Annotated in this window: 42 protein-coding genes (2 of these 42 running past the window's edge); 25 read left to right on the forward strand and 17 right to left on the reverse strand. The window is 44.6% G+C overall.

The window, feature by feature from the left end; genetic code table 11:
• Both QQ041_RS09960 and xsc read right to left on the reverse strand, forming a co-directional pair.
• A protein-coding gene (locus QQ041_RS09960; protein ID WP_285953784.1) for an FRG domain-containing protein crosses the window boundary here: on the reverse strand, positions 1–364 show its beginning. It extends 452 nt beyond the left edge of the window; the window shows 364 of its 816 coding nt (coding positions 1–364); it begins with the start codon at positions 362–364; its stop codon lies beyond the left edge, outside the window.
• A gap of 361 nt (positions 365–725) precedes the next feature.
• Complete coding sequence (gene xsc, locus QQ041_RS09965; protein WP_050643312.1) at positions 726–2,537, reverse strand: sulfoacetaldehyde acetyltransferase; 1,812 nt, start codon at positions 2,535–2,537, stop codon at positions 726–728.
• Positions 2,538–2,802: 265 nt separating this feature from the next.
• Between xsc and QQ041_RS09970 the strand changes: the two genes are divergently transcribed.
• Positions 2,803–3,783 (forward strand): AAA family ATPase, encoded by a 981-nt coding sequence (locus tag QQ041_RS09970; protein ID WP_285953785.1) that lies wholly within the window; start codon positions 2,803–2,805, stop codon positions 3,781–3,783.
• A gap of 3 nt (positions 3,784–3,786) precedes the next feature.
• Positions 3,787–5,508: a cobalamin biosynthesis protein CobT gene (locus QQ041_RS09975; RefSeq protein WP_285953786.1), complete on the forward strand. Its 1,722-nt coding sequence runs from the start codon at positions 3,787–3,789 to the stop codon at positions 5,506–5,508.
• Positions 5,509–5,558: 50 nt separating this feature from the next.
• On the opposite strand, the gene QQ041_RS09980 is transcribed toward QQ041_RS09975, so the two are convergent.
• Both QQ041_RS09980 and pta read right to left on the reverse strand, forming a co-directional pair.
• The gene (locus QQ041_RS09980; RefSeq protein ID WP_239718793.1) at positions 5,559–6,326 is read right to left on the reverse strand and encodes a sulfite exporter TauE/SafE family protein; all 768 of its coding nucleotides are present in this window, start codon (positions 6,324–6,326) and stop codon (positions 5,559–5,561) included.
• A 57-nt stretch (positions 6,327–6,383) separates the two neighbouring features.
• Entirely contained in the window at positions 6,384–7,502 is a 1,119-nt protein-coding gene (gene pta / locus QQ041_RS09985; protein WP_285953787.1) for a phosphate acetyltransferase, read from the reverse strand.
• Positions 7,503–7,658: 156 nt separating this feature from the next.
• Between pta and QQ041_RS09990 the strand changes: the two genes are divergently transcribed.
• Together QQ041_RS09990 and QQ041_RS09995 are read left to right on the forward strand one after the other, a co-directional pair.
• Positions 7,659–8,447, forward strand: coding sequence for an IclR family transcriptional regulator (locus tag QQ041_RS09990; RefSeq protein ID WP_061038008.1), 789 nt, complete (start codon positions 7,659–7,661; stop codon positions 8,445–8,447).
• Positions 8,448–8,541: 94 nt separating this feature from the next.
• Positions 8,542–9,969, forward strand: a complete 1,428-nt coding sequence (locus QQ041_RS09995; protein ID WP_285953788.1) for an NAD-dependent succinate-semialdehyde dehydrogenase — start codon at positions 8,542–8,544, stop codon at positions 9,967–9,969.
• Between the two features lie 245 nt (positions 9,970–10,214).
• Here QQ041_RS09995 and QQ041_RS10000 read toward each other — a convergent pair whose 3' ends face one another.
• Together QQ041_RS10000 and QQ041_RS10005 are read right to left on the reverse strand one after the other, a co-directional pair.
• Complete coding sequence (locus QQ041_RS10000; RefSeq protein ID WP_146490955.1) at positions 10,215–12,401, reverse strand: malate synthase G; 2,187 nt, start codon at positions 12,399–12,401, stop codon at positions 10,215–10,217.
• A 117-nt stretch (positions 12,402–12,518) separates the two neighbouring features.
• Positions 12,519–13,472, reverse strand: coding sequence for a LysR family transcriptional regulator (locus tag QQ041_RS10005; RefSeq protein WP_061038005.1), 954 nt, complete (start codon positions 13,470–13,472; stop codon positions 12,519–12,521).
• 130 nt (positions 13,473–13,602) lie between these two features.
• Here QQ041_RS10005 and QQ041_RS10010 point away from each other — a divergent pair, with 130 nt between their 5' ends.
• A complete protein-coding gene (locus QQ041_RS10010; protein WP_146490956.1) occupies positions 13,603–15,201 on the forward strand; it encodes an isocitrate lyase in 1,599 nt (532 codons plus the stop codon).
• 221 nt (positions 15,202–15,422) lie between these two features.
• Positions 15,423–16,001: a hypothetical protein gene (locus QQ041_RS10015; protein WP_285953789.1), complete on the forward strand. Its 579-nt coding sequence runs from the start codon at positions 15,423–15,425 to the stop codon at positions 15,999–16,001.
• Between the two features lie 98 nt (positions 16,002–16,099).
• On the opposite strand, the gene QQ041_RS10020 is transcribed toward QQ041_RS10015, so the two are convergent.
• Both QQ041_RS10020 and QQ041_RS10025 read right to left on the reverse strand, forming a co-directional pair.
• Positions 16,100–16,474: a cystatin domain-containing protein gene (locus tag QQ041_RS10020; protein ID WP_146490958.1), complete on the reverse strand. Its 375-nt coding sequence runs from the start codon at positions 16,472–16,474 to the stop codon at positions 16,100–16,102.
• A gap of 275 nt (positions 16,475–16,749) precedes the next feature.
• Positions 16,750–19,206 (reverse strand): M9 family metallopeptidase, encoded by a 2,457-nt coding sequence (locus QQ041_RS10025; protein WP_285953790.1) that lies wholly within the window; start codon positions 19,204–19,206, stop codon positions 16,750–16,752.
• A 428-nt stretch (positions 19,207–19,634) separates the two neighbouring features.
• Here QQ041_RS10025 and QQ041_RS10030 point away from each other — a divergent pair, with 428 nt between their 5' ends.
• Together QQ041_RS10030 and QQ041_RS10035 are read left to right on the forward strand one after the other, a co-directional pair.
• The gene (locus QQ041_RS10030) at positions 19,635–20,888 is read left to right on the forward strand and encodes an acyl-homoserine-lactone synthase (protein ID WP_285953791.1); all 1,254 of its coding nucleotides are present in this window, start codon (positions 19,635–19,637) and stop codon (positions 20,886–20,888) included.
• The gene (locus QQ041_RS10035) at positions 20,881–23,457 is read left to right on the forward strand and encodes a hybrid sensor histidine kinase/response regulator (protein WP_285953792.1); all 2,577 of its coding nucleotides are present in this window, start codon (positions 20,881–20,883) and stop codon (positions 23,455–23,457) included. The genes QQ041_RS10030 and QQ041_RS10035 overlap by 8 nt, the downstream gene beginning before the upstream one ends.
• A gap of 98 nt (positions 23,458–23,555) precedes the next feature.
• Here QQ041_RS10035 and QQ041_RS10040 read toward each other — a convergent pair whose 3' ends face one another.
• Positions 23,556–23,831, reverse strand: a complete 276-nt coding sequence (locus QQ041_RS10040; protein WP_048661167.1) for a hypothetical protein — start codon at positions 23,829–23,831, stop codon at positions 23,556–23,558.
• Between the two features lie 910 nt (positions 23,832–24,741).
• On the opposite strand from QQ041_RS10040, the gene QQ041_RS10050 reads away from it, so the two are divergent.
• Entirely contained in the window at positions 24,742–25,659 is a 918-nt protein-coding gene (locus QQ041_RS10050; RefSeq protein WP_285953793.1) for a LysR family transcriptional regulator, read from the forward strand.
• Between the two features lie 42 nt (positions 25,660–25,701).
• Here QQ041_RS10050 and QQ041_RS10055 read toward each other — a convergent pair whose 3' ends face one another.
• Positions 25,702–26,628, reverse strand: a complete 927-nt coding sequence (locus tag QQ041_RS10055) for a LysR family transcriptional regulator (protein WP_285953794.1) — start codon at positions 26,626–26,628, stop codon at positions 25,702–25,704.
• A gap of 129 nt (positions 26,629–26,757) precedes the next feature.
• Here QQ041_RS10055 and QQ041_RS10060 point away from each other — a divergent pair, with 129 nt between their 5' ends.
• The 5 genes from QQ041_RS10060 to QQ041_RS10080 all read left to right on the forward strand — a co-directional run bounded on the left by QQ041_RS10060 (position 26,758) and on the right by QQ041_RS10080 (position 32,099).
• Entirely contained in the window at positions 26,758–27,546 is a 789-nt protein-coding gene (locus tag QQ041_RS10060; RefSeq protein ID WP_132786993.1) for a hypothetical protein, read from the forward strand.
• A gap of 67 nt (positions 27,547–27,613) precedes the next feature.
• Positions 27,614–29,125, forward strand: coding sequence for a DUF1214 domain-containing protein (locus tag QQ041_RS10065; RefSeq protein ID WP_285953795.1), 1,512 nt, complete (start codon positions 27,614–27,616; stop codon positions 29,123–29,125).
• A 231-nt stretch (positions 29,126–29,356) separates the two neighbouring features.
• Positions 29,357–30,688 carry an MFS transporter gene (locus tag QQ041_RS10070; RefSeq protein WP_285953796.1) on the forward strand — a complete coding sequence of 444 codons (1,332 nt, stop codon included), beginning with the start codon at positions 29,357–29,359 and terminating at the stop codon, positions 30,686–30,688.
• Between the two features lie 123 nt (positions 30,689–30,811).
• Positions 30,812–31,693, forward strand: a complete 882-nt coding sequence (locus QQ041_RS10075; protein WP_048661060.1) for a DMT family transporter — start codon at positions 30,812–30,814, stop codon at positions 31,691–31,693.
• 160 nt (positions 31,694–31,853) lie between these two features.
• A complete protein-coding gene (locus tag QQ041_RS10080) occupies positions 31,854–32,099 on the forward strand; it encodes a hypothetical protein (RefSeq protein ID WP_285953797.1) in 246 nt (81 codons plus the stop codon).
• A gap of 53 nt (positions 32,100–32,152) precedes the next feature.
• On the opposite strand, the gene QQ041_RS10085 is transcribed toward QQ041_RS10080, so the two are convergent.
• Entirely contained in the window at positions 32,153–33,340 is a 1,188-nt protein-coding gene (locus QQ041_RS10085) for a GGDEF domain-containing protein (protein ID WP_048661058.1), read from the reverse strand.
• Between the two features lie 303 nt (positions 33,341–33,643).
• Here QQ041_RS10085 and QQ041_RS10090 point away from each other — a divergent pair, with 303 nt between their 5' ends.
• From QQ041_RS10090 to QQ041_RS10100, 3 genes are all read left to right on the forward strand, one after another.
• Positions 33,644–34,432, forward strand: a complete 789-nt coding sequence (locus QQ041_RS10090; protein WP_285953798.1) for a phytanoyl-CoA dioxygenase family protein — start codon at positions 33,644–33,646, stop codon at positions 34,430–34,432.
• 20 nt (positions 34,433–34,452) lie between these two features.
• Positions 34,453–35,442 (forward strand): zinc-dependent alcohol dehydrogenase family protein, encoded by a 990-nt coding sequence (locus QQ041_RS10095; RefSeq protein ID WP_285953799.1) that lies wholly within the window; start codon positions 34,453–34,455, stop codon positions 35,440–35,442.
• Between the two features lie 299 nt (positions 35,443–35,741).
• Positions 35,742–37,646: a bifunctional UDP-sugar hydrolase/5'-nucleotidase gene (locus QQ041_RS10100; RefSeq protein ID WP_285953800.1), complete on the forward strand. Its 1,905-nt coding sequence runs from the start codon at positions 35,742–35,744 to the stop codon at positions 37,644–37,646.
• Positions 37,647–37,874: 228 nt separating this feature from the next.
• On the opposite strand, the gene QQ041_RS10105 is transcribed toward QQ041_RS10100, so the two are convergent.
• Positions 37,875–39,005: a hypothetical protein gene (locus QQ041_RS10105; protein ID WP_285953801.1), complete on the reverse strand. Its 1,131-nt coding sequence runs from the start codon at positions 39,003–39,005 to the stop codon at positions 37,875–37,877.
• 113 nt (positions 39,006–39,118) lie between these two features.
• Positions 39,119–39,829, reverse strand: coding sequence for an FRG domain-containing protein (locus tag QQ041_RS10110; protein ID WP_338417692.1), 711 nt, complete (start codon positions 39,827–39,829; stop codon positions 39,119–39,121).
• Positions 39,830–40,397: 568 nt separating this feature from the next.
• Here QQ041_RS10110 and QQ041_RS10115 point away from each other — a divergent pair.
• From QQ041_RS10115 to QQ041_RS10130, 4 genes are all read left to right on the forward strand, one after another.
• Complete coding sequence (locus QQ041_RS10115; RefSeq protein ID WP_285953802.1) at positions 40,398–41,105, forward strand: ABC transporter ATP-binding protein; 708 nt, start codon at positions 40,398–40,400, stop codon at positions 41,103–41,105.
• 4 nt (positions 41,106–41,109) lie between these two features.
• The gene (locus QQ041_RS10120; protein WP_285953932.1) at positions 41,110–43,644 is read left to right on the forward strand and encodes an ABC transporter permease; all 2,535 of its coding nucleotides are present in this window, start codon (positions 41,110–41,112) and stop codon (positions 43,642–43,644) included.
• Entirely contained in the window at positions 43,644–44,777 is a 1,134-nt protein-coding gene (locus tag QQ041_RS10125) for a lipocalin-like domain-containing protein (protein WP_285953803.1), read from the forward strand. The genes QQ041_RS10120 and QQ041_RS10125 overlap by 1 nt, the downstream gene beginning before the upstream one ends.
• Before the next feature lie 457 nt (positions 44,778–45,234).
• Positions 45,235–46,164 carry a LysR family transcriptional regulator gene (locus QQ041_RS10130; RefSeq protein WP_146490970.1) on the forward strand — a complete coding sequence of 310 codons (930 nt, stop codon included), beginning with the start codon at positions 45,235–45,237 and terminating at the stop codon, positions 46,162–46,164.
• A gap of 62 nt (positions 46,165–46,226) precedes the next feature.
• On the opposite strand, the gene QQ041_RS10135 is transcribed toward QQ041_RS10130, so the two are convergent.
• Positions 46,227–47,291 carry an alpha/beta hydrolase gene (locus tag QQ041_RS10135; RefSeq protein ID WP_285953804.1) on the reverse strand — a complete coding sequence of 355 codons (1,065 nt, stop codon included), beginning with the start codon at positions 47,289–47,291 and terminating at the stop codon, positions 46,227–46,229.
• A gap of 265 nt (positions 47,292–47,556) precedes the next feature.
• Between QQ041_RS10135 and QQ041_RS10140 the strand changes: the two genes are divergently transcribed.
• The 4 genes from QQ041_RS10140 (at position 47,557) to QQ041_RS10155 (ending at position 51,528) form a co-directional block, all read left to right on the forward strand.
• Positions 47,557–48,648, forward strand: coding sequence for a calcium:proton antiporter (locus QQ041_RS10140; RefSeq protein WP_285953805.1), 1,092 nt, complete (start codon positions 47,557–47,559; stop codon positions 48,646–48,648).
• Between the two features lie 67 nt (positions 48,649–48,715).
• Positions 48,716–49,366, forward strand: coding sequence for a DedA family protein (locus QQ041_RS10145; protein WP_285953806.1), 651 nt, complete (start codon positions 48,716–48,718; stop codon positions 49,364–49,366).
• A gap of 8 nt (positions 49,367–49,374) precedes the next feature.
• A complete protein-coding gene (locus QQ041_RS10150) occupies positions 49,375–50,766 on the forward strand; it encodes a magnesium transporter (protein WP_285953807.1) in 1,392 nt (463 codons plus the stop codon).
• A gap of 111 nt (positions 50,767–50,877) precedes the next feature.
• Positions 50,878–51,528: a MarC family NAAT transporter gene (locus QQ041_RS10155; protein WP_146490974.1), complete on the forward strand. Its 651-nt coding sequence runs from the start codon at positions 50,878–50,880 to the stop codon at positions 51,526–51,528.
• Between the two features lie 507 nt (positions 51,529–52,035).
• On the opposite strand, the gene QQ041_RS10160 is transcribed toward QQ041_RS10155, so the two are convergent.
• The 3 genes from QQ041_RS10160 to QQ041_RS10170 all read right to left on the reverse strand — a co-directional run.
• The gene (locus tag QQ041_RS10160) at positions 52,036–55,089 is read right to left on the reverse strand and encodes an efflux RND transporter permease subunit (RefSeq protein WP_285953808.1); all 3,054 of its coding nucleotides are present in this window, start codon (positions 55,087–55,089) and stop codon (positions 52,036–52,038) included.
• Positions 55,089–56,180: an efflux RND transporter periplasmic adaptor subunit gene (locus QQ041_RS10165; protein ID WP_285953809.1), complete on the reverse strand. Its 1,092-nt coding sequence runs from the start codon at positions 56,178–56,180 to the stop codon at positions 55,089–55,091. Before QQ041_RS10165 ends, QQ041_RS10160 begins: the two co-directional genes overlap by 1 nt.
• Before the next feature lie 117 nt (positions 56,181–56,297).
• Positions 56,298–57,671 carry the 3' portion of a mechanosensitive ion channel family protein gene (locus QQ041_RS10170; RefSeq protein WP_285953810.1) on the reverse strand. Its footprint extends 426 nt past the window's final position, so 1,374 of the gene's 1,800 nt are visible here — the last part of the coding sequence; the start codon falls outside the window, past its right edge — the gene reads right to left on this strand; the stop codon is at positions 56,298–56,300.

Genomic DNA, 57,671 nt, shown 5'->3' on the forward strand with positions numbered 1-57,671 from the left:
TGCAGTCTTTACTTTGGCTATGACACACCGACCAAAGCGCATTTAACAGGTTATCGGTCCATTCCAGCAAACGGGTGGGAAAACCCTGCTTCTTGGCCAAACACATCAATAACCAGTCATTTATATCGTGTGAGCTCAGCGAGTGACCACCGTAAACTCTCACAGTTGAAAGCAACTCTTGTTCGACACGACGTATGTTCTTACGGTTGGACCGGCCTAAACTTGGCATCAGGTTATTATTTTCATAATCACACACGTTATAAATCAAACCACGATGCCCACTACACTCAGCAATTAGCGAATCGATTATTTCATACAGTTCTTCTATTGAACTTATATAACGTTTATTTTTCACAACATGCATGTAATAGGTCACTTAATTTAAATTCGGTACAATCCAAGTATCAACACTTACGATTATAAAATTAACATCGTTAGCTATAACTTCCCAAAATAATAATAGATATGTATCTTCGTCAAAGAACTATTTGTGGATCCATTCGTTAATGGATCGATTAATAATAACGAGTGACAAAGTGTATATATCTAAAACCACTTATATACTTATGAGTCATTTAATTAGTGTTCTAATGTTTAACTGGAAATTATTGAACTAAGCGTTTACGTTCTTCACCTAAGCACTTTGCCAATACCCGTTAATATTGCCCGACCACGCACTCGACAACATTCTCGATGATGCGCTGGCCGGACAAACTTCCTACGACTTATACGTAGTCTTTGTACTTATCTAGGAAACGAACCGGCGTTGATAGTGCATCTCGGCGGAACGGGTCGCCCAATTCCTGAGTACACATGATTTCAATGATGGTTGTTTTGCCTTCGTTCATTTGCATGTCGATGGCTTTTTGCAGAGTTGGGCCAACATCTTCTAGCTTATCAACCGTGATACCTTCAGCGCCCATTGCTCGTGCGATTTCCGCAAAGCTTTGGTTATCCAGTTCACCTGCAACAAAACGTCGGTTGTAGAAGTCGACTTGGTTCTTCTTCTCTGCGCCCCATTGACGGTTGTGGAATACCACGGCTGTCACTGGAATGTTATGACGAACACATGTCATGGTCTCCATCAAGCTCATGCCCCACGCCCCGTCACCTGCATAAGAGATAGCCGGACGATGAGGTGCTGCCGCTTTCGCACCAATGATGGTCGGGAACGCGTAGCCACAGTTACCGAAACTCATTGCCGCAAAGAAGCTGCGTGGTTTTTCAAAGCGTAAGTAGCTGTTTGCCACTGAGTTGATGTTACCGATATCCGTTGAAACCATTACGTCTTCTGGCATCGCTTTTTCTAGTTCACGCAATACTTGGCGGGGGTGTAGATATTCGCCACCAGAGAACGGAGTCTCATGCGAGTTTTCTTCAATCATATCCAAGCTGAACGAGTCACGTTCGTGCGTCCACTCATCAAGCTCTTTTTCCCACAACGCTTTTTCTGTTGCCACTGTGTCTTGGCGAGCGCCTTTGTTGTCATCACACAACAGGGCACGACCTTCCAGTCTTTCAGCTAACGCCACAGCTGCTGCTTTCGCGTCGCCACAGATACCAACAGAGATCTTCTTAACGAGGCCAAGCATCTTGTTGTCTGCATCGATCTGAATGATTTTTGCGTCTTTTGGCCAGTAATCCATGCCATGTTGAGGCAAGGTACCGAATGGACCAAGACGTGTACCCAAAGCGATAACCACATCCGCTTGAGCCATTAACTTCATTGCTGCTTTCGAACCTTGGTAGCCTAAAGGACCACACCATAATGGGTGACTAGCAGGGAAAGAGTCATTGTGCAGGTAACTGTTTACTACTGGGGCGCCTAGTCGTTCTGCCAGTGCCGCACACTCTTGAACTGCGTCTGCCATTACCACGCCGCCACCAGAAATGATGACTGGGAATTTCGCTTCAGCAATCAAATCTGCCGCTTCATTCAGAGACTTCTCACCACCCGGGCCACGGTCTAAACGCGCTGGTTTCGGGATTTCGGTTTGAGTTTCGCCGTAGAAGTAGTCACGTGGAATGTTCAGCTGAGTTGGGCCCATTTCGCTCATTGCGCGGTCAAAGCATCGGCCTGTGTATTCCGCCATACGGTCTGGGTGCGTTACGTGTCCTTGATATTTAGTAAACTCTTGGAACATTGGAAGCTGGTTACACTCTTGGAAACCACCTAAACCCATTGTTTTGGTACCTGTTTCTGGCGTCACAATCACGACCGGGCTGTGTGCCCAGAATGCCGCTGCAATCGCAGTTACACAGTTACTAATACCAGGGCCATTCTGGCCGATAACCACACCATGGCGACCAGATACACGAGAGTAACCATCTGCCATGTGAGCAGCACCTTGCTCGTGTACCACTGGGACCAATCGAATGCCAGCTGGAGCAAAGATATCCATTGCGTCCATAAATGCTGACCCCATGATGCCGAACATGTCGGTAACATCATTAGCAACCATAGTTTCAACGAACGCTTCTGATGGTGTCATTGTTACTGTGCCGGAAACAACCGTACGTTTTTCTTGCTCACTCATTCTTCCATTCTCCTTGAGTTAACCAAAATTTCATTTTTCGGAATGAATTGTCTCTTTTTCGAATTCATTTTCACCTTAGTAGTAGATTTTTTGCGCGTCAACTTTTTATATTAAATTGGAACAATTCATTCTAATTAATAAAACTAGATCACATTATTGATAGTTTTTCGTACAAAAAGTGCCGTTAACTTAGAGTGAGCTGTTAATAATCGATGACATATCGCCCATCGCGGCAGTCAATGGAAGCTATTGAGAGGGAAGAAAAATGAATGACGCGGAATTGATACCAACGCAACCAGTAAGTGTGAGAGAGTGTTTTGGCATCGACAGCAACCTAACCGTACTGGCGTTTGAACATGCGGGAGAGTATGTACCCAAGGTCGATCCTAACTACTGTTTTGATCCTGAAGTAACACTAGCGATATTGGCGGGTTTCACCTCTAATCGCCGCACGTTGATACAAGGTACACACGGAACAGGTAAGTCTTCCCACATTGAACAAATTGCCGCGAGATTGAACTGGCCATGTTTGAGGATCAACCTAGACGGACACTTAAGCAGATTAGATTTCATAGGAAAGGACAGCATCGTCATTAAAGATGGAATGCAGGTGACAGAGTTTAAAGAAGGCATTCTTCCGCAAAGCATCCAGCAACCCATCGCTCTGGTATTAGACGAATACGATGCAGGACGACCAGATGTGATGTTTGTGATCCAACAACTCTTAGAGCAAGACGGCAAATACACCTCTTTAGAGCAAAACCGAGTGATCACGCCTCACCCTTCTTTCCGCCTATTTGCTACCTGTAACACACTTGGTTTAGGTAATTTCTCGGGGTTGTATTCCGGTACTCAAGTGCTTAACCATAGCCAGCTTGACCGATGGAACATCATCGCCACGCTTAACTATTTAGATCCACAACATGAAACTAAGATCGTGTTATCCAAGCGCCCAGAGATGAACAGTGAAATCGGTCAGCAGTTAGTTGAGAAAATGATCGCAACTGCTGGGTTAACACGAAATGGTTTTAGAGCAGGCGATCTGTCGACGGTAATGTCTCCGCGAACCGTGATCACATGGGCCGAAAATATCCGAATATTCGATAACGTAGCCACGGCATTTAGGCTTTCATTCCTAAACCGTTGTGAAGATGAAGAGAAAGAGTTGGTAAGAGAATATTACTTCCGCTGCTTTGGTGAGGCCCTAGAAACGCCTACTCAGAGTTATGCGCAGTCGGAGTCGTAAACCATGGCCAATGTTTCTTCTCAGCAGAAAAAGATCCTCGACCTTGGTGTGTCTGTCGCTAGAGCGATCAGTGGTGAATTGAACCTGAATTATCGGGGAGAGCGTCTCTATAACGGTAATAGCCCCTGCTATTATCAGTCAGCACACACCAACGATCTCACCTTTGTTTCTCGCCATGATTTAACAAACAGCAAGCTCTCAATGCAAGGCAAGATCGATTCATCGGCACTGAGACTATTGTTGTCAGATACTGATCTTCACTATTCATTACGACCAAAAAACGAAGTCGAACGTCTGTTATATGATTTCTGCGAACAAATACGAATAGAATCACAAGTCCCGTCTTACCTAAAAGGTGTGACTAAGAGCATTCAGTTCAACTTTGCGTATTGGAGCGATCAGTACCATCAAAATGGCTTTACTGAATCACGAATTGGCATGCTGCTGTTCACATTGATGCAGGTTATCCACACCCGCTTAACCGGTGTTCCAGTTTCTGAGCCGATTGCTGAAACCGTTGAATCAACTCGTGCGGGCATCGTACCTATATTCGGAAGCAGCCTGAAGCGCTTGAAGGCACATCGAGCCGACCAACAACAGTTTGCTCACTGCGCCAATGAACTGGCCTCTTTAGCGCAAGAACTCATCAACCAAGAACAAGAGAGTAATAACTCGCCAACCCCTACGGTTGAAGAAGATATCAAGATCCTCGCGCAGCTTGCTCTTATCGTTGATGGCGACATTCAAGACGAAGACGTCGATATCGATATCACGGGTAGTAGTAAGGTGTTTGAACTGTCGGGCGCCAATTATCAGGTCTTTAATTCAGAATTTGACCAAGTGGTTGCTGCAGATAAACTCGTCAGGCGCGCCCTGTTACTCGAACTGAGGCAAAAGCTCACCGATGACATTATGGCGAGACAAGTGAACACCCGCCGTTTAGCCGCTATGCTCACCAGCTTTGTTGCGACGCCCCAAAGGAATCGACGTCAAGATCATTTGGAAGAAGGCATCGTCAACGCCACCACTATCACCAAACTCATCACATCACCGTTGGATCGTGCTGTCTTTTATCAACCTGACATTGGCGCATCTCATCAATGTGCCATCACATTTCTAATGGACTGCTCAGGCTCAATGCAAAAACACAGTCACAAACTGAGTCTACTAATGGATACGATTCTCAAATCCGTCGGGCTAGCCAACATCCCTTTCGAGATTATCGGCTTCACCACCAACAACTGGAATGGTGGCAAGGTTTATCGGCAGTGGCTAAAGCAAGGCCAACCGAAACACCCAGGCCGATTAAACGAAGTTCGACACATTGTGTTTAAGGATTTTGATACCCATTGGAGACGCTCTCGCCTTGGCATTGCTAGCCTTCGCAAAGCGGATATCTTTAAAGAAGGGATTGATGGTGAAGCGGTTCAGTTCGCTAGCCAGCGCTTGCAGCAACATAGCGCACAGCGAAAGGTTTTGATTGTGTTCTCAGACGGCTGTCCGATGGATACCGCCACCAGCACAGCCAATGATCAGTTCTATTTGGATAACCACCTCAAACAAGTGATTGAGCGCGAGTCGATCAAAAACAGTATCGAAATTCATGGAGTGGGGATGGGCGTCGATTTAAGCCCGTACTACCGAAGTAACATCACTTTAGATGTGCAGGAGAGCTGCTTATTTGGGTTGTCTAGGAGTATCTTTGAGATGCTAAAGCGTGTTTAAACAGAAAGGCTTAGGCTAGCGAATCACTAGCCTCCTTTGTCGAGAATGGTTTAGGAAGAGCCAAGCAACGACCATGCAGAAACAGCCATCAAATACCCACCAATCAACATCAACACTATAAATACCAACTTTCTGAGTTGGTCATTCGACAACGGCGGCGGGAAGCGCCGAGCAAACATAGTCACAAGCGCCACCAAGGGAACAGCAATAGCAGACAACCACAGTATGCTCGCTTCCATATCGCCAGCGGCATAGACATTAACGGTACGGGACATCGACGTACAAGCGAACACCATCAGCAATGTACTTCGTACCAGATCTAGGGTAAAAGGCTGTCGATAGAGATGATAAACAATCGGTGGGCCCGCCATCCCAAACAGTCCTCCCGCGAGCCCAGAACTAAAACCAGATAACAAAAACGATACAGTTGCCGAGCGCTCTTTTCTGGTTTTAGGTTTGAACATAAAACTCAAACCTGCGAATAGCACCATCGCACCCAATAGCCCTCGCAGGATATGCGTTGCCGACTCGCTCAACTCGTCCAGTAAAAACACTCCCAACGACACACCGGGGATAATACCAATCACTAACACCACCAGAATTTTGAGTTCCCCAAGCAGTGGCTTGCCCATCAACGCGACCAAACAGTTAAACAAGGTCACGATACTGACCACGGCGGCAATCACGGGCAACGAAACCAAATTAAGGCTGACCGTAAGACCAATCACGATAATGCCGAGTCCAAACCCCGTGACGGTTTGGAAATAGGTACCCACCGCAATGGTGGCAAGAATAGCGAGTAAAACAGGTAACTCCATTAGCAATCCTAATTAGGTGTTTTTACTTAGTGTGAGTGCGAGCTTTAAGTGTGAGCCTTAGTATCTAAACTCAAATTCTGATTCTTCTCTTTCTTCAGCTTTTTGATCTTCTGAAGCTTTTTTATCTACTGAAGCTTCTTGAGCATTAGCTTCAACATCCGTCGTTGGATTTGCCGTTTTACATTGTTGTGCTTGCACGGCAGTCACCGCGATTACATTGAAGATATCTTCGGCGCTGCACCCTCTGGATAAGTCATTAGCAGGTTGATTCAGCCCTTGCAACAACGGACCAATTGCGACCGCGCCACCTAACCTTTCAGCAAGCTTGTAACCGATATTGCCTGATTCTAAGTTGGGGAATATCAACACGTTTGATTCGCCCTTAACCTCTGAATCGGGCAACTTTTTCGCCGCAATTTCAGTGACAATCGCAGCATCGAGTTGAACGTCCTGATCGACGGCTATTCCGGGACAACGCTGTTTCACTAACTGAGCGGCATTGCGAACCTTATCGACCGATTCGTGTTTAGCACTACCGTTGGTAGAAAATGACAACATTGCCACCTTAGGTTCTTCCATAAGCAGCGTTTGAGCACTGTTTGATGCCGCTACCGCAATGGAGGCCAGTTCAGTTTCATTTGGATTAATCACCAAGCCACAATCACTGAAAATCATGCCGCCTTTAAGATTATGGAAAGGCTCGCACAACATCATCAGAAAGAAGCTCGATACCAATTCACTGTCTGGTGCTGGGCCGATGATCTGCAGCGCAACTCGCACCACATCTGAAGTGGTATAAACCGCACCGTTTACTGTGCCATCGACCAGCCCTTCTCTCACCATCAAGTTGGCAAAAATCAGTGGATCTTTGACCTTCTCCAATGCATCCTCATAAGTCATGCCTTTGGCTTTTCTTAACTCATACAGACGTTCAGCCAACACAGCTTTGAGTGCTGATGTTTGTGGTGAAACAATATGAATGCCTGCGAGATTAATATGATGCAACTGAGCGGCTTCGATAATCGCCTTTTCGTCGCCCACCAGCGTGATATAAGCGAGCTGTTTATCTATCGCTAATCGTGCCGCTTTGAGTACACGAGGGTCTTCAGCTTCACTCAAAACCACACGCTTACGATCTAAGTGCGCCTTATCAATAATCCGTTCAATTGCTTTCATTTTTTAAAATTCCATTTATTGAGATTAATTGTTCCATAATTTATATTTATATTATTGAAATAATAAAAAAGGTCAAATTTTATTCAGATAATTGAAGAATATTGATTTGGTATGTACACTCTTACACATAGACATATCGCAAGGATGAATCACTGTATGCAAACAGAAACACCACAAGTTCAAGGAGATACGCCCACTCTGCGACTTTTTGCACTATTAGAGGTGATAGCGCAAAAAGATGAGTTTATTTCCCTTCAAGGGCTCGTCGAAGAAACCGGACTACCGAAACCCACCCTACACCGTATGCTGCAACAATTAGAATCCGCAGGCATCATTCAAAGAGACGGTGATGAAAAGCATTACAGCTCTGGTATTCGACTCAGAAAGCTGGCTGAAAACCTACTGTTCAACAGCACCATGCACAGTGCACGACGTACTATTCTTGAAAACCTTCGAGCAGAAGTCGGCGAAAGCTGCAACCTAACCGCACTATCGAGTGGTGAGATCATCTACCTTGACCGTGCAGAAACCGAAGCGCCACTTCGCTTCCACTTGCAACCCGGCTCTCGCGTTCCTGTTCACTGCTCAGCGACAGGCAAACTGTTTTTGGCGCACATGTCGAAATCACAACGCAGAAGACTGATCGAAAACGTGCCACTGACTCAGTACACAGTCAAAACCATCACCGACTACTCAGTGTTAGAGCAAGACATCGAAGAAGCAAAGATCCAAGGCTTTGCGATTGATGACGAAGAGTTTCTTCCGGGTTTGGTGTGTATTGCGGTACTCATCCCATCGCCAACGGGCCAATCCAATCTCGGCTTAGCAATCCAAGCACCTGTGATTCGAGTAAAGCCGGACGAAGCGATCAAGTTCCTACCTGCTCTTCAAAAAGCCGCGAAAGCATTGGCAAAGATAGAAGCAGACAACTGGGCGCAAGAATAACCTTGGCAGGCTAAAGCGAATCATCAGCACTGCCATAGACATCAACTCAATAACAGCACCAATACGTGTTAAGTAATCATCGAAAAGGAATCACATGCTAGAAATTAATAACCAGCGCTTACTCTCTTTTATGGTGACAGAAGCGAATAACGCGGTTGCCGTGACCAATCCAGCAACGGGTGAGCTTATTGGGCATGCGCCTATCTCATCTGAGGCGGAATTGGACAGTGCTATCGAGCGAGCTCATATTGCGCAGAAAGAGTGGGCGAAAATTCCGGCTAAATCTCGCGCTGCAATACTAAAAGCTTGGCATCAACTGATCCTCGAAAACAAGGATGACCTTGCTCACTTAATGACGATCGAACAAGGCAAGCCGTTGGCAGAAGCCGCGGGCGAAGTGGTTTATGGAGCAAGCTTTATTGAATGGTTCGCCGAAGAAGCTAAGCGCACTTATGGTGACTCGATCCCAAGTACCGCCGGGGATAAGCGTTTAGTGACAATCAAGCAGCCGATTGGCGTAGCATGTGCCATCACACCGTGGAATTTCCCGATTGCGATGATCACTCGTAAGGCCGCACCTGCTCTAGCGGCTGGGTGTAGTTTTATTGTGAAGCCTTCTGACGAAACGCCACTTTCTGCTTTTGCTGTTGTTGAGCTGGCTTACCAAGCGGGTATCCCTAAAGATCTGCTTCAAGTGGTATTGGGTGACAGCCCAGAACAAATTGGCGAGCTATTCACATCACACCCATTAATCAAGAAGATCTCTTTTACAGGCTCTACCCGTGTTGGCAGTATCTTGATGGCTCAAGCGGCAAAAGGCATCAAACGTACCTCGATGGAGCTTGGTGGTAATGCTCCGTTTGTTGTGTTTGACGATGCGGACATCGATGCTGCGGTTCAAGGCGCAATGGCTTCGAAATTCCGTAATGCAGGGCAAACCTGTGTTTGTGCTAACCGATTCTATATTCACAGCAAGGTGCACGACGAGTTTGTGGCTAAATTCGACCAAACGGTGCAGCAACTTAAAATTGGCAACGGCTTAGACGCGGGCGTCAACATTGGCCCTGTGATCAGTGAGAGAGCGAAACAAAACATTCAAGGTTTGATTGATCGCGCGATTGAACAAGGTGCACAGCCTGTCACCCCAACTCAAGAGCTTGCGGGATTGTTCATTCAGCCTGTAATTCTTAAAGACGTGAAGCACGATATGGACATCGTTCAACAAGAGATCTTTGGCCCTGTCGCTCCTGTTATGAAGTTCGACAGCGATGAAGAGCTGATCGAAATGGCGAATGACACCATTTATGGTTTAGCGTCTTACTTCTACAGCCAAAATATCCACCGTGTGTGGAAGGTAGCAGAAGCACTTGAGTACGGTATGGTTGGCATTAATGACGGCATGATCTCAACTGAGGTTGCACCTTTCGGTGGGGTTAAACAGTCAGGCATTGGCCGTGAAGGTGCTAAAGAAGGCATCGACGAGTACATGGATATTAAGTATCTATGCTTCGGTGGCAACTAAGATTTTGGCGAAAATTAAGCTTCGGTGGGAAATAATATAGCTGCTTTTCACTTCCAATCTCAGATCCAGCATCTAACTAACAGCTAAAAAAAGCCGCGCTATAAAGCGCGGCACCTTGGGCTCGGTTAAAGGGGGTTTCTTTTTTAGTATTTTTCTTTCTCTGTTTTTATTATTAGATCACTTTTCTATTTCAGTGATTTGGGCTTTTTGTGCTTCCGCTTATCTGCGGCTCAGCACTTTCCGACTCAAGCACTCTGAGCTTTCAGCTTTAGACGCATCGCGTGTAACACTGGCTCGGTATAACCACTCGGCTGAGCACAGCCTTCAAATACCAACTGACACGCTGCTGAAAACGCAATGCTGTTTTCAAAATCAGGCGCCATGTTTTGGTAGCTTGGATCTCCTGCATTTTGCTCATCAACCACAGCTGCCATACGCTTCATGGTTTTCATTACTTGGGCTTCCTCACAAATACCATGACGTAACCAGTTAGCGATGTGTTGGCTTGAAATACGCAGCGTCGCACGGTCTTCCATTAACCCTACATCGTTAATATCAGGCACTTTCGAACAACCTACGCCTTGGTCTATCCAACGAACTACGTAACCAAGAATACCTTGCGTATTGTTGTCCAGTTCATTTTGGATATCTTGAGCAGTAAGCTTTTGGTTGCCTAGCAGCGGGATAGTAAGAATATCGTCAACATTTGCTCTCACACGCTCACGAAGCTCTTTCTGACGGCTAGGAACACTCACCTTGTGATAGTGCAAGGCATGCAGAGTCGCCGCAGTTGGAGAAGGAACCCAAGCGGTATTTGCACCGGCTTGTGGGTGTCCGATTTTCGCGTCCATCATCTTGGCCATGTTATCTGGCTCTGGCCACATACCTTTACCAATCTGGGCTTTACCTTGCAGGCCACAAGCTAAGCCAAGATCAACGTTTTGATCTTCGTATGCGCCAATCCATGTCATGGTTTTCAGCTGTGTTTTAGGTGCAAAAGGCCCTGCTTCCATACTTGTATGGATCTCATCCCCCGTTCGGTCTAGGAAACCTGTGTTGATAAATACGACACGGTCTTTGGCTGCGCGAATACACTCTTTCAAGTTCACAGAGGTACGACGCTCTTCGTCCATGATGCCGACTTTAATCGTGAAGCGATCTAAACCTAATGCATCTTCAATGCGACCAAACAGTTCATTGGTGAAAGCCACTTCTTCAGGGCCATGCATCTTAGGTTTAACAATATTAATGCTGTTCGCGGTCGAGTTTTGGTAAGGGCTATTACCCTTTAAATCGTGCATTGCGATAAGCGATGTCACCATGCCATCCATGATACCTTCAGGAACTTCGTTACCTTCAGCATCAATAATCGCAGGGTTAGTCATTAGGTGGCCCACATTGCGTATGAACAACATGCTGCGGCCTTTAAGCGAGATTTCACCACCCGTCACACTGGTGTATTGACGATCGGGGTTCAGATTACGAACAATGGTTTTGCCGTTTTTCTCTAGCGACTCTTGTAGGTCGCCCTTCATTAAGCCCAACCAGTTGCGGTAAGCCAATGCTTTGTCTTCACCATCAACCGCAGCGACAGAATCTTCACAATCCATAATCGTGGTTAGTGCCGATTCCACCAGCACATCTTTAATACCAGCAACATCGACGCTACCAATTGGCGCGCTCGGGTCAATTTGAATTTCGATATGGAGATTATTGTGTTTAAGCAGGATACAAGAAGGTGCGCTTGCGTCTCCTTGATAACCAATAAATTGGTTGCGATCAATGAGAGTGACTTCTTCGCCATTATCTAACGTCGCTGTCAGCGTGTTGCCAATGCTCACGTTGCTGATGCTGTATTTGGTCACGTCTTTATGAGAAACACCATTCAGCGGTGCGGCGTCATCAAGGAACCCGCGCGCATAGCTCACTACTTTGGCGCCACGAACAGGGTTAAAGCTTCCACCTTTCTCTGCACCATCGCTTTCGCTGATCACATCAGTGCCGTAGAGCGCATCATATAGACTGCCCCAGCGCGCGTTTGCTGCGTTAAGTGCAAAACGTGCATTCATGATAGGCACCACAAGCTGCGGCCCAGCTTGTGTTGCGATTTCAGGCTCTACGCTTGCGGTAGTAACTTGAAAGTCTTCGCCTTCAGGTACTAGGTAGCCAATCTGCTGTAGGAACTGTTTGTACTCTGCAGCATCTAATATTTGACCTGCACGCTCTTGGTGCCACACATCGATTTGATGTTGAAGATCTTCACGTTTGATAAGCAGTGCACGATTCTTTGGTGCCAGATCTTTAAGGATGGCTGCGAAAGATTGCCAAAAGTCCTCTGCAACTATGCCTGTTCCAGGAATGACCTGCTCATTAATTAATTGGTAGAGGGTGCTATCAATGCTCAAGCTTCCCTGTTGAATACGACTGCTCATAAAATCTCTCTCAAATTAACCGCTGACTACTAAATAAATTTACGTAACTGACAAAAATTTAGCTAATTTATGCCGCTTATATTGGATATTCACAAAAGAAATACCACAAAAACTGTGTTATCCGGTCACACCACTTTCGATTTCATTGGCGACACTTTTGATCAAGCGACGCATCCACTGGTGATCTGGATTGGTTTGTAACAATGGGCTCCACGCCATCTTCACTTCAAAGGGTTCAATCGCAAATGGGGCTGGTTTGATTAACAAATTAGGGTTGTTGCGCTGCAATTGCGCGGCTTTAGTTGGAATAGTAAGGATAAGGTTTTTCTGCTGAGCGAAGAGAATCGCAGATAGGTAATGTCGGGTAAACACCGTGATATTGCGGGTTTTACCAATGCGCATTAACGCTTCATCTATCCAACCGAGCTTTTGCGCTTCACTTGGGTTGATCCCGACTCCGGTTCCCATACCCGTCTTACTTACCCAGATATGTTGCGCTTTTAAATAGGACAAAATATCAAAGTTATCGGCTATTGGATTATCACAACTGAATAGGCAAGAGAACCCGTCGTGCCAAAGGCTCATCTGGTGAAAGGACTGTGGAATGTCATCAAAACGGTTGATAATAATATCAACCGTGCCTTGCTCTACATCCTGATAGCTCACATCACTTGGCGTCATGATATCCAAGCGTATTTTCGGCGCTATCTCGCTCAGTTTTTTCAATAGCGGCTGAATAATGGTCGACTCAGCATAGTCACTCGCCATGATACGAAACACGCGCTCACTGTCTTCTGCATTAAACTCTGTGGTCGGCTGGAGTGTCTTTTCTACATTCGCCAAGATGTTGCGGATCAGCGGTTGCAACTTTTGCGCTCGCTCGGTCGGCACCATCCCTTCACTGGTTCTCACCAATAGCGGATCTTCAAATAGATCGCGTAGTCGGCGCAGTCCATTACTCATGGCTGGTTGAGTTATTCCTAATTGATTTGCCGCTCGTGTAACGTTTCTTTCACGTAGCAACATGTCTAAATACACAAGTAAATTAAGGTCTATACGAGCAATATTCATAAGAAAAATACCGAATATAATAACTATAAATTAACAAAATTATCACATGCGTGGTTATTCTTTGTCCATAGCAAAGTTTTAATCCAAGCCAATTTGGCAACCATACCCCACGTGAAACTAAGGAATAGTTATGTCGCAAATTACACAAGATATCGAAATGATAGAAGTTGCAAAAAGCGCTGCAGGTGCTCCATGGGATGCAATCAATGCTGAATCTGCTGCTCGTATGCGAGCTCAAAACAAATTCAAAACAGGTCTAGATATCGCGCAATACACAGCAGATATCATGCGTGCGGATATGGAGGCTTACGACAAAGACAGCTCTCAATACACTCAATCTTTAGGTTGCTGGCATGGTTTTATCGGTCAACAAAAGCTGATTTCTATTAAGAAGCACTTTGATGGCAAGACAGATCGCCGCTACCTATACCTTTCAGGTTGGATGGTTGCAGCACTTCGCTCGGACTTTGGTCCACTTCCAGACCAATCAATGCATGAGAAAACATCGGTTGCAGGCCTAGTAGAAGAACTATACACATTCCTGCGCCAAGCTGATGCTCGTGAACTGGGTGGCTTATTCCGTGAACTGGATGCAGCCCGTGAAGCAGGCGATGTAAACCTACAAGATCGTATTCAAGACAAAATTGACAACCACGTAACACACGTTGTGCCAATCATTGCCGATATCGATGCAGGTTTCGGTAACGCAGAAGCGACTTACCTAATGGCTAAGCAGATGATTGAAGCGGGTGCATGTTGTCTGCAAATCGAAAACCAAGTTGCCGATGAGAAGCAATGTGGTCACCAAGATGGCAAAGTAACGGTTCCACACGCTGACTTCCACGCAAAACTTCGTGCACTTCGTTACGCTTTCCTTGAACTAGGCATCGACAACGGCGTTATTGTTGCTCGTACCGATTCTCAAGGTGCTGGCCTAACAAAAGAAATCGCAGTAGTGAAAGAGCCGGGCGACCAAGGTGATATCTACAACTCATACCTAGATGTTGAAGAGATCGATGTTGCAGATATGGCAGAAGGCGACGTTTGCTTTAACCGTGACGGCAAGCTAGTTCGACCTAAGCGTCTACCTTCAGGCTTATATCAATTCCGCCAAGGTACTGGTGAAGACCGTTGTGTATTCGACTGTATTGAAGCAATCAACGCAGGTGCTGACCTACTTTGGATTGAGACTGAGAAGCCACACATCGGCCAAATCAAAGAGATGATGGACGGCGTTCGTGAAGTTCACCCTAACGCGAAACTGGTTTACAACAACTCTCCATCATTCAACTGGACGCTAAACTTCCGTCAGCAAGCTTACGATGCATTGGTTGCTGAAGGTAAAGATGTATCAGCTTACGACCGTGCAAACCTAATGAGCGCGGAATACGACGAAACTGAACTGTCTGCGAGTGCTGACGAGAAGATTCGTACATTCCAAGCGGACGCATCTCGTGAAGCGGGTATCTTCCACCACTTGATTACGCTACCGACTTACCACACTGCAGCGCTGTCTACCGACAACCTTGCGAAAGAGTACTTCGGCGACCAAGGCATGTTGGGTTACGTTGCAAATGTTCAACGTAAAGAGATCCGCCAAGGCATCGCATGTGTTAAACACCAAAACATGTCTGGTTCAGACATCGGTGATGACCACAAAGAGTACTTCGCTGGTGAGAATGCACTAAAAGCAGCGGGCGAAGCGAATACATCTAACCAATTTGATTAATCTTGATTAATCGCTAGAGCTAAAGCCTCCCCCGCCCTTCTCTCTTACTTAGGTAAGATCCGGGGGAAGGCTTTGAGATAAAGCTTGTACTGCCGGCTTTATCTCAAAGTCTAAGAATTGTGTTCTACACCACGGTCAGCTAAGCAACATCTGTTTAAGCTAACTGTATTCATGTTGTTGAGATTCCTGTTTGTTGATATTTCTTTTGATCGAGAGTGCCTATGACTTCAATACCTAAACACCTACAAGATGCAAAAACGCTGCTATCAAAAAATGGTTTCGCAACGGGTGATACTTGGTATCACGGCACATCTTCAGCCTTGCTTGCTTCAATTAAAGGCCAAGGCCTGAAACGTTCTGGAGACAAAGCACTCAATGAAGCCGCTTCAAAAACCATGGCAACGATTGGTAATAACTACACCGAGTCGGTTGAACCTGTGTTCCTAACTCAGAGTAAAGAGCTGGCGTATTACTGGGCGCAACAAACCGTTCGTGAGCGAGGTGTTCGCTTCGAAGGTGAAGAACAGCCTATCGTGTTAGCGGTAAACCTATCTGAAAAGCAACGAGCTAAAGTAAGACCGGACGTGGGTGCGATGAGCCTGTTAATGATGAGTGTGGGTGAACAGTTCATGGCTCACATGGCTAAGGTTTATCAAGAGAACAACATCGCAGGCCCTGATATTGAACTTCGCACTGCTGATCGTATGGATTACTTGAACAAGCTGGGTATGGCTTACATTGATGAAGACATCAGCCGAGCTTGTATTCAAGAGTTAGCTGTCCCCGAGCTGGCCAACTAAAAACGTTCAATAATCAGTCTTCTTAAAAACAAAAATGGCTCCCAATAAGGAGCCATTTTTATTTGCAGTCTATCTAACAAAGTACAGACGCATCTAGACTATGAACACAAACGACCTTTCTGTGCCGGTTGCATCATTTCGATGTCACCCTGTAGAGATCGATATACGATGGTATTCCACACTTCACCATTATCCATTTCAAATTCGATAGCATAGTTCAAACCCGCGACGACCTGAGTTCGAACACTCAAGATCTGCTTGAGCTCAGCTGAAGTATTCATTTGGCCAAGAACCGCGTCTAGAGCTTGCTTAGCTTCTGGTGTGATATCGCTTTGCGACCAACCACCAGTTAGGTTTTGAGTGCTACAGATAGGGTTCGCATTTTCTTGTGATTGAGCTAAAACCTCAGCCTTCTGGCTGCATCCTGCTAACGCAGCAACACTAAACAAGGTTGCCAATAGTACTTTCTTCATAAACCCTCACTAAATAAATCATTAACGAGTGACCACTCGCAACGATATTTCATATGCAGACAAGCTTAAACTTCTAATGTCATCACTTCATCAGAGATTATGGTATAACTACTCTATAAACACAGAAGATTGTCAGAAAAACAAAGCCGGGCACTGATGCCCGGATTTTATCCGTCTACTTTATTGATATTTAAACATTTAGTTTAGTGACGTTCTCGTTAATACAGCTTGAGGGATACCCCTTTTTTAATGCCAATTACCTAATGCCTGTTCTGTTAGTGAAAATACACCAACATCACGACATCATCCCCTTGCTGCTCTGCACTCAACAAGAAGTGTATATAGCCTTCTTCTGTTACAGGTATTTGCAGGTACTCATTGCTTCCACGGTAATCAGACGCATAGTCATGCTGCCCTGCCGTTGGCCAGTATGAGTGGCTAGCGAACAGATCAACGTTACCCGCATTCGACTGTTCGTTTTCCGCTTTGTCGCTCTTATCGTTGAGCCACACTCGCACCTCTTGTACACCTTCTGGTACATAGACAGCGGCATAACGTCGTTGGTGCACGGTAAGCACTTGAGCCTGACCGGCCTCCAATACCACAGGCGTTAAATCATCTTGCTGTTGAGTTGGAGGCGTTGGCGTTTCTGTGGCTACCGATGCGGTTAGCGACACCTCATTAAATTTGGTACGACCCGTAACACTCATGTAGTAGCGACCCGACTTAATGTAGCCCGAAGGTTCTTGTTCAAACGTCACCACTTCATTGCTGCCATTGCCGTATTCGCTGAATTCAAAGTCGTAGTAATGCGCTGGTTTGTTGTAGCTCATGTAGAGGTCAGCATCACCTTGAGTTTGCCCCTCAATAGACACTTCAAAATGCGTAGTGTTCTCTGGAATATCAACATAGAACAACTGCTCGCTATACGCCTCGCCACTCAACAACACACTTTGGTTTGCTGTAAGCACTATGGCTTGATCTGTTGGTTGCGTAGGATCTGTCGGCTCTGTGGGATCAGTTGGTTCTGTAGGTTCTGTGGGATCACTTGAAACCGAGTCTAACCAGCACTCAAACTCGCCATTGTATTGCTGCCCTAGCACTTTTACTTGTTGTACCCATTCGGAGAATTGACCAGTACGAGACAATGCCAATAAACCTTGCACCTCTTGAGGATGCTCTTCCAGCATGAAGCGTACCGCCAAGTATCCCCAACGATATATACGATTGGAGTCATGGGAGTAAGTAGTCGCAAGCACATCCGACAGACTCATCTTCCCGCTGCTGATCAAACTAATCGCTGCATCATAGCGTTGCTTGTAATGCATAAATTCGGCAAAGCCCTCTAACCACCACACTACATAGCCATGTGCTAGGTTGTCGTTGAATGAGCCATATTGGTTAAAGCGAGCATCGAGATAGTGAGTGTATTCATGCTCTAAATTGAGAATAGAAAGGTCATCACCATTGGCATAGCGATAAGCCACAAAGCGAGCGACGTTACCGACTTCTGCAGGATTACCCTCTAAATACTGACCGCCATTGTCTGTGGTATTGCCAAACAAGAACGATGAATAATCAATGTAACTGCCTTTGCTGCCAAACACAGCGACTTCAACTCGCTCGTTGTTATCATCAGCGACAGGTTGCTGACCCGTATTCGCAACTTGGTGGAAGTCGGCCTCTTTGGCAGCCAACACATCACACGCCTCCATCGCTTGTGACTCAGTTAGATCTTGAGAGCGAATAATCGCAGGCCCTTGGCACTCATAACGATGGGGAAGTACACGCGTTGCCAAGTCGCGTTTCGCTTGTTCTAGGTCTAACCCATTCAAGCCTTCTGGTGCGAAGTAACTCATCATTTCGACGGCCGCTAGCCATAGCTTATCGTGCTCGCTACCCAGTGGGTTTTGCGCCATCACTTGCTGTATAACTCGCATCGTTTTGTCTTTGGTCGCTTTATCCGGACTGGCTAACAAACGGCCTGTTTCACGCACGGCGTTATAAACCAGAAAACTCGTATCTGTGTCCAACGCCCAACTGTTATCACGAGCAAAAGTCGCCAGCGTATCGATATGTTGGGTGTGGTTTGCCATGTAATCGTAAAAGTCATCTCGAGCGGCATGCCCTGCCATTGCTCGAAAGAGATTGTTGAGACCATCGACCCATTGTGAATCCTGCGCTGTTTCATGGTTAAAGTGATTCAATGCCGCAAGTTGCGCATCCATGGTCAGTGGAAGTTGCTTAACATTATCGACCATCAGCGTCAGACTTTTCATCGCCCCAACTTGCTCACGGCCTTGATCGAGAGCATTAGGGTTCGCCAGAAAAGCATTAACAGATAGAGCGAAGCGCTGGCTTAACGCCTCGGAGAAATCCTGCGCTCGCGCGTTATAGCGAACGTAATAAGCGGCGCGAACAAATTCGCCAAGGTTTTCAAGTTTACGAGCCTGTTCAGCATCACCTCGGTAACGGGTAATTTCTAAATTCAGAGCTACTTGAACACGGCTTAGGCTCGCTTCGCTATAGATATTGTTTAACGAACTCTCTTGAGCAGAGAACCAAGCGCCATAGCAACTGTTGTCTGCTGCTGAGACAGCGAGAGCAAGGTCAGACGCCTGCTGAAGATCAAGCACCTCACACTGACTTTGAGCAAAGGAGAAACTGGAAACACTGGCCAGCATGCAAGCGAGAGCCAAACGGTGACGTGGAAATAAACGGTTATGAGACATACAACACTCATTAGTTAAATGTATATTTTGGCTCGCCGTTATATTCCTTACGATTAACAAGGTGAATTCAGTTGCGTATGGTTTATGAACTTGGTTCAAAAAATAGATATTTTACGTTAATTTATAGATTCAAAGGATTATGCTCAATTGATACAGGCCAGAATCGGAGCAAGGTTAAGCTCTAAGTGATTGAGAATATTCTAATTTAGCAACTTATAAACTAGTAAATGTTCTGTTGTTAAGGGGTAGCGCAAGTAGTAAACTTAAGCTCGATTATGCAACTTGTTTTTAAAAACTATAGACACAATTAGAGTTACTCAATCTCAACAAAGTAACTTTATATCAAATAACTTAATAACAATTCGTGTCTGGTTAACGAGTGCAAATCAAATAAAAATAATTATATAAACCTAGGCTAGGTTAACACCATGGAATTAACGTCGTCTTTAGTCTCACTGTTGGCTAGCAGTCTGGCTATCGAAAAGAAACAACACGCGCTGATCGAGCTCGTGATCAACACTTATCAGCCACAAGATCGCACTGCACTTTTCCAAACCGTCACAGACTACCGTAGACGACTATTGGAATCGTTCTTCCCAGAACATCAACACAAAAGCCTCTCCGTTTTATTTGAATTGATGGACTATCGCGATCTCATTCAACGCTATCCAAGCAGTTTATCGACCGAGATGGCATTGTTAGAGGAAGCTGCAGGTCAGTGTTACATGCATTGGTTAGACTTTTGGTGCGAATGCGAAATTGCTGCCATTAAGGCAAAGTCGCCGCTCGATAGTCGTTCACCCTCTGGTATCGATCTTCCCATTAAAGACAGCGCTTATTACAGTGCGATCATCGATCAGATAGAAGATGATCAACTTGTGGTACAAACACCCAGTCACCCACAAGGAATGCCTATCAGTGATGCCATCGCTTTAAGCAACCTTGAGGTTTTCATCAAGGGTGAAAAATGGTTTGAGATGCTGCCTTTATTACACCTGTCACAAACGGGTAAGCACTTTATCCTGCTCAAACACCCAGACGATGAAGCCTTCCCAACATTAGTTTCTTCCGCCTTGATTCAAGATTGGTCAAAAAATGAAACCTGGCTAAGCTATGCGCCGCCATTCAGCAATGATCACTGGCAATACTGCTTACCAAATCATGGTTACGATTCACTTTCAGGGTTACAGCTATTCACGCCACCGATATTGTCAAAATGTGACTCTCTGCCAAAATTCGATAATCAGTTTCAGTTACAACTATCCGAAACTCGAGCCATATGTGAAGTTCTGCGCTTAACCGTCAGTGGAAATACCCAACAAAAACTCTACTTCCTCTATCTCGCTCAAAAAGAGCTGATGAGCGTCTTACATCAAGTTGGCTACAAAATTGGCTTCACCATCATTGAACAACCTTTCATGCTTCAGTTTTATCAAGCTATTGACCCAAAAGCGTATTTCCATTCGGGATATTACGAATTGAACGATGACGGCACCACCATTTACCGTGGCTTTTGGAATTTCGAATTGATGGTCAACGTATTTAATGACACCGACTTTAAAGGCTACAAACGCGCCGTGCGTAACAGCAGAAAGTTTGGCTCAGCAGAAAAATTAAGCTCTGTTCAACAACCAGATTCTCTGCAACAGCCAAGCTCGGTAAATAAGGACGAACATGTTTGATTTCGGCTTAGAAGCCATCATCCACGCCAAAGCGATAACGCTTCTTGCGACGGTTGTTGTAGTCGTGATGTGGTTACTCTACTATTGCTACCGTCTGAAACTAAAGAGCGAAGCGATCGCAGGTACACACCACGTTGCCTACATCGCCTATTCGGTCTGTATTGTGGCGTGGATCAGCAGTAATGCGTATTTCCATACCGACTTATTATCAGAGCTTGGGCCGTCAGCAGCTGTGTTTGCAGCCAAATTTGCCAACCTCGCCTCCTTCTTTGCGTTTGCCTTCGCGTATTACTTCTCGTGTCAGCTTGCCGCCGAGCAACGCAACGGTAAGGTGCACCTATGGCAACAAGCGATTTTCGTCACTCTAACCGTCTACTCCTTGTTTATTAATTTAAGTCCGGGCTTAACCGTTGAAGACGTTATCATTGTTGGTCCAAGTCAGTTCGTGATTGAATTTGGCCCGCACACTTCGTACTTCTTCATCGGCATGATCAGCTTTGTGGTACTGACACTGGGTAACCTAGTGGCAATGCGCGCCAACAGCAGCAAGCTCACGCTGACCAAAACCAGCTATATGATTGCAGGTATCTTGGTGTTCATGTTGTCCACAGCAACGATCCACCTAGGTATGACTTACTTCTTGCGTGATTTCTCACTGACTTGGCTACCACCAGCCTTGTCTATTAGTGAGATGTTGTTCGTTGGGTATGCCCTGCTGACATCTCGTTTCTACAGCGTGAAATACCTTGCGTACATGAGCCTGAACGCCCTGTTAGTGTGTGCTATTTTAGTGATACCGTTTGGTGCGATATTCATCCCGCTGACCGAAGATAATCAATGGCTAATCGCCATTCCAATCTGCGCGCTAATAGGCATTACTTGGCATGTACTTTATAAACGTGTGAGCCGTTATGCCTCCTTCTTTGTCTACGGGAACAAGACAACACCAGTACAGCAAATCCTTGCTTTAGAAGAAGATTTCAAGCTATCAATTGATGATGCGATGCGTCGTTTGGGTAGCCTACTTCAAATCCCAGAAGACAAACTGCGCCTTGTTAACAGCAACTACAACGAGACTTTCTACGAAGACTACCTGTCGACCAACAAGTCTGTTTTAGTGTTCGACGAACTGTCTGAAGAGCTCGATTACACTGCGCCAGCAAAACGTTCTATCAATGCGCTCTATGAAAAGATGAGTTCTAACAACACGGCCTTGGTAATGCCTCTGTTTGGTCAGGGAAAGTCGGTCACGCACTTGTTGGTGTCATCGCACAAGAGCAACGATCAGATGTTCTCTAACGAAGAGATTTCTGCACTGCAAACCTTGTTAACTCGTGTGCAAAGTACCATCGAAGCGGATAGACGCATTCGCCAAAGTCGTGCTCTGGCTAACTCCATTGCCCATGAGATGCGTAACCCGCTTGCTCAAGTGCAACTGCACTTCGAAGTACTAAAGCAGCACATCGACAACCAAGCGCCAGCAAAACAGATCCTACTTGATATCGAAAACGGCCAAGCTGCAATTCAACGCGGCCGACAGCTGATTGATATCATCTTGCGTGAGGTCAGTGATAGTTCACCTGAGCATGGTCCGGTGACAATGACCTCTATCCACAAAGCTGTCGATCAAGCAGTAAGCCACTATGGCTTTGAAAACGAGAAGATAATCGAACGTATTCGCTTACCACAACATGCTGATTTTGTTGTAAAGCTAAATGAAACCCTATTCAACTTCGTTATTTTCAACCTAATACGCAATGCGATTTATTACTTTGATTCGTATCCAGATAGCCAGATCGAAATCAGCACCAAAATAGACTCTTACGAGAACGTTTTAATATTCCGAGATACCGGCCCCGGCATAGATGAAGCGATTGCTCACAAGATCTTTGATGACTTCTTCTCTTACCAAAAAAGTGGTGGTAGCGGCTTAGGGCTAGGCTATTGCCAACGTGTAATGCGTTCATTTGGTGGCAGAGTTGAGTGCCATTCTAAACTTGGTGAGTTTACTGAGTTCCACCTGTACTTCCCTGTGGTACCGAATGCCCCCAAAGCAGACGCGCTTCGTACACCTTATTTTAATGATTGGAAACACAACCAAACGACTACTCAAGATAAAGCCTGCGCTGATACCCAACCAACAAGTTCGCGAGAATCTGAGAGCCATTTAGCACCTACCGTGCTCATCGTTGATGACAAAGAGGTGCAACGCACACTTGTTCAGATGTATTTGAGCCGACTTGGCGTTAACAGTTTACAAGCCAAAAATGGCGAAAATGCTGTTGAGTTGTTCAGAACACACAAAGTTGATTTGATCTTAATGGACGTGCAAATGCCGATAATGAATGGTTTTGACGCAAGCCAAATCATCAAGGCACGCTCTCCTCAAACGCCAATCATTGCTTTGTCCGGCGAATCAGGACAACGTGAATTAGACATGATCAATCAGTTAATGGATGGTCGACTTGAAAAGCCAACGTCTTTGAATGCATTGCAGCACGTACTCGATAACTGGCTTGAGAAAGACTGGGCGTCAAATGCTTCCAAAGAAGCCGAAGGTGAAGAGTAGATGGCTAACAAGTAAATTAACGACTGAATAAAAACCCCCTCAAGAAAGGTTCTTGAGGGGGTTTTTATTTTGGGATATTTCAGCTATTCGAAGAGATACTAAAGCTCTTTAATCTCAATTTGACGCAACGTTTCCATATACTCTAAAGTTTCATCCACATCGACTGGCTCGTACAAACGTAATACGCCAGCCCAACCTTCAGACACTTCAAAATCATAAGCTGCACCGGTACCACAGTTGAATGTGACAGACACTGTGCCATCACCGTTATCACGCATGGATTCGCCAGAAGCATAGAAGTGCTCAGAGTCGATCCAACCATCCGCTCCATAAGTGGTTAGAGAGTAGTAACCACCGCGCCCCTCAAAGTCCAGATTTGGCGTTGGAATCGTCCACTCTTGGCAGGTCGTCTTACCTTGACCTGGCACGCGCTCTAGGTATTGCGCTGTATCGGCTGGTAGCCCTGCGTAACCAAATGCCGTCACGTATTTGAAGTGGTGGTCTTCTACGTCATCCAAAGTCGCACCAAATCCCTTTAACCCTTCAATAGGCGCGCCGTGTTTCATTACATTGTTGATCAGTTTTAAACGGTAATTTTCAACATCACTAGGGTTATAGCCTTTACCTTGATAAGGCTTATCTGAATTCGCTTTGATAGAAAGCAGACTTTGGCGACGTTTGGTATCTTCGATAGAATCTGCGATACGTGTTCTGGCTAGTACATGAACATGTGTACCTGTCGTCAAGTCACTAGCTGTTAGGTTAAGTGTTTCACCACGACGAACCACCTTATGCACCAGATGATTTTCGTCCATGATATGGATGATTTGGAAATAGTCGTTGTCTTCTGCGGGCACATGGAACGTTGCACCTTCTGATACATCAACAACCATCGTCGAGTAAACAACATCACGATTTGAACGAATCACAGTTTGTGTGTCTTTTGAGACTGGTTCGGCGTGCAACCAATGGTTTACACCGACCTTATTTTGGAGACCAAGAAAGTTCCAATCTGACTCCGCTTCTGGGTAGTTATCCCAATTAACACCACCAACAGCAGTATGATCATAAACAGATGAACTGTTGTTATCCGCAGCTGTTGCGCCAAATGCAGTTAATGCTAATAGCGTCACTAACGTCGTTTTCTTCATAATGATTACTCATGTCTGTTTCGATGAGCTCAGTATCTAGACACTTCATGATATACTCCAATCGATTATATGAAATCAAGATATACAGTTTGGGCATATCTAAACAGCTTCTCAATTCTGGAGTGCAGTAATCATGATGAGTAACCGCTTTAAACGATTAGACCTTAATTTACTTAAGGTATTGAAAGTATTAATTGAGGTAAAAAATACTCGAAAGGCTTCAGAGCTTCTGTTTACAAGCCAACCCTCTATCAGTCGCTCACTACAAAAGCTACGTGAGTACTTTGACGATGAGTTGTTTATTCGCTCCCAACACGGCTTAGAACCCACTTCTAAATTGCTTGAAATTAAGCAGACCTTGTTACCGGTGTTGTTGCAGTTAGAACAAGTACTTGAACCAAAGTCTGAATTTGATGTTGCTCAGTTTGATGGCACTGTGAACATCGCCATTAATGGCTTTATTGCTAACAGCATCTCGGCAAAGCTAACTCAGATATTGTTAGCGCAAGCTCCTAAGGTCAAAGTGAATATTGTGGATTGGGGCGCGAATACTCTGGATTTACTCACCTCTGGTGAGGTTGATTTAGGTGTCAATTATTACCCATTAGAATTATCCAAACAGGTATACCAGAAACGTATCGCAAGCGATGATTTTGTCTTGGTATGCCGCACTGGGCATCCACTTGCCAACACGCTTTTGCAAAGTGACCAGCAAGAAACCTTGCAATTAGCGAGCTTGGTGGTCAGTGATTGGAACGACAATATTGCGTTAGCACCGAACGTGTTAGCCGATGTTGGCATCAATACTGAGGTAAAAATACGTTCGACTTACTTACACAGCTTATTATCTATAGTGAAGCAGAGCGACGTATTATTCCCATGCTCAAAACTACTGGCCAATTCGCTTTCAAATGAATTTTCTTTTGTGCAGTTTCCTCACATGCCCAACATGCCAAATGGCGATATTGGCATGACTATCGGGCGTAAACATCGCAATCAACCGAAGATGCGCTGGTTGGAATCGTGTATCAAAGAGGTGTTCAAAGAGTAGTTATATGTAGTTCTGAAAAGTAGAAACAAACAAGCATGACCCTTACTGGTGATTGGCCTCTGTCATCGCCGTTTCAATCAAATCCAGCAACCATTTATATTTAGCTGAGTGCTGGTTTTTCTTATGAAAATAAGCGAACACCTCCATCTCCTCGGTTCCCTCTTCCAATCCCTCAATTGCGATTGAGCGCAAGACACCTTTATGTTGTTCAATCACCGGAGGCATGCAAGGTGCGATAATGTTGGAGTACTTGATCGTTTCAATTAACCCAACGATGGAAGTCGTTCGCAGTGCCATGTTAATCGATTTACCTTGTCTTAAGACTTCCTCTTCCAATCGTGAATGTTTGTTTTGGTCGAAATAAGCAAGGTCAACATGAGCAAATGGGAACGACAACAAATCATCAATCGTCGCGATGGATTCCTCGAAAGGATGATCTTCTCTTACTGCCAATACAAACTTTAAGGTCACCAGAGGTACGGCAATGATCTCAGCAGGCAAATTCTTAGCTTCGAAGTGAATGACAAAATCAATCTCGTCACTCTTAAGTCTTTCTAATGAATTTTGGGAACTCGTATGACTGATCAGTCTTGAAAGTGGACTTTCTATTGATAGCTGATGAAACAGAGCGGGAGTCAACCAAGGCAGGACATGAGGATTCGCCTCTATCTTAAAATCTTCACTGAGGTCCGCGGGATTAAACTGTTTTCCTTCTTCTATCGCCGTAACCAATCCATCTAATAGCGGGAAAACGCGTCGATACAGGTCGTCTGAATAAGGTGTTGGCAAAAACTGCTGATGAGACAGGACAAACAATTCTTCACCTAAGGATTCCTTAAGCTTCTTGATGCTTTGGCTAACCGCTGGTGTCGAGACAAACAACTTCTCAGCCGCTTTTCTCAAGCTCTTCTCCTGATACACCACCACAAACACTTTCAATAAGTTCAGATCGACATTGTTAAGTTTCATGAAACACCATAAAGCATTGCTTAACGAATGGTTAAGTTTATATGAATTAACTTAACAAAGTCCACTTTGTATAGTTATCCCACCTTCACGAAGTACACGGATGTAGTGAGATAACTCTATGAGGCAGCTATGTTATTACAACGTTCGATCCTTTCTCTAACCCCTCTTTTGTTAGCTAGCGGTGCTATCGCTGAAGAAACAGAAGTTCAAGATATGTCAGACCCATTAGCGGTCTACACACAAGCAGGCTTCGGCTACACCGACAAGGGCTTAAACCTAAAAGTTGGGCAAACCTACGACACGGGCAGTGATACCACCATGGGCATGAATGTGCTCGAAATCAAAGGTATCGCTGGTGAGACGATTGGTTGGAGCGGTCGAGGTGCAGACGACAGTATTGATTCCTTCCGCTTTAGAAACTTCGGTGTAGATCTAACTAATGGCCGAGGATCGCAAGTTGATATGTCTTGGGATTTCGATAACAACCAAGGCAGCGCGTCTTACAGCTTTATTCAAGCTTTACCGCAAATGGGCATGTTTAACTTCTACCCGCTCGCGGGTGTCGGTATCGCTGCAGGTGAAGAGTTGGTTGAAGGCACTGGTGGCGCTCTCGATGCCGATCAACTTCGCGACCGCTACAACATGCACGGTACTTTCTACGTCGCAGGTATGTACGCCAAGATGCAACTTACCGATAAGGTTTGGTTGAACTACAACCCTATGTATTTAGGCACAATGTCAGGGTCATCAACGTTCAAAGATTTTGGCTTTGAGGGCAATGATTCTGTACTCGCACATGAATTTGCAGCGAGCTATCAAATCAATCCAAGAGCCAACGTTCGTTATTTCGCAAACTGGACAGAAAACACAAGTATCGAAGACGGCGATCACCGTATCGAATTTAACTACCAATTTTAAGTAGTGATTTCGGCTTTAACGAGCTGGTTTCGCTTGAACGAATAAGTTTAAGTTTTGAGGACACATTATGAACATGATATCTAAAGCCCTTGCCAGTACTTTCACACATCCACTGCGATCAACAGCGATGCTCGTTTCTATAACAGCCTTGTTTTCAGCAACGGCGATTGCTGGAAACGATAACCCAACAGAAACCCTTCAAACACGTGCGGGAGACTTCACCTTCGAAACCGACTTTCTTCATGGTATTCCAACACAAGAAAGCTCAGCAAAACTGTTCGAACTAATGGACCATCAACGCGCGTCACAAGCTTACATTTGGTCAGTGCCTTTGGTGTCAAACTACGCATGGAAACAAGCCTATGCAGACATGGGGGCAGAAGATGGTCAAATTACTTATGTTGAGTCTCATGAATCTAAGCTAGGCGGCTTAACTTACAACACCTCTACGCCTTACGCGATTACTTGGTTTAACGTAGAAAAAGAGCCCGTTGTTATAGAAATCCCCACAGATGAACTGCGCGGCGCAGTACACACCATGTGGCAGATCGGAATTTCTCAGATGACCGAGCCGGGCGTCTACGTGGTAAAAGCCAAAGGGTCTGAGACACCGAGTAATCTGCCAAAAGGCGCTCAGGTTTTTGAGTCAGACACCAACTATGTTTTCTTTGGCGTTCGCTTAATGGCAGAGTCAGACCAGCAACGTATGAAAGACTTAGAGGCCCTGAAAATTACCAACCTCAACGGAAAGCCACTGAGTGATAACGGCGTAAACTTCCCTGAGCGTGGTGAAGATGCCAAACACCCAAGAGGCATGGCATTTTGGAATACGTTGAATGAAGCCATTCAAGCTGAGCCAGTAGCAGAGCGTGATCGCATGATGCACGACATGCTACGTCCCCTGGGTATTGAGAAAGGTAAGACGTTTGAACCATCAGGTCAGCAGCGTGAGATTTTAGAGCAAGCTGTAGTGATGGGGGAAGCTATGGTTAAGAATATCGACTTCAACAAAACAGAACGCTTGCCACACGCAGCTTACGGTAAGGAAGGCAACTTTTGGGAAGTAGCGACGGCTTCAACACCAAACCAAGACCGTTACTACGGTATGGATCTCGATGGACGCGCAGCATGGTTCTACGAAGCTGTAACTAACGACGTAGCAATGCACGGTTTTGAGAATGGCGGTTGGGGCCAGATCTATCTAGACAACTACCGCGATGACAGTGGTAAGGGGCTTAATGGCAGCAACCACTACACTCTGACTCTGGATGGTGATGTAAACTTCGCGGATCTGTTCTGGACAATCACTATTTATAACGTTGAGAACCGCGCCATTATCGACAACGACATTGAGCGTGCAGATGTAGGTTCAAACATCGAGGGAACGGTCAAAGACGCACAAGGCAATTACACCTTCCACTTCTCGCCAACTAAGCCAGCAGGTGTGAATGAAGCTAACTGGGTGCAAACACGAGAAGACGAAAACTGGTTTGTTTACTTCCGTGCATACTCACCAAGTAAAGCATTTGTAGCGCAGCAGCCAGAAACCTTATTGCCTAACTTCAAGCGTGTGGATTAATCGCCTATAAGAAAATTTCATCAGGAACAATTATCAAGTTAGATGAAGTAATAAAAACAAGAAGAGGAGCCTAGTTGCTCCTCCTCTTGTTAGCTCCTTTATATTTTTAGCCTTTACATGTACAGAGAGACAAGCTCATCAAAAGTTTTCCGATTCTTACAACAATCCCATGATTTAAATAGAGAAAAGAGGTATACATAATGATGTATTATCTAAATTACTGAAATTATCATGACGCTCAAAGAGATCCTTAAAATTCCCAATGTCCGCTACTTCTTGATGTTTAGAAGCAGCTACTTTGCGCGTTTTTATTACCCAGTATTCACTCTACTCTACTTAGATTACGGGCTAACCCTTTCTCAATTCGCGATGCTCAATGTAGTTTGGGCGGCCACCATTGTGCTTGCTGAAGTACCGTCGGGTGCATTCGCTGATACCTTAGGCCGCAAGAAACTAGTGGTGCTGTCTTCGATCGTGATGTTTGTTGAGATCGCGATGATCGCGCTAGTGCCAACCGGAAACCCTGACTTGGTGTTCATAGTCTTTCTGATTAACCGGATTCTCAGTGGCTTAGCGATGGCACTGGCCAGCGGCGCCGACGAGGCATTGGCTTACGACACCTTAAAAGAACAAGGCAATGAAGAGTTGTGGCCTCGAGTGCTGCAAATCCAGCTTCGTGTCGCGTCTAGCGTGGGGATCTTTGTCACGCTGATTGGTGCGGCGATGTACGATGTGAACTTTATGACAAACATCTTTCATTTCCTTGGACTAGCCGAGCCAGAAAGCACTAAAGACCTGATGCGTATTCCCGTATTTGCCACCCTATTTGTTGCGATGCTCGCTATTTATGCAGCGATTAATATGCGCGAAGAGAAAAAGGTGATGCCAAGCGACCAAACCAAATTAGCAACCACCATCACAAGTCTTAAATTAACGATCGATGCGGGTAAATGGGTATTTGCTACGCCTTACGTGCTGTTCATCTTGCTCTACTACAGCCTATTCGAACACACCTCACGCATGTTCCTCACCATGAACAGCCAATACTATCTGGCCATTGATATTCCTATTATCTACTTCGGTTTTATTGGCGCGGGTATAAGCTTACTTAAGATCATCTTAGCTGGGCAAAGCCGAAGATTAGCAGAGAGCATTGAGCCTAAAACCTTCATCGTGGTTATGGGATTGGCGAGCACGGCGACTTATTACTGGATCAGTTTAGGTTGGTCGATCTACGGAGTCATTCCGGCATTGGTGTTAATCTTTATCATCATGACGATGAATATTTTCATCAGCTACCACCTGAATAAAAAGACCGAATCGCACAACAGAGCCACGGTCCTTAGCTTTAAAGGGCTGATGTTTAACCTCGGATACGGCCTGATCGGTATCTTGTACGCTTACTACTATAAGTTGGTGTCTCAGGGCTACACCGAACAAGAAATAGAACAGAACCTTGCCTTCTTGGCCTCACTATCTTCGTTTTTCTATTACTTCACCTTACTGTTCGTTTCGATCAGCGCGCTGTTCTACTTCAAGAACAAGAAACAGCCGATCTTCTGAAGAGCGATCTAATACTGAATAGAGAATAAAGGTGAGCCTCTGGCTATAATCAGACCATGTCGCTTCTTATCATGTGATTTTTTGTTAGTATCATCATCAAATTACATCACACATGGAAGCGTCATGTCTTTTAGTTGGATCGCCTTTACTCTTCTCGCAGCCTTTAGCCAATCTTGGCGCAATGCCTTTCAAAGCAAACTCAGTGGCACCATGAGCGTGGCTGGCGTGACGTTGGCGCGTTTTATTTGGGCTGGCCCAATAGCCCTTATTTACCTCTACACCCTCTATCAATGGCAGCCTGTAGCTATCCCCGACTTTTCGGGTGAATTTGTTTTCTATATTGTTGCTGCCGCCATTATGCAGATCCTCGCGACCGGCTTAATGGTGATGCTGTTCAAGCTAGAAAACTATGCGATAGGCGCTGGGTTAGCCAAGTGTGAAGCTCCTGTTTCTGCGGTGCTCTCCGTGTTGTTTTTTGGCACCGCATTAACAGTGACAGGTTGGGTCGGCGTACTTATTGGTACTTTAGGCGTGCTAATCATGAGTAGCGCTTCTGGCTGGCGAAGCTTGTCCCCGAAAGTGTTCTTGTTAGGTATGGCGTGTAGCACCGCCTTTGCTTTAACGTCTCTTTGGGTACGTGAAGCTAGCTTGAGCATTGGCTTACCCTTCCCTCACAGCGCAGCGTGGGTGCTGTTCCTAGTTATTTCCCTTCAAACAGTGATTATCTGTACGTACCTCTTTTTCAGAGAACGCGACACGTTACACCAGATATTCAAGAAGTCGAGATTGGTGGTGATGACAAGCTTAGCCAGTGTGATTGGTTCTCTTGGCTGGTTTAGTGCGATGTCACTTCAAGCCGTGCCTTATGTGAAAACGTTGGGACAAGTTGAGGTGGTCTTTATGGTGTTGATATCTTACTTCTGGTTGGGGCAAAGCATCGCGCGCAAAGACATTGTTGCGCTCATCTTACTCTCTATCGCAGCAGTATTAGTGATGTGGCAATGAGTAAGTTTCTCAATGCTTGGGCGTTGGCAAATAATACCCGAACAAAATATTCATCCACAGTATAAATCTTACCGTGGCATAAAATGATAAGCACGACCGCCACATAATTTTTATAGTGCTCGTATCAGCTATTAATCATAACCCAATAGGATACAGCCCAATGAAAACGCTCGCTCAAATCGCACTAGCAACGATCTTTTTTACAACCTCAATGATGGTATTCGCTGAACCCGCGACGATAAACCAATCCCAATCAAAAACGGCAACCACAACTGTGAAACATGAAGCAATGACTGTAACGTTAACTGATAAACATTTTACGTCTGCAGAAGAAACTGAAGCCACTGCCTCACAGGCTTTAACGCAAAGCCAAAAAACAGACTCAGCGCCACAGCCAACAATATAATGGCTGTATCAAAATAGTGGCGGGGCAAACTAACGTATAAAGACCTGTCATCATCAGGCAGTGACGAGCTCGTTAATATGGCTAGGACAAATTGAAGTCATATTGCGACCGTTTGTTTTCGCTTGATACAACGCTTTGTCGGCTCGACTAATAAACCCATCCCAATTCTCATGTGGGTGAAGCTGAGCGACACCGAAACTCGACGTCAGAAACATCTCTTTTCCTTGCACGGCTGAGATCTCTGAAATAGACAATCGCAACTTACAAGCAATAGCCTGTGCTTGTAGGAAATTGACATTGGGTAATAAAATCATTATCTCGTCTCCGCCAAAACGGAACGCGCTGGCTGTTGGCGATGTTTTTATCGCACTTTGAACCATTTCAGCAAAAGACTTGATCACGAGATCACCCACAATGTGTCCGTGTTGATCATTGATCGACTTAAAATTATCAATATCCATCATAATGGCACTGACAGGCGTAGTACCCGCCTGCTTCATGATGACTGGAACCATTTCATCTAATGCTCTGCGGTTTCCAAGTGCCGTTAAAGGATCACTGTAAGACAGGTCATGAATAGACCTAAGTAACCTTGCATTAATCAACCAGAGCATCGTGAAGCTCATCGATACGATAAGAACAATACTGACTAAAAAGGCAAGTTGATGAATAAGTGCGGCCGCCATGAAATCCTCCAGCTCAGCTGAAAATAACGTCACCGTTACTCGGAAAACCATAAACCCGCCATATATCAAAAATGACAAGGCCATCATCCGAGTTGCTAAGGTTAAGTCATCGCGTTGACCCTTCAATACCGCAAAGGCAGTACAAACAGTCACAAAGGCCAAATAGAAACTAATGAGGATGATTCGAGCCTTGATGGAAGGTTCGTAGTACGTAAAATAAATAAAACATGGCAAAAGAGCCAACATCATCAGACTACTTAGGTAGGTGCATTTTAGGGAATATTCTCGAAACAGGCATAAGCTATACAAAGCGAGATGAAAGCCAAGCGCAATGACCATGTTGGCGCCAATAACAGTGATCCAATCAGGGAGTTCCCCTCTTAGGCTCAACATCAACGGTCCACTTCCGATAACAAATATTGAAATGGAAAAAATTGAAAGCCCTTTAATGGACTGTTGGGTAAATTGGAACAGCAACAAGCCAATGCAGTAAATGAAAGAGAACAAAATAATAATAAAATTAAGTGTTCTCATATCCAGCGAAAAACCATCCATGATTTACTCTCTTCCCTAAGCCAATTAAATTATAACATGGTCAATAGTTATCGAAATCATAAATTTATTCACTATATGAATCATTACACTTTGTAAAATAGGGGATGTGTCACATATGGGGAGATCGGTATCGCATGAGTCCATGATATGGATAGGTATGTAAAACTCGCCCCATATGGCTTTATAACATCACTGAATCTACACGCTTCTTCACTCGTTACTTGGTTGAATGACGACTGTCTGGCATTATGCGCTCAAGAAATCTGTAGTTATTACGCGGTACAGAATGAACGAAGGTAGTCAGTGGTAGAATACAGCCAACAATTAAGTAGCCAATACGACGAACATGGTTACTTTGTTATCAGAAATTATTTCAATGAAGCTCAAATTGCATCGCTAAGAAAAGTCGTGCTGAAATTCCATGAATCATGGAAAGCAGACAACGAAGAATTCTATCAAGAAGAAGCATTTAACTCGTCTTTGATTACGGGAAGTGAGTATTTGCCAACCGAAGATAGACGCGTACTTTTCAACTTCATCAGCTCAAAACAAGTGATGGAAGTGGTCGATGCGGTGATTCCGAACAAACCGGCATTCATGAATACACAGCTGTTCTTCAACCCAGTAAACCCGCAGCAAAAAGACTTCTGGCATCGTGACTGTCAATACGACTACGACATTGATGATCAGATGAAAGTCATCATGGAAACCCAGGTATTGCATCTGCGAGTGCCCCTTTTTGATGAGCCAGGTATGGAGCTTATCCCCGGAACACATAAGCGCTGGGACAACGAAGAAGAGTACAATGTTCGCCAAGAAGAAAACGGCAAAGTGAGCAGCGATGACATATCTGGCGGTAAGCAAATACCATTAGCAGCCGGGGACTTATTGGTGTTTTCAGCGGATATGATCCACCGAGGCCGTTATGGCTTGGATCGTTTGGCTTTGGATATTTTGATCTTCGATTCGGCGGCAGACTATGTCGACTACGTTGATGACGACTGTTTACCAACACCAGCTATGTTGAGCAATATTAGCGACCCAAGATTGTTTATGAACACGCTACACTTAAAATCAATGCAGTACTCATAATCCATAAAGGTACCCGAACTATGACTGACACTAAGCAAAATACCCGAATTAGCCAGTTCCGTTTCGGTCAGCCAAAAGAATCTCTCAAGTTAGAACATGTCGCTTTAGGGGCACTAGACAAAGATAAAGTTCGAGTACAAATTCAAGCCACTAACATTAATCCTAGTGATCTGTTGTCGATTTATGGTGTGGGCCAATACAAACATAGCCACCAGCCGCCGAGAGTACCGGGATTTGAAGCGGTAGGAAGGGTTATCGAGTCCAGTCATGCAGAGTTTGCAGTGGATCAGCGCGTGCTTGTGGCAACCAGTGGAACATGGCAGAACTATGTCGATGTATCACCAGATGACCTGTTCCAAATTCCTCAGCATCTAGAAAATGGCTACGCCTGCCAGTTGTACATTAATGCGCTAACCGCATGGGTGTTGACGACAGAAGTGGCTAAGCTGACCCAAGAAGATGTGTTGATCATCAACGCAGGCAGCTCTGCCATCGGTAAGATCTTCTCCCAGTTATCAGTATCACTCGGCTTCCAAATCATTGTCGTTACATCACAGCCGACACAATACCCAACCACTTCCAGTTGGGTGTTAGATGCGAACGCTAATCTAGTTTATCAAATTAAGGCGTTAGACTTACCTATGCCAACCGTTGCCTTTGATGCGATTGGCGGTTCACCCGGAACCGATCTTATTCACACCCTTGGCAACAATGGGCGCTTTATCAACTATGGGACGTTGTCGCTGGATTTTTACGAGCCACGCTTCTTTGAATACGCGAAAAGCCAACACATCGATTTCAGTACCTTCTTCTTACGTTATTGGGAAGAAGCGGAAGGTAAAGATGTTCGCCGTGATAAGTTCACGACCATGCTAGATCACTTCATCACAAACGACATTCAGCTCGACATTGACCGCTATCTGCCATTCGATGAAGTGCAAACCGCGATTGATCTCATTGAATCGAAAACCATACGCTTGAACGGCAAGATCATATTACAGCCACAGTAAGTGAAAGTTGGACGATATACCTTGTTTATCTCAACAGGCAAGACGTTCAACAGCTTACAAACATGCTTATTAATACACCAACGCATAGAAAGTTTGATCAAAGAATTCGGAGTATTAAAAGATAGCGAAGAGTTGTAGTGAGTTTCATCGTAACTTAAGTGGTTACGAGATAGTCATGAATCACATTTATTTGAAACATCAGTAAGTTACATCACCATAAATATGACACTGATCACCCATAAGGTAATCTCGATTCTATATGGTAGCGTCATACTTAAAACCACGATGTGAACATACTTATGAAAAGACACATACTATCAAGCGCCATCCTACTCTCTCTAGCCTTTCCCACCTTTGCAGCTGATGGCGACATACACGATGTCACGATACTGGGTACTTCAGATATCCACGGTCATTTTATGGCGTGGGATTACGCGGCAGATAAACTCAACACTCGTGGTAGCTTGAGCCAAATCGCGACCAAGGTTGGTGAGATCCGCAAAGAGCAATCTAACATTATCCTTGTCGACGCTGGCGACACCATCCAAGGCAACTTCGTAGAAACCTTCAAAGACGAGCCCGTTGATCCAATGATGCTTGGCTTTAATCACATGAAATACGATGTATGGGTTTTAGGTAACCACGAATTCGACTTTGGCCTTAAAACGCTCAACAGAGCCGTTACCCAATTTAAAGGGCAGTCTCTCGGCGGCAACATCAAGAACAAAAACGGAAATCCATTCTTACCGGGTTACACCATTCTAGAACGCGGTGGCATTAAGATCGGCGTGATCGGAATGGATACCCCAATGACGGAGGTCTTTGCGCAAGGTACAAACCGTTTAGAAGGCGTCACTTTCACTAATCCAACCTTGGAAGTGAAGAAAATCGTCAAAGAGATTGATGATAAAGTGGATGCTATCGTATTGGTTGCCCATATGGGGATTGAGAACGAGAATGACATTGCCGACACCGGTGTCACCGACATTGCCAATGCAAACCCAGAGCTTGATGCCATCGTCGCTGGTCACATGCACACTCGCATCGATAAGGCCGTTGTGAATGGCGTTATTATTACTGAGCCCGACAAATATGGCCGAGCCCTATCTCGTATCGATCTTCAATTTGAAGAGCGCGATGGCACATTCACTCTCGTCAACAAAGACAGCTTCACTTATAAAATCAAAGGTATCGATTCTGATGAGAATATGGACGAGCTATACCAGCCTTATCATAAACAACTCCGAGAAATGGCGAATCGACCTGTCGCTCAGCTTACCGGCGTTGGTTTAGTCCCTGAAAACGAAATCCGCGGTATCCCTCAAGTCCATGTTCAAGACACAGGCATCAGTGCGCTATACCAAGAAGCGAGCTTCTTCTATGCACCTAAAGCCAATGTCATCGCACTTCAAATAGACAATGACAATGCAGAGCTCGATGTTGGCCCAATCAAAGCCAAAGACATCGCGTACAACTACCAATACGCAGGTGGCGAAATCACTGTCTACCAGATGACAGGCAAAGAGTTAAGAACCTACATGGAATGGTCTGCGGGCTACTTCAACTCAGTACAACCTGGCGATGTGACCTACAGCTTTAACCCTGAACGTAGAGCTTCAAAATATTCGACCAATGACTTCTTCGCGGGCGTAACTTATACCATCGACCTCACTCAGCCTGCAGGTACACGCATCACCAACCTCGCGTTTGCTGATGGCACACCGGTAAAAGATGAAACAGAAATCCGCATTGGTATGAATAGCTATCGAATGGGTCATCTAACCAAGCAAGGCGGCGTGCTAGAGGGTGAATCGTTCCCTGTACTCTTTGATACTGAAGCCGAGTATGGAGAAGAAGCAGGCACAATCCGTAATATGACCATCAAGTATCTTAAAGAAGAAAAGAACGGCCAGTATGAAGGCAAACCTCAGCAGCGTTGGGCACTTTCTGGTTTAGAAAGCCGCTACAACGAACAGCGTGAGATCGTAAAGTCATTGATTAATGATGAAACCATATCAATTCCAACCAGTGACGATGGCCGCTACACAAACATCGCTTCTATCAACGTAAAAGAGCTGATGTTCAAATCTGACGAAGCCAAACAAACAGCCATAACCACACGCGAAAAGAAACTGGCGCAGGCAACTGAGCAAGAGAGTAAGCAGATCAAACGCGAAATCACTCTGATTGAAGCGCTCAATTAAGCTCTGACCTCAAACCAATAACGACTTAACGACGCTTAGAGCGTGGTTAAGTCGTTGTCGTTTCCATCTTCCAACATTACATCTGTACTGAGTAAATCGGTTGATATTGGATGAATGAGCTGCAAAGGCTAACTCGTAGTTGGACAGAAACCGTTAGGTACTTTGCTTTAAACGGTTTCAATCAGATTAGAAAAAGTATCTTGAGACCTTAAATGTTTGTATGGGAATTTATCCTCGATCGAAATCTTCGCCCGCAACAAACTGCTTAACTGACTCTTTATCGACAGATATAAAATCAGATTTATTGCTCAAACCACCAAAATGCTGGTCTCTCCCACCTCTAAATTTGCCGTGTGGAGTGTTGAAAGTAATGGCTTCCCCTAAAGAGTATGTGTAGCTATCCAGTTTTGAATCATATAAACCATCAGCACCTTTAGGATATTGAGTGAACTGGATAGAGTTGTAATTCGGCTTTAGCAAATTAACGAAAGCTTTTTCGGCGTCTGCAACTATCCGCTTATGATCATAGTCAAAAGACAAGTCAAAGCTGTCTTCGTTTGCGCCAAATTGAGTTATGAATAATGGCTCTAGTCTATACAAGAAAAGGAAGGTTTCGTCACTAACTCGAGCACCTGGAAAACGCTGGGGTTCATTCGCCAAGATCTCCATCCGCTTTTGGTGACCTTTTCTAATAAGTCTTTCATAACTGTCACCTTTTTTAGCTATTCCAACGTACAGCAAGTCGTAAACAAATAGTTCTTCAAAATTATCTAAGCCATAAACTCCTGAAGCTTCTCGTGAACGATGCCATAAAATTGTCTCTGGTGAAAAATACTCTAGGAGGTACTGCTCACCGTCCTGTTCATAGAACACGTTAATACCCCATTCTCCACAACCTACACCTATTTTTTGGTGTTCCGAGCTATTAACTGCACTCAATTCATTTATGGAAAGTGAACACTCTGAGCGTTTTTCACCATTTATAAACAAATCAAATGACAAAATCATATCGGCTTCATTAAAGCTATAAGCCTCGAAATGAGATTTAGCCTTAGCTCCTATCATATAGAAGTCACTTTGCTTCATGTATGCTGCTGCAGGTTCATCCTTAAGCCAAACAGCCTCTTGATTTGAAATTGGTGGAAACACCAATTCGAGAAAAGTGACCTTTGATCTGTTTGTATCGCGCCTAGCGGGAACAGGTTTATCGGACATTTCTTTTTTACTTTGCTGAGCTTGCTTTCCTTGCGAAACACGTACTACTTTTTTGAGTTTTCGCTGTATTCTTTTACTACCATTGTTATTGGCCATTTTCTTACGGAGTTTTCTTTTTAAGATTATTAATTCTTTTTTCTTCATACTAGCCTCTATTTACCTAACGCTTGGCTTAAGGTGCGCCACGACCAACTCACCAAGTGCACTGAACTCCAAACCAAAACCGCCGAGTGTAAAGTGTCACCTTGATGCCTTTGTTAAGCAGCAGGTACACCAAGTACTTGTTCCTTTACTCTTTTCGCAACTTCATCGATATTAGGGTAGATTTTGCTATGGCAGAACCCTTTACTTTCCAGTTCATCAAGAATAGAAGATGCAGAAAAAGGATTGATTCTCATACAGTCCAACCTTTCAAAAAGGTGTTTATTTTTATTCAACGGAATAAAACCATTTTTGCTATCCCCTAAATGCTTCATTAAAGCAAAACTACCTTTTTGAGCCCTAACACGAGGTATCTTGAATGATGTATCAAAAAGCTTTGTTCTCGTACCAAGAAAAGGAAGATGTTTACTAAGATCATCAATGTAATCCTTAGCTAGCGGTCTCAGCATCCATACTTCAGGTTGAGAATCAGGCTCTTCTCTTATTTTTTCAAGTGCAAACCATAATGCCGTATACGCATTAGTCGTCAGATCTAATAAACGAGTAGGCAATCCATGGTGCTGAGCGACTACAAGCCAATCCCAGTCATTTTCAGGAATAATATGAAGGCAGCTTTTAGATTGCTCTTTAAACTTATCTAATAACTCTTTTTCTTGTTCCAGTAATCGACCTCTATCAGTTCCGCGACAAATACTAGGTAATAGCGGCCAATCCATTCTTTGTCCTCGATACAACACATGATTTGTTGATGACTTTAACTTTTGAATCTGTAGGTCGAACTCAGATAAACTGTTTATATATTCCACTTACATAACCTCAATTATGCTGCTTAGCTTTATAGACGGACTTTTCCGTCTATGTTGCTGCCATTTATTATGAAACTCAACTGGTATCAACCTGTTATGTGAATAGGCATATAGTTGTGGGGGCGAATTACGGAACAATTCCGTATAAGAGATCAAAGTACGGATTAGATTAACTTGGTCTCTTGGTGTACTGGTCAGGTGTTCCGTTTGCAGGTTCTGAGAAGGTTTGGGGCATAAACAAGCTAGAGAAACAGCACCAACCCACTTCGCTTTCATAAATAAAACGTTTAATAAGTTGAGCTACGATTTATTGCACTTAAACGAGATCACGAACCATCTAACGATAAATCCAAAAGCCTCCATAGTGACTCTAAGCTCCCACCACCAACTGTATTCTCCCTCTCACTGATCTATTTCCCTCTTTTTGAAGTACAAGTTATTAATAATTCGATATAAATCGCTCTATTGTTTGAAATTGTTGTCTACAGTTTTATAGAGCTTGCCGTTTTGGTAATTGCCACAAGTAACGACACCTTTTGATGGTAATTTTTGGTTATAAGGAAAGGAAATGGAAAGCCCAATTGTCACACTCACACATGCCATCAAAAGCTTTGTTGATGGTAAAGATATCCATCACGTGTTGGACAATGTCGACTTCGCTTTGGCGACAAGGGCAAGCGTGGCTTTAACAGGGGCGAGTGGCAGTGGGAAGAGTACTTTACTCAACCTAATCGCGGGGTTTGAACCTCTATCTGGTGGCGAGTTGTGGCTCGATGGCGAGAACACATCAGCTTGGAAAGACATACAATGGAGCCGATTCCGCCATCAAAAATTGGGCGTTATCTTTCAACAGTTCAACTTATTGACCCCACTCAACGTAAAACAAAACATCGCCTTCCCTCTTCATTTAAATCAACAGAAGTGGAGCGACTGGTGCGACTATTTAGTTGATGCATTGGGTATCAGCGAGCTACTCGAAAGACATGTATCCGCACTCTCTGGCGGGCAGCAACAAAGAGTTGCGATTGCTCGCGCGCTAGCCCATAAACCGAAACTGCTGCTTGCCGATGAACCCACAGGCAACCTCGACCACAAAGCAGGCATTGAGGTAATGAAGCTACTGAGTGAAATCACTACACAAGGCAACACTGCCGTGCTTTTGGTTACGCACAGCCCCGAATGTGCCAGCTTTATGCAGACAAAATTGGTGTTAGATGATGGTTGTTTAAAGAACGTCGATCGACCCCAAACCAAAGAGCAGCAACTTTGTGAGTAACCCAATGAAGCAAACTGGCTTCGCACAGAACCAGCTCACCCATACTAAACTGACGTTGAATCTATTCGCGGCGCACTATCGTCAATCACCACTGCAAGCCGCGGCGATTCTGATCGGCATTGTGCTAGCGGTCACCTTGTTTGTCGCCGTGCAAGCCATCAACCTCAATGCCAAGCGCAGTTATGCAGAATCGACCGAGCAACTTAGCGCCCAAGCAAAGAACCTTATCATTCCACCAGCAGGGCAAAACTATTTGCCGGAATCGCTCTACTTCAGCTTAAGACAAAGTGGATTAAGCGCTACGCTGCCTGTGATTGAAGGGCGAGTAAGAGACGAACAAGGTCAACGTTGGTCTGTTCAAGGCAGTGAGTTGATCGCTGCCCTCACTTCAAGAAATCGCCACGCTCGCGTCGACGAGAAAAGCAATACTCAAACCAAAGAGCCAAACATTTCCCTGTTCGACAATGTCTTACCTTTGCCGCAACTCTTAGCGGGTGAACCCATTGTGATGATGAGCCAGTCACAGCACCAGAACTTGGGAGAAGTAGACACACTCACTTTGGATGAAGTACTCACCCAAGTGGTAGTGCTGCCCGATGAATGGCAACTGGGCAGCAGAATGTTGATGGATATTGGATTCGCTCAGCAACTGCTTAACAAGCAAGGACAACTGAGCTATATCGCTATTTTTGACACTAAGAGCGACACTAACAGCAATACTCATGATAAATGGCAAAGCCTTATTGGCAAGCAAGGGCAATGGATTTCCAACAACCAAAGCACGGATCTCGGTTCAATTACCGATAGCTTTCACCTCAACCTCACCGCCATGAGTTTGTTGGCGTTTTTGGTTGGCCTGTTCATCGCTTACAATGGCGTGAAGTACAGTTTGCTGAAACGTAATCGGCTGTTGGTGCAAATTCAACAAGCCGGCATTGCGCCAAGCATCGTATTTTCAGCTCTGTTAGTCGAGCTGACTCTCTTAGTCACAATGGGCGCGTCGCTTGGTTTCATTCTCGGCATTCAACTCAGCCATTGGCTACATCCCACCGTCGCGATAACGCTTGAGCAACTTTATGGTGCAACACTGCTTCCCGGCACATGGCAGTGGCAATGGTTAGTGCAGGCACTGCTACTCACGCTGGCCGCAACGCTTGTCGCGTGTTGGCAGCACTTTAAACAGCGAGTGCGACAACCCCTCTCTTCCCATGGCGGTTTCTATCAAGCGCCGGAAGCGTCTAACGAAAATCAGCTGTTTGTTATAGGGTCAGTATTAACCATTGTCGCGTTAGCAGGGTTATGGCTGAGCGAGCATCATCGCTTCACCATGGCTTGGCTAGGTGTGTTAGTGGTGTCGATTCCTTTGTACCTGCCCAAAACACTCAGCGTGCTAGCGAACTGGAGCGAAAAACGTACCCAATCGGGGTTAATACAATATCTGTTCGCTGAGCTGCGTGAACTTATCTCCCCTCTGTCCCTTGCCATGATGGCGTTGCTTCTCGCCGTCACCGCCAACATCGGAATGAATACCTTAGTCGGCAGCTTTGAATCCACGTTAAAGCAATGGCTTGAACAGCGCTTACATGCCGATATTTACGTTAGTCCTGCCCAAGGTGAAATTGCAAATGTCGAACGTGCGTTAGAGCAGTTTGAGAACGTTGAAACCGTCTACAAGCAATACTACGTCGATGATAACTTGCAGGGCTTACCGACTTTGCTCGGCACCAAAGACAAAGACACACTTGAGCAAACCATGGTGTTCCAATCCTACCTTAATGACTTCTGGACGCGCTTTTACCAAGGTGAATTAGTGGCAATCAGCGAGCCTACGGCAGTGAAGCTCGGTTTGTCCCTTGGAAGCCGACTCAAGCTCGACGCGATCCAAGACAAAACACTCATCGTCGGGGCGATTTTCCACGATTACGGCTCACCGAATGGTGAAGTGTTACTTGCTCCTGATTTGTGGCTCGAAAGCGGATTTACTGACTTACCCACCAGCTTGGGAATCAAAGTATCTGGCGACCCACAAGTGGTGTACGAACAGCTACGCCAACAACTCAATTTACACCCTAGCCAGCTTTACGATCAAGCGCAGATCAAATCGATCGCGTTAGATATCTTCTCACAAACCTTTGCCATTACTCGAGCGCTTAATAGCGTCACTTTAATGGTGGCGGTGATAGGGTTGTTCTGTGCCTGTTTCATGTTGCTCGATGCACGCAAAGCCGCTATTGCAAGGTTGTATGCGCTCGGTGTTAGTCAGAAAAAATTGATGGCGATGGTGGTCGGGCAAATCGTTGTTCTGGTCACCTTCACTCTGATTATCGCCTTACCACTCGGCGCTATGGTCGGTTATGTGTTAACGGACATCGTTACCCTGCGCGCCTTTGGTTGGAGCTTAAATTATGTATGGAATTGGAGTGACGCAGTCAGCATCGCAACTATCACCATTTTAGTGGCTGTGATTGCGACCTTGATTCCACTGTGGCGTTTGGTCAGTAAACCCGTGGTATCCAGTTTGCAGAGTGAGGTGTTGTGATGAATCGATCAATGAGAGTTTTCGTTCTCACACTTGGCATCTTGCTCCTTTTAGGGTGTGAGGAGTCCACTCAACCATCAGCTCAAAATATGGGTTCGATACTTGGCGCAGAAACACAAACCGACGATAAAACACAAAAAGAGGCTGAGCAATTCACGCCGGTAGTAAAAGGTATCGACATCACCTTCCCTGCCGACCATCAAGCACACCCAGATTTTCGTCATGAATGGTGGTATTTAACCGCAAACTTAATTGATGAAGACGGCAATGCGTTAGGCCTGCAGTGGACACAGTTCCGCTTCGCGGCTGCACCACAGGAAAGTGGCAATGGCACTAAGGAAACTACGTGGCAAAGTCAGCAAATCTACATGGCACACAGCGCCGTCACCACCAAAGACAAACACTACGCCGATGAGAAGTGGTCACGCGACCAAGCAGAACTGGCAGGTGTAAGCGCCTCACCATTTCGGGTCTATCTCGATGACTGGCAATGGACATCGTCAAGCGATGATCTGTTCCCCGCAACCTTGAACGCTAATTCCGGTCAGTTTGGCTACTCGCTTAAGTTAACCAACAACGCCCCTTATCAAAAGCAAGGCGAACAAGGCTACAGCACCAAAAGTAGCGATGGCAAAGTAGCTTCCTATTACTACAGCCAACCATTCATTAATGTATCGGGCGAAGTAATCATCGATGGAGTCACGCATCAAGTTTCTGGCAAAGGTTGGATAGACAGAGAATGGAGCTCGCAGTTTTTACTCGACTCGCAACAAGGCTGGGATTGGTTTGCGCTAAGGCTAGGTGATGAAACCAGTTTGGTGGTGTTTCAACTTCGAAACTCAACAACAGGTGAAGCCAGTTATGCTCACGCAAGATTGATGCAGCAAGATGGTTCTGGCATCGCGATTTCACAGCAAGACATCACCCTAATCGCCACCAAACAGACTGAAATCGATGGGCGTGACTACCCAACAGAGTGGCAAATTTCGATTCCAACTCAACAAATCGAACTGACCGTCTCAGCACTCAATCCAAATGCCAAAATGCCACTGTCAGTTCCCTATTGGGAAGGGCCTATCTCAATTGAAGGAACACACTCCGGTTCTGGTTATATGGAGCTTACGGGGTATTAATTGAAAAATACTACCTAACACATATTGAGTCATTAAGAGAGCGAGGGCTGAATTGAACTACCACCACTGAAGACTTAAATAGATTCTAGTAAAACCATTGGCACAATAAACTGTCCCAACACGTTCAGAGCTAATCATTTGGGCTCATTAACAATAAGATTAAATGCAGGAACAGCAATATACGGACTTTGCAAATGGCTGGGTGACTCTCCAATATCACCTATCGCAACCTAGATACTATCAATTACACAATATCAAGGTCGTTCCGATAATCCTATTAGGGTACAAATATGTTCCAAACCTCAAGTAACGGTGACATATGCAACTTTCTGTAAACCATACTTATATTTATGTTTAAGTCGGTTTGACACAGACTGACACACCTGCGGAAAAAATGAGTTTGCGTCATCCGCGTTCAACACTACAATGGAAGACTCTCAATAGTTAAGGGCTAACGATGAAAGAACTTCGCGATTTAGATTTAAACCTACTGAAACTATTGCAAGCGGTTGTAGAAACACGAAACACACATCAGGCCGCAGACAAGTTGGGGATATCACAAACTAGCGTCAGTCGTGGTCTAGCTAAGCTGAGAGAAACGTTTGGTGATCGACTGTTTATTCGTAAAGCTCATGGTGTCGAGCCTTCTGAGCTAGCTGAGAAACTTGCAGAAGCCGCCGATGAAATGTTCACACCTCTACTAAAAGTCGTCGAGTCTTATCAAAATTTCGACCCTCTGCAATTTAAAGGTGAAGTGTCGATCGCAATGAACATCTTCATGCTTGAGCAATGGGGAGATGGTATTTTTAGTGCTCTAAGAGAAGCACTACCTGCTGCCAGTTTTAAATTAGTTTATTGGCAAGAACAAAGCTTAAATGAAATGCTTAATGGCCAAATAGATTACTTGCTCCTTTTTTCTCAGTTCCAATTGCCACAAGAGATTTATCAGCACCGTTTAAAAGAAATAAAACTCAGCCTCATTGCTCGTAAAGATCACCCAGTACTTAGTAAGAGTACCGCCCTAGAAGACATCCATCACCTTCCTATCACTCGGATACTCGCTGATGGGATTAACTCAAAACGCGCCCCGGTTGAAGACTTTTATTTAGCAAGAGGGTATAAAGCAAATATCGTTTTAACGACTCACAGTATTCGAGTTTTACTCAATAAATTAAAACATTCTGACGCCTTGTCTTTTGGTAGTACGTTAGTGACTGAGAATGAGCCCGAACTAAGTTGCTACCCTCTTCCGACGGTTCCAAAAGAGATGAGATCAATCCAAATCAATGGTGGTTACCTGCAATCTAAACGTGGTTTTCCACTAAACCAACTGCTGCACCAAACGATGCAAAACTTTTTCGACAAGGTAGTGCAACCTGAGAAATAACCCTTTAATTAGGACAACTTAATCTAGGTTGCTATTATCAATCTATCTCCAAAATTATTATATTAATTGATGTGCTTATTAAAAAATAAACCAATCTCTTTAAGCGCATCTTCCGATTCAGGCATGTCCGCAACAAGTCCATTCATATAGTCACCATGAGACTGACCATCATAAACATGAAGCTCAGTCTCAACATCAGCGCTGCGCAGTAATCGGTGCATTCGAACCGTGTCACTCAGTAATAAATCACGAGTTCCTGAAATAAAAACAGTGGGTGGAAAAGAATCTATATTTGCGTAAATAGGTGAAATTAGCGGGTTATCCAACGCCTCACCATCAGCATATAAATCAAATGTCGCTTGAATTAATCCTTCACGCTGACCTAATGAATCAAGTCCCTTTAATGTATGCCAAGTATCTGATGTTTCTTTAAGATCAACCGCGGGTGTACCAACAAAAAGAGCTCCCGGAGCAGGCAAATTCATCTCTTGTATTTTCAGTGTCGTTGCTAACGTTAAATTGCCGCCCGCAGATGTGCCAAAAATTGCACTCGACTCTGCTGTTTGGGTTTTCATTAACTCTTTCCAAACGGCAACGGCATCATCAATTGCAGCTGGAAATGGGTGTAATGGCGGTTGACGATAATCAACTGAAATCACTTTTGCACCAAGACCGTCAGCGACCCAGATAGCTTCTCGTAACGCAGATTCGCCACCACCAAATACAAATGCACCACCATGAATGTGTACTAACCACTTGTCTTTATATTCAGATGAGATCACTTTTGGTGTCACAAAAAAAGTGTCTACTCCTGCAAATTGTTTTGCTTCATACGTTACTTCAAAACGTTCCGCTACCGATTTAGCGAGTTCAACTCCGTGCGCATCAAACATGGACTGAAATTCAAGCCACGCCTCTGTACTTTCAGGGACAGGAATCTCTGGAATGCTGCCTCTACCTTCGATCATTTCAGCAAGCGTTGTCGATATCCCCACAGGCGTTGGAATTGTGCGCTCAGCCAAGTTGATATCAGCGATTGCCGTAGTACTTGAAAGACTAAGTACAAGCGCAGAGACAAGAGTAGTAGGCATTAAATTAGTCGGTATAAATTTGTGTAATGTTCTCATTGTGACTCCAAAGGCGACTTATGAACTGTGGTTTGCAGTTTATTTACGCCATTATTGAATTCAATGAACTTAAAATCGACGAATTAGAGAAATTCAGAATTGGGGCAACAATTGAAGCATTTATGAATTTCTCTAATTCATATTCAACCTCTCCCCACAACCATAGACTATGAGCAAATCACTACCTTATGGAGGATGTAGTGAACATTCGCGAATCAACAACGTTACTAGGACCTTACGATGTTGATATCAACGAGAAGCTCAAATGTATAAGATTTTAAAACAAGAGAAAACGCTGCTCCTCGGTATTTTGACTGTTATATTTTTCAAGACTTTAGGCGAAAACATACTGACCTCAAGTCTCTCAACCCTCTCTTATGTCATCACTACCTCTGTACTCTTTTATGTCGCCATGACCGCCATTTTCGCGGTGGTTCGCCACTCAGATTCCTTAGCAATCAAGTTGGGAGACCCGTTTGGCACACTCATTCTTACACTGTCAGTCATCTCATTAGAAGTGATCATGATCTCCTCTGTCATGTTGACCGGAGATCCGAACCCCGTTCTTGCCCGAGATACGATGTTCGCAGTGATCATGGCGGTATTGAATGGTTTTGTCGGTATTACTTTATTAGTCGGTGGGATGAAGTATCACACTCAGTCGTATAATTTGGATGGTATTAAGGCGTATTTGGTTGCCATTATCCCTCTCGCAATGCTTTGTCTGATCTTGCCAAATTTTACCAGCAGCAGTGATAACGGAAACATGTCATTCAGCTTGATGGGCACACTGGTTCTCGCATCCATTGCGTTATATGGCGTATTCCTGTTCGTACAAACACGTAGCCATACTCACTTCTTCATTGATGCCGACAATAAAAGTGAACACGACCACCACGGTCCTGTAAGCAGCAATCTATTTCACACTGTCATGCTCATTAGCTACTTGCTCATCGTGATACTTCTAGCAAAAGGGCTAGCTATTCCAATTAACGACAGCATTAGCGTTATGGGCGCTCCAGCAGCCCTTGGTGGCCTTATCGTTGCCCTTATTATTCTTGCTCCAGAAGCCGTTGGTGCCGTGAAAGCCGCTCTCACAAACCAACTGCAGCGTGCTATCAACCTATTTTTTGGTTCGGTATTAGCAACGATTGCACTGACCGTACCGGCCGTTTTACTCATCTCTGGCGTAATGGACCAGCCCTTGAAGTTAGGCCTAGAACCCGCAGAAATGGTGTTGCTGGCCGCGACGCTTCTCATGACCAGCGTTAGCTTTAGCAGCGGTAGAACCAACTCGCTGAATGGTGCGACCCACCTTATTCTCTTCTTCGCTTATTTGATTTTGATGTTCGACTAACACCACGCACAACAGCCAGATCATTCGATCTGGTTGTCACGTCGTTTTATACCATTAAGGAAAAAGTATGAATGAGATATTAGCCGCCATTTGGGTGCAAGATTTTGACACGCTACTTGAGATCAACTCACTCCATATCTTGCTGCTACTGCTCGCTGTTGTGTTATTTCTAGAATCGAGTTTTGTGTTTTTGCCTCTCCCCGGAGACGGACTGGTATTGTTTGTAGGAGGACTGGTGGGATTAGGTGCTTTGGACTTTTATACCGCCCTGACTGCTCTCAGCGTATCGGCTTGTTTAGGCACGATTGTCGGTTATCTGCAAGGACGCTGGTTAGAAGGTTCACGCTTAATGAACAAAATTGAAGTCGTGCTGCCTGACGATTCATTACCTAGAGCAAGGCGCCTTCTCAATAAATTCGGGTTCCTATCGTTGTTCGTATCTCGCTTTATCCCATTCGTTCGTGTTTTAACCCCAATGCTTATGGGTATTGCACGTCTCAGCTTTATCCGCACAGTCATGATCAGCATGACCAGCTCTATCGTGTGGGTGTTAACGCTGCTTTATGCTGGAAAATACATTATGCGTCACCCATTTTTAGCCCAACACCAAGAGCTCATCACCAAATGGTTTCTCTTCACTAGCTTAACGCTGATGGCCATTGCTTTTATCACGCTGTTTGTCCGAATTATCCGCAAACGTAATCACATTGCAGTGTAGCCCATTATATGACCTTAATAACCATTCCATTACCTAACACTGACGCCGAACTGCTGTACTCCGAGTTAATTTCAGCAATGAAGTCCGGAACTAGTGAGAGCATTATCAAACATATAGAAAGTGCTAACCTACCCGATTTTCCATTCGTGATTAGAAAATTCACCAACGCACAGTGTGAACAGTTTTGGGTGTTGCTTTGTACTCAAAAACCTAATCTAGCTGCTGATTTTCTGGATTTCCTAACAGAGCCAGAACGTGCACTTTTATTTTCCACCCTTCCTATCGACAGCGCAAAAGACATACTTTTGCATATGCGTTCAGACGTTCGCCGTTCTCTATTACGTAGCTTACCTAAACCACTTCACAAAGCCCTTGAATCCTCCCTGCCCGAAACTTGGGAAAACGAAGAAAAAGCCGCAATGTCTTTTCCTAATGGCTCCGTGGGACGTATTTGCAAGAATGAGATCATTAAATTGGAAAGCTGGGCAACCATTTCAGACTTAGAGAACGTCTTACGTGAAGGTGAGCAAAGCTCTGAACGAATTGAGTGGCGCTACATTTATTTACACGACAAACACGGTAACTACTTAGGAGCGGTGAAAACTAGAGAACTGTTTCTCGCTCAATCTTGGGATAGATTGCTCGATCATATTGATACAAGTGTCCCCACCGTACCTGCAGATTTTGATCTCCAATCATTAAAAAGTGTGCTCGACTCTACCTCACACTCTACCGTTCCTGTCATCGACGAATACGGCTTTCAAATTGGCATTGTTGGTCACACCCAATTAAACCAGGCGTTATATGAAAAATCCGAACAACAACAACGTGAGAGCAGCGGTATATTTGGCGGCGACGAGTTTCGTACCATGCCACTACTCAAGCGTAATATCCGACGCCTCACATTTTTGCTGCCATCGGTCATCTTGAGCTATGCCGCGGTATCGATCATCGCTTCCTTTGAACATATTATCGAACAAGTTGCCGTATTAGCCGCAATTTTACCTTTAGTGGCTAACTTATCCGGTGCCGCGGGTAACCAATCTGTTGCCGTTTCTATTCGAGAATTATCAACAAAGCATATTTCCGCTAGAGACTGGTTATTTGTTGTCGCCAAAGAGTTCCCGATTGGTGCTATCAATGGTCTTGCTATTGGTCTGGTTATTGCTCTACTCATGTTGATTACCCATGGTCAGCAAAGTCATTTATTACCAGTACTTGTTGCGGCGGCCTACACGATATCGTCCACTTTCGCAGTCATGATCGGTGGCGCGTTACCTCTGCTTCTCAAACGCGTAAACCTCGACCCGGCCATGTTATCTAGCCCACTGCTCACCACATTAACCGATGCGATTTCATTCTTTAGTGTTCTGTACCTTGCTCAGTTAATGCTTCTTTAATTTAGTTAGTCAGCCATTTAGTCATTAATTTGATTCGAGATTAAACCGACACCTAATAATTTAACCATCACCCAATGACACAAAAAACCACCCATATTTAAAGGAAACCGTATGCACCTAGAAACGTTATTCACCTATTTAACTCTCACCGTTCTCGGCTTGTTGCCAATGATGAACCCACCAGCCGCTGCAACCGTTCTTCTTGGTTTAAGTAAGGGCCGAGACAAGAGTTATATCGTTTCACAAGCGAAAACCGTTGGGCTTTACCTATTCATCGCCATGTGCATTACTTTTTTCATTGGTGCTTCTGTTTTAGAGTTGTTTAGTATTTCAATTCCGAGCTTACGCTTGGGTGGCGGAATTATCATTTGTGCGATTGGTTTCAACATGCTGTTTCCAAAACCAGAAAGTATGGATGGCAGTGTCGGACAAGATTCTATTGCTTTAGTGCCCCTTACTATTCCATCACTGTGCGGTCCCGGAACAATGGCACTGATCATTAGCCTTGCCGCTGAAATTGCTTCTAGTGAAGAAGAGTTAGAAAAAATAAGTATTTATACAGGAGTGATTGGTGGTTTTGGTGTCGTGAGCTTAGTCGCCGCTTTTATTCTGAGTATGGCTTACCCGTTACTTAAAGCTTTGGGTCAAAATGGTATTAACGCGTTTACCCGAATAATGGGTTTTCTGCTTATCTGTATGGGTGTGCAGTTCTTTACTATCGGTATTACAGAAATCGTACAAGACATCGGCGCCTTGCTGTAATTTTTCGTATCAAAACCCCGCACTGTAAATTGCTTATTGTGTGGGTTTTTCTGTTTAAACAACGGCACCCAGTTTCCACTCCAACAGCCCACAATACTATCCCCCTCAAAATACCCACTCTAACTCTAATCGCTCGACTTGTTCTTCGTTCTTCGTTCTTCTATGTAAGTGTTCCACTGATCCAGTAAACATTGAACCAGTATATATTGACGGACCAGTAAACATTGGCACCTTTAACGAACATCTTCCCGAGTTTTCATCACAGAGATTCGATAGCAATGTATGAACGTTTTAAGGCGGTCACACTGGTGGTTTTCTAGCTAAATAGTACTGTTTATACATTGATAACAGCACGTATCTTTCATCAAACTTGAGTACTAAATCGTTCACTTCCTCCAGGCTAATACGAATAAAAAAGCTGATACCAACATTATTGGTATCAGCTTAATCCTACGTACTTCTGGACGTTCTTTCTTATCCTAATGAAAGGTATTGAACATGTAGATGTTAACGATAGCTTACTCGATACAGCAAGGCATAAATCACAGGCAATACCACTAATGTTAGTAGTGTAGCAAACCCAAGTCCGAATATGATGGTCACCGCCATCGACTGGAAGAAGGCATCAAATACCAGCGGGATCATACCTAGCATGGTAGTAATTGCCGCCATGCACACAGGTCGTACACGACTCACACTCGCATCCACAATCGCACGGTTAAGGTTTGAACCTTGGTCGGTTTCGATATTGATTTGCTCCACCAACACAATACCATTCTTCACAATCATGCCTGATAAGCTCAATAGTCCTAGCAATGCCGTGAACGAGAACGGAATATTCATTAATAGTAAGCCCGCAGTCACACCAATTAATGCTAATGGTACGGTTAACCAAATCGCCAAAGGCTGACGAATGGTGTTAAACAACAAGACCGTAATCAAGAACATAATCAGATAGCCCATTGGCAATGAACCCATTAGGTTGTTGGTCGCCTTTTGCTGACTTTCATATTCACCGCCCCACTCAAAATGATAGCCCTGAGGGAGTTCAATCGCTTCGATTTTAGGAGCAACCAAACGGCGCAAAGATTCAGCCGTATCATCACCAAATGGCGTCACATCGGCCATAACGGAAATCACGCGTTTAAAGTTACGACGAACAATTAGAGAGTCTTCCGTCGTCAAATTAAAGTCGGAAACAACCTGTGTTATTGGGATATAACGGCTTTGGTCTTGGCTCCACACTTGTAACTCAGGTAATCTATCGATATCAAAACGTTCTTCATCTGGCGCGCGCATCACAATCGGCATGATATGACTACCATCTCTGAACAAGCCAATCTGCTCACCATTTAAATTGCGTAACAAGGTTCTATCAAGATCACTTTTGGTTATCCCAACTCGCCTTGCTGCTGCACCATCGAGTTGCGGTTCAAGCACTTGAGTTTTCTCTCGCCATGAGTGACGAACTGCAGTTGCTTTTGGCTCATTACGCATGATCTCATTCGCTTGAGCAGCAAGTTGTCTCAACACCTGTGGGTCCGCACCATAAAAGCGCGCTTCGACTTTAGCGGCGGGGGCTGGACCTAAGTCCATTAACTTAAACTTGAAATCAATATCTGGATGTAAACTTTCAAGCCTTGCTTTCATCTGGGGTAACATCGTTTCGATCGCGGCTAAGTCTTTCGCTTCGACAATCAATTGCCCGTAACTGCTATATGATTTTTCAGGTGCATAAGTCAGAATAAATCGCTGAGCACCCGCACCTACGACGGTTGTAACATTATGAACATCATTAAAGCCGCTCACGGTACGTTCAATTTGCTTTAAGCGTCGTTCTGTTTCACGAACGTCTGTGCCTTGTTGCAGCCATACATCCACATAGAAAATTGGCGTATTCGATGGCGGGAAAAAAGCTTGTTTTACAGAGCCAAACCCGATCACAGCAGAAATAAGTAAGACCAGAGTGATGACCATAGTCGCGACACGGTTTTTTAGTGCGGTATTAAGAACCGTGCGATACAGGGTAAATATCAACCCTCGATAAGGATCGATATGCTCTGACTCACCTTTGGCTATTTCTTCTTTAAACATCAGTTCGCAGAAGAACGGCGTTAACGTGATAGCAAGCACCCAACTTAGTAATAAAGAAATCGCTAATACTTGGAATAAAGACCCTAAGAAATCCCCCGTAGCATCGGCAGACAAGCCAATCGGGGCAAATGCAATGATACCAATCAGTGTTGCACCAAGCAGGGGCCACTGGGTCTGTTTAACAACGGATTCAATGGCTTTACGTTTAGTCAATCCACGCTTCAGGCCGATTAAGACACCTTCAGTTATCACTATCGCATTATCAACCAGCATCCCGAGAGCAATGATCAACGCACCAAGTGAAATGATTTGAATCTCAACGCCTAGAAGACTCATTCCAATGAAGGTACCGAGGATAGTCAGTAATAAAATAGCCCCCATTAAAATGCCAGAACGCAAGCCCATCGTAAATAACAGCACGACAATAACAATCAATACCGCTTCGACTAGGCTCATCACAAAGTCAGATACCGATTTATCAACCGCATCGCCTTGGTCGTACACCTTGTTTAATTCAATCCCGATTGGGCGAGCAAAATCGAGTTCAGACAATTTATTACTGACACGTTCACTCACATCAACCACATTGACGCTGTTCGCAAACGAGATCCCAAGAGAAATGGCTTGTTCACCATTGCTACGATACAAGGTATAAGCTTTATCCTGAAACTGGCGGCTTACCTCTGCGATATCACCTAATTGGATCAGGTCATTGCTTCCCGGCGGGCTAAATTTAAATGACTTTAACGCTTCAATTTCATTAAACTCACCAGAAGAATGGATTCGGATCGATTGTCCATCAAGTAGCAAATCACCACCGTTAGACACCATATTCTGATTTTGAATCAAACGAGAAAGCCAAGCAGGATCAAGATTCAACGTATTAAGATCTTGCTGAGCAATTTCAATCACAATGTGTTCTGAGACTAGCCCGGCCAAGTTAACTTTCTTTACCCCTTTAATGGCAAGAAGCTCACGCTGAAGGTATTCACCGTAATTTTGTAGTTCGCGATAAGTGTATTCATTACTCGTAATGTTGTAGAGAATGCCATACACATCGCTAAAATCATCAATGACTTGCGATGGATTCACTCCCGGTGGCATTCTCGGCTGAATATCATTCACCTTACGACGTAATTCATCCCATACCTGAGGTTGTTGTTCTGCTTGTATGGTCTCTTTTAATATCACCGCAATCTGAGACAGCCCAGCACTGGTAAAAGATTCGACATCTTTGACATATTCGAGCTGAGAAATCGCACGCTCAAGCGGTAAGGTGACCTCCTCCTCAACTTGCATTGCAGAAGCACCAGGATACGTGGTGTTAACCATGGCTTGTGGAATAGGGAATGCTGGAAATTCCAATTGCCCTAAACCACGAAAAGAAAGCACACCGCCCACCAATAAAATGGCAACGACGAGCCAGCTTATGACTTTGTTTTTAATTGCGTAATTAGTTAGGTTCATTATAAACCTCGCTCACGAACGATGGGTGTAACTCTCATCCCCTCTGACAATTGACTGACACCAGCACTCACCACATAGCTATTCTGAGAGAGATCTCCAGAAACAATCGCACCACGCGCCGACACTCCTTGAATGGTGATATCTAACGAAGAAACTAGCCCGTTTTGAAATACCCAGACTTGAGGTTGACCAATCAGATCATTGTCTAAAATGGCGCTAGCAGGAACGACAAAACGTTGAGCACTTTGCTTATCGGCAATGATTTTATCGATATCAAGGTGTAGCGTTGCTCCCATACCTGGATACACCGTATGGTTATCTTTTGGCGCGACCAGAGTAAAGGTCACTTCATAGCTTTGTGTTCCTGCTGTTGCTTGCGTTTTATGCTGTTTATAAGTCACAGGGTAGGAAACCGACGACCCATTAAAGGTCGCTAAGGGCTGATAAGATGGGTCAATTCTCTTAGCATCCATCTGGCTAAGTACGCTCTCAGGTAACTGGATCGTGACATCTATCATTTCATGATCTTGTAAAAGGACGATACCTTGGTGAGCTTGCACTTGTTGATGGTTTTCAATGTGAGTTGTTGCAATTCGACCACTGTAAGGCGCAGTAATGACGGTATCTTTCAACCTGTCTTGTGCAAGCTGTAAAGCTCCCTGTGCAACTTGAAGACGAGCTTGAATGCCATCAAACTCCGCTTGAGCCAATAGGTTCTTTTTCATCATTTGGGTCGCTCGATCTAATTCCCTTTTGACTAAATCAAACTCCGATTTTTTCAATGCGACTTCAGTTTTAAAATCTCGCTGATCAAGCCGAGCAATGACTTCGCCTTTTGTCACTCTTTGCGATGGCTTTAAGTTAAATTCCACCACTTCACCACCCACCCTGAAGGCAAGTTCAACTTCCTTAGACGCAGAAACTTGGGCAGGGAAACGGCGTATATCTTGATGACCCACGGTTTGAACTTCAGTCAAACGAACAGGGCGAGGCGTATCACCTATCAGTGGTGAGTCTTCGGTCGAACACCCCGTCGACATAAGTAAAACAGAAAAAGAAAGAAGTATGCGTGAAGGACGAATACGAGGCATGGATATCTCCAAAGTAGCTTAAATATTTGACGCTACTTTGGAGTAAACTGAAGGCAAACACGATGAATTAGAGAAATTCAAATTAGCGGAAATCACCTTAAGGTAAAACTTTTAATTTTAACCATTTCCATTTGCGCGAACCGCTGAACTTTTGGCTGGGTACATAATGCTGTCTTTGATTCCATCTTTAAATTCATAGCTAAAGTCTGGGAATGGGTAGTTATTATTATCTAGCCACTGATTTACCGTTTCGGTCGCTTTCTCTTTGAGTTCATCATCAATAGGGTTAAGTGCCTGCGTCAGTTGGTATTGATTAGAGAATGCCAACTGGGCACCTACCGCTTCAACTTGCTGCATCACCGAAAACATCACATCTTCTTGCACAGCAAGAAACTCTTCATGATCTTTGCATATAATATAAGCGAGTATATCGATGTGTATCGCAAACTCACCAACACCCACAAACCTTGCTCTAACTGGCTCTTCATCGAGTCTAGGATGTTGTAATAACAGCCGCCTAATACCAACAACCAGAAGTTTGAGTTGGTCTTGAGTTAGCTCTGACCGCAACCTCAAGCGGTGGCTCATTCTACGCTTATCACGACGCTCTAGATTATCAATTTCCATGTTGGCAAACTCGGAATTAGGAATAGTAATTAATGAACGTTCTAGCGTTCTAATTCTCGTAGACCGTAACCCTATGCTCTCAATCGTCCCTAGATTGTCGCCATAACGACAAAGCTCGCCAATTTTAATTCCACCATCAGCATACAAAGTCAGTCCATTAATCACGTTTTCCAGTACAGGACGAATGGCGAGTGCTACCGCCAAACCACCAACGCCTAAACCCGTCACGATCGGGGAGATAGAGAAGCCCATAAAATCGACCACATAAATGCCCAAGATGGCAATCGTCAGGCCACCAAAAATACGCGCGAGTACCGTAATTAAAGAGGAGTCAACATACTTACCTTCGTGTTTATTAAATACATACAGCTCAGCAAAGTAATTGAAGATGGTCATGATCAACCACGCAACGAAGAAAAACTGGCCAATCAAAAAAGAGGTAGACAAAAACTGGTAGATACCTCCAGTGATCCATATTCCGTCATCAATCACTTTTCGGGTAATAAACAGGATAAAGACGACCCCAACCAAAGATAACTGGCGGCCAACTTGCCATTTCAGTCCATTTCGATACCAATGTAAGTTCCAACGTTCGCCAAGCGAGAAGCTTAACTTAATCATAAATCGACATAACAAAAAGACGCCCACTAAAGCGAACCACTGCCAAAGAGGAATCGATGCGTATAAGGTATTAAAGCTTTCTGGTAAAGATTTGATCAATGATATTGAAAATAGCGGGCCTGGGAGAATTAAAAACTCATGGTACAAATCAACGTCATGTTCACTTTTCTTCGTAGACGCTGAGATCAGGCGATACCATTTCGATAAGCTATTAATGGAAGTGGTCGTAAATAGATATTGGCC

This window comes from Vibrio sp. TMPB1044 (assembly GCF_030442075.1).
In the GTDB taxonomy this organism is placed as follows: domain Bacteria; phylum Pseudomonadota; class Gammaproteobacteria; order Enterobacterales; family Vibrionaceae; genus Vibrio; species Vibrio satsumensis.

Excerpts from the sequence above, each read along its gene's own strand:
- QQ041_RS10050 (WP_285953793.1), top strand. The coding sequence starts at position 24,742 with ATGATGAGTAACCGCTTTAAACGATTAGACCTTAATTTACTTAAGGTA.
- QQ041_RS10165 (WP_285953809.1), bottom strand. The coding sequence starts at position 56,180 with ATGCCTCGTATTCGTCCTTCACGCATACTTCTTTCTTTTTCTGTTTTA.
- QQ041_RS09995 (WP_285953788.1), top strand. The coding sequence starts at position 8,542 with ATGCTAGAAATTAATAACCAGCGCTTACTCTCTTTTATGGTGACAGAA.
- QQ041_RS09980 (WP_239718793.1), bottom strand. The coding sequence starts at position 6,326 with ATGGAGTTACCTGTTTTACTCGCTATTCTTGCCACCATTGCGGTGGGT.
- QQ041_RS10120 (WP_285953932.1), top strand. The coding sequence starts at position 41,110 with ATGAAGCAAACTGGCTTCGCACAGAACCAGCTCACCCATACTAAACTG.
- QQ041_RS10100 (WP_285953800.1), top strand. The coding sequence starts at position 35,742 with ATGAAAAGACACATACTATCAAGCGCCATCCTACTCTCTCTAGCCTTT.
- QQ041_RS10140 (WP_285953805.1), top strand. The coding sequence starts at position 47,557 with ATGTATAAGATTTTAAAACAAGAGAAAACGCTGCTCCTCGGTATTTTG.
- QQ041_RS09990 (WP_061038008.1), top strand. The coding sequence starts at position 7,659 with ATGCAAACAGAAACACCACAAGTTCAAGGAGATACGCCCACTCTGCGA.
- QQ041_RS10055 (WP_285953794.1), bottom strand. The coding sequence starts at position 26,628 with ATGAAACTTAACAATGTCGATCTGAACTTATTGAAAGTGTTTGTGGTG.
- QQ041_RS10005 (WP_061038005.1), bottom strand. The coding sequence starts at position 13,472 with ATGAATATTGCTCGTATAGACCTTAATTTACTTGTGTATTTAGACATG.
- QQ041_RS10075 (WP_048661060.1), top strand. The coding sequence starts at position 30,812 with ATGTCTTTTAGTTGGATCGCCTTTACTCTTCTCGCAGCCTTTAGCCAA.
- QQ041_RS10115 (WP_285953802.1), top strand. The coding sequence starts at position 40,398 with ATGGAAAGCCCAATTGTCACACTCACACATGCCATCAAAAGCTTTGTT.
- xsc (WP_050643312.1), bottom strand. The coding sequence starts at position 2,537 with ATGAGTGAGCAAGAAAAACGTACGGTTGTTTCCGGCACAGTAACAATG.
- QQ041_RS10150 (WP_285953807.1), top strand. The coding sequence starts at position 49,375 with ATGACCTTAATAACCATTCCATTACCTAACACTGACGCCGAACTGCTG.
- QQ041_RS10060 (WP_132786993.1), top strand. The coding sequence starts at position 26,758 with ATGTTATTACAACGTTCGATCCTTTCTCTAACCCCTCTTTTGTTAGCT.
- QQ041_RS10010 (WP_146490956.1), top strand. The coding sequence starts at position 13,603 with ATGTCGCAAATTACACAAGATATCGAAATGATAGAAGTTGCAAAAAGC.
- QQ041_RS10125 (WP_285953803.1), top strand. The coding sequence starts at position 43,644 with ATGAATCGATCAATGAGAGTTTTCGTTCTCACACTTGGCATCTTGCTC.
- QQ041_RS10135 (WP_285953804.1), bottom strand. The coding sequence starts at position 47,291 with ATGAGAACATTACACAAATTTATACCGACTAATTTAATGCCTACTACT.
- QQ041_RS10105 (WP_285953801.1), bottom strand. The coding sequence starts at position 39,005 with ATGAAGAAAAAAGAATTAATAATCTTAAAAAGAAAACTCCGTAAGAAA.
- QQ041_RS10160 (WP_285953808.1), bottom strand. The coding sequence starts at position 55,089 with ATGAACCTAACTAATTACGCAATTAAAAACAAAGTCATAAGCTGGCTC.
- QQ041_RS09970 (WP_285953785.1), top strand. The coding sequence starts at position 2,803 with ATGAATGACGCGGAATTGATACCAACGCAACCAGTAAGTGTGAGAGAG.
- QQ041_RS10000 (WP_146490955.1), bottom strand. The coding sequence starts at position 12,401 with ATGAGCAGTCGTATTCAACAGGGAAGCTTGAGCATTGATAGCACCCTC.
- QQ041_RS10085 (WP_048661058.1), bottom strand. The coding sequence starts at position 33,340 with ATGGATGGTTTTTCGCTGGATATGAGAACACTTAATTTTATTATTATT.
- QQ041_RS10065 (WP_285953795.1), top strand. The coding sequence starts at position 27,614 with ATGAACATGATATCTAAAGCCCTTGCCAGTACTTTCACACATCCACTG.
- pta (WP_285953787.1), bottom strand. The coding sequence starts at position 7,502 with ATGAAAGCAATTGAACGGATTATTGATAAGGCGCACTTAGATCGTAAG.
- QQ041_RS10155 (WP_146490974.1), top strand. The coding sequence starts at position 50,878 with ATGCACCTAGAAACGTTATTCACCTATTTAACTCTCACCGTTCTCGGC.
- QQ041_RS10080 (WP_285953797.1), top strand. The coding sequence starts at position 31,854 with ATGAAAACGCTCGCTCAAATCGCACTAGCAACGATCTTTTTTACAACC.
- QQ041_RS10145 (WP_285953806.1), top strand. The coding sequence starts at position 48,716 with ATGAATGAGATATTAGCCGCCATTTGGGTGCAAGATTTTGACACGCTA.
- QQ041_RS10030 (WP_285953791.1), top strand. The coding sequence starts at position 19,635 with ATGGAATTAACGTCGTCTTTAGTCTCACTGTTGGCTAGCAGTCTGGCT.
- QQ041_RS10070 (WP_285953796.1), top strand. The coding sequence starts at position 29,357 with ATGACGCTCAAAGAGATCCTTAAAATTCCCAATGTCCGCTACTTCTTG.
- QQ041_RS10025 (WP_285953790.1), bottom strand. The coding sequence starts at position 19,206 with ATGTCTCATAACCGTTTATTTCCACGTCACCGTTTGGCTCTCGCTTGC.
- QQ041_RS10130 (WP_146490970.1), top strand. The coding sequence starts at position 45,235 with ATGAAAGAACTTCGCGATTTAGATTTAAACCTACTGAAACTATTGCAA.
- QQ041_RS09975 (WP_285953786.1), top strand. The coding sequence starts at position 3,787 with ATGGCCAATGTTTCTTCTCAGCAGAAAAAGATCCTCGACCTTGGTGTG.
- QQ041_RS10015 (WP_285953789.1), top strand. The coding sequence starts at position 15,423 with ATGACTTCAATACCTAAACACCTACAAGATGCAAAAACGCTGCTATCA.
- QQ041_RS10035 (WP_285953792.1), top strand. The coding sequence starts at position 20,881 with ATGTTTGATTTCGGCTTAGAAGCCATCATCCACGCCAAAGCGATAACG.
- QQ041_RS10095 (WP_285953799.1), top strand. The coding sequence starts at position 34,453 with ATGACTGACACTAAGCAAAATACCCGAATTAGCCAGTTCCGTTTCGGT.
- QQ041_RS10020 (WP_146490958.1), bottom strand. The coding sequence starts at position 16,474 with ATGAAGAAAGTACTATTGGCAACCTTGTTTAGTGTTGCTGCGTTAGCA.